The organism is Vibrio sp. 1751, from assembly GCF_033339895.1.
GTDB classification, from domain to species: Bacteria; Pseudomonadota; Gammaproteobacteria; order Enterobacterales; family Vibrionaceae; genus Vibrio; species Vibrio alginolyticus.
The window spans coordinates 1-57,671 of record NZ_JAWOVM010000014.1 but is presented as its reverse complement, the minus strand read 5'-3'; the positions used below and the strand labels follow the sequence as shown (position 1 = coordinate 57,671).

51 protein-coding genes, 4 tRNA genes and 1 pseudogene (1 of these 56 running past the window's edge) are annotated in these 57,671 nt (G+C 43.7%); 34 read left to right on the top strand and 22 right to left on the bottom strand.

Features of this window, described 5'->3' with window-relative positions; translation table 11 throughout:
* Together R7041_RS07665 and R7041_RS07660 are read right to left on the bottom strand one after the other, a co-directional pair.
* Positions 1 to 174, bottom strand: the start of a protein-coding gene (locus R7041_RS07665; protein ID WP_254901900.1) for a YeeE/YedE family protein. Its footprint begins 240 nt before the window's first position; the window shows 174 of its 414 coding nt (coding positions 1–174); it begins with the start codon at positions 172 to 174; the stop codon falls past the left edge of the window.
* Positions 175 to 179: 5 nt separating this feature from the next.
* Positions 180 to 470, bottom strand: a complete 291-nt coding sequence (locus R7041_RS07660) for an ArsR/SmtB family transcription factor (RefSeq protein WP_005376206.1) — start codon at positions 468 to 470, stop codon at positions 180 to 182.
* A gap of 151 nt (positions 471 to 621) precedes the next feature.
* Here R7041_RS07660 and R7041_RS07655 point away from each other — a divergent pair, with 151 nt between their 5' ends.
* Positions 622 to 2,325 (top strand): FAD-dependent oxidoreductase, encoded by a 1,704-nt coding sequence (locus R7041_RS07655; protein ID WP_206949011.1) that lies wholly within the window; start codon positions 622 to 624, stop codon positions 2,323 to 2,325.
* Between the two features lie 67 nt (positions 2,326 to 2,392).
* Here the strand turns inward: R7041_RS07655 and R7041_RS07650 are convergent, their stop codons facing one another.
* On the bottom strand, positions 2,393 to 3,091 hold the full coding sequence (locus R7041_RS07650) for an aspartate/glutamate racemase family protein (RefSeq protein ID WP_176311566.1): 699 nt from the start codon (positions 3,089 to 3,091) through the stop codon (positions 2,393 to 2,395).
* A gap of 139 nt (positions 3,092 to 3,230) precedes the next feature.
* Entirely contained in the window at positions 3,231 to 4,031 is an 801-nt protein-coding gene (locus R7041_RS07645; protein ID WP_206949012.1) for a PhzF family phenazine biosynthesis protein, read from the bottom strand.
* Positions 4,032 to 4,178: 147 nt separating this feature from the next.
* On the opposite strand from R7041_RS07645, the gene R7041_RS07640 reads away from it, so the two are divergent.
* Complete coding sequence (locus tag R7041_RS07640; protein ID WP_005376100.1) at positions 4,179 to 4,628, top strand: YkgB family protein; 450 nt, start codon at positions 4,179 to 4,181, stop codon at positions 4,626 to 4,628.
* A 198-nt stretch (positions 4,629 to 4,826) separates the two neighbouring features.
* Here the strand turns inward: R7041_RS07640 and R7041_RS07635 are convergent, their stop codons facing one another.
* Positions 4,827 to 5,303: a DM13 domain-containing protein gene (locus R7041_RS07635; protein ID WP_005376099.1), complete on the bottom strand. Its 477-nt coding sequence runs from the start codon at positions 5,301 to 5,303 to the stop codon at positions 4,827 to 4,829.
* Positions 5,304 to 5,498: 195 nt separating this feature from the next.
* Complete coding sequence (locus tag R7041_RS07630; RefSeq protein WP_206949013.1) at positions 5,499 to 7,823, bottom strand: FdhF/YdeP family oxidoreductase; 2,325 nt, start codon at positions 7,821 to 7,823, stop codon at positions 5,499 to 5,501.
* A gap of 666 nt (positions 7,824 to 8,489) precedes the next feature.
* On the opposite strand from R7041_RS07630, the gene R7041_RS07625 reads away from it, so the two are divergent.
* The 10 genes from R7041_RS07625 to R7041_RS07580 all read left to right on the top strand — a co-directional run bounded on the left by R7041_RS07625 (position 8,490) and on the right by R7041_RS07580 (position 21,922).
* Positions 8,490 to 9,374 carry a LysR family transcriptional regulator gene (locus tag R7041_RS07625; protein WP_005460961.1) on the top strand — a complete coding sequence of 295 codons (885 nt, stop codon included), beginning with the start codon at positions 8,490 to 8,492 and terminating at the stop codon, positions 9,372 to 9,374.
* Between the two features lie 53 nt (positions 9,375 to 9,427).
* Complete coding sequence (gene fdhD, locus R7041_RS07620; RefSeq protein WP_017447522.1) at positions 9,428 to 10,258, top strand: formate dehydrogenase accessory sulfurtransferase FdhD; 831 nt, start codon at positions 9,428 to 9,430, stop codon at positions 10,256 to 10,258.
* A 405-nt stretch (positions 10,259 to 10,663) separates the two neighbouring features.
* Positions 10,664 to 12,058 carry a hexose-6-phosphate:phosphate antiporter gene (uhpT, locus tag R7041_RS07615; RefSeq protein ID WP_021707729.1) on the top strand — a complete coding sequence of 465 codons (1,395 nt, stop codon included), beginning with the start codon at positions 10,664 to 10,666 and terminating at the stop codon, positions 12,056 to 12,058.
* 138 nt (positions 12,059 to 12,196) lie between these two features.
* Positions 12,197 to 12,805, top strand: coding sequence for a transcriptional regulator UhpA (uhpA, locus tag R7041_RS07610; RefSeq protein WP_065275325.1), 609 nt, complete (start codon positions 12,197 to 12,199; stop codon positions 12,803 to 12,805).
* A complete protein-coding gene (gene uhpB / locus R7041_RS07605) occupies positions 12,805 to 14,307 on the top strand; it encodes a signal transduction histidine-protein kinase/phosphatase UhpB (protein WP_206949014.1) in 1,503 nt (500 codons plus the stop codon). Before uhpA ends, uhpB begins: the two co-directional genes overlap by 1 nt.
* Positions 14,308 to 14,313: 6 nt before the next feature.
* The gene (locus tag R7041_RS07600; RefSeq protein ID WP_206949015.1) at positions 14,314 to 15,654 is read left to right on the top strand and encodes an MFS transporter; all 1,341 of its coding nucleotides are present in this window, start codon (positions 14,314 to 14,316) and stop codon (positions 15,652 to 15,654) included.
* Positions 15,655 to 15,778: 124 nt separating this feature from the next.
* Positions 15,779 to 16,996 carry a mannose-6-phosphate isomerase, class I gene (gene manA, locus R7041_RS07595; protein WP_176311570.1) on the top strand — a complete coding sequence of 406 codons (1,218 nt, stop codon included), beginning with the start codon at positions 15,779 to 15,781 and terminating at the stop codon, positions 16,994 to 16,996.
* Between the two features lie 352 nt (positions 16,997 to 17,348).
* Positions 17,349 to 18,611 (top strand): hydroxymethylglutaryl-CoA reductase, encoded by a 1,263-nt coding sequence (locus R7041_RS07590; protein ID WP_149192249.1) that lies wholly within the window; start codon positions 17,349 to 17,351, stop codon positions 18,609 to 18,611.
* Between the two features lie 407 nt (positions 18,612 to 19,018).
* Entirely contained in the window at positions 19,019 to 20,587 is a 1,569-nt protein-coding gene (locus tag R7041_RS07585; RefSeq protein ID WP_206949016.1) for a DUF1800 family protein, read from the top strand.
* A 9-nt stretch (positions 20,588 to 20,596) separates the two neighbouring features.
* Positions 20,597 to 21,922 carry a DUF1501 domain-containing protein gene (locus tag R7041_RS07580; RefSeq protein ID WP_206949017.1) on the top strand — a complete coding sequence of 442 codons (1,326 nt, stop codon included), beginning with the start codon at positions 20,597 to 20,599 and terminating at the stop codon, positions 21,920 to 21,922.
* An 85-nt stretch (positions 21,923 to 22,007) separates the two neighbouring features.
* On the opposite strand, the gene R7041_RS07575 is transcribed toward R7041_RS07580, so the two are convergent.
* Complete coding sequence (locus R7041_RS07575) at positions 22,008 to 23,102, bottom strand: ketoacyl-ACP synthase III (protein WP_005387993.1); 1,095 nt, start codon at positions 23,100 to 23,102, stop codon at positions 22,008 to 22,010.
* A gap of 162 nt (positions 23,103 to 23,264) precedes the next feature.
* Between R7041_RS07575 and trxC the strand changes: the two genes are divergently transcribed.
* Together trxC and R7041_RS07565 are read left to right on the top strand one after the other, a co-directional pair.
* Positions 23,265 to 23,699, top strand: a complete 435-nt coding sequence (trxC, locus tag R7041_RS07570) for a thioredoxin TrxC (RefSeq protein ID WP_005376074.1) — start codon at positions 23,265 to 23,267, stop codon at positions 23,697 to 23,699.
* A gap of 176 nt (positions 23,700 to 23,875) precedes the next feature.
* Positions 23,876 to 25,036, top strand: a complete 1,161-nt coding sequence (locus R7041_RS07565; RefSeq protein ID WP_206949018.1) for an MFS transporter — start codon at positions 23,876 to 23,878, stop codon at positions 25,034 to 25,036.
* 49 nt (positions 25,037 to 25,085) lie between these two features.
* On the opposite strand, the gene R7041_RS07560 is transcribed toward R7041_RS07565, so the two are convergent.
* Positions 25,086 to 25,475: a nitrous oxide-stimulated promoter family protein gene (locus tag R7041_RS07560; RefSeq protein WP_005387988.1), complete on the bottom strand. Its 390-nt coding sequence runs from the start codon at positions 25,473 to 25,475 to the stop codon at positions 25,086 to 25,088.
* A 14-nt stretch (positions 25,476 to 25,489) separates the two neighbouring features.
* On the bottom strand, positions 25,490 to 25,999 hold the full coding sequence (locus R7041_RS07555) for a GNAT family N-acetyltransferase (RefSeq protein WP_054579612.1): 510 nt from the start codon (positions 25,997 to 25,999) through the stop codon (positions 25,490 to 25,492).
* A gap of 136 nt (positions 26,000 to 26,135) precedes the next feature.
* On the opposite strand from R7041_RS07555, the gene R7041_RS07550 reads away from it, so the two are divergent.
* Positions 26,136 to 26,327 (top strand): DUF2986 domain-containing protein, encoded by a 192-nt coding sequence (locus R7041_RS07550; protein WP_005376066.1) that lies wholly within the window; start codon positions 26,136 to 26,138, stop codon positions 26,325 to 26,327.
* 49 nt (positions 26,328 to 26,376) lie between these two features.
* Here R7041_RS07550 and R7041_RS07545 read toward each other — a convergent pair whose 3' ends face one another.
* Entirely contained in the window at positions 26,377 to 28,548 is a 2,172-nt protein-coding gene (locus tag R7041_RS07545) for a TonB-dependent receptor (RefSeq protein ID WP_005376064.1), read from the bottom strand.
* Between the two features lie 89 nt (positions 28,549 to 28,637).
* Positions 28,638 to 29,375: a siderophore ferric iron reductase gene (locus tag R7041_RS07540; protein ID WP_042520969.1), complete on the bottom strand. Its 738-nt coding sequence runs from the start codon at positions 29,373 to 29,375 to the stop codon at positions 28,638 to 28,640.
* A gap of 419 nt (positions 29,376 to 29,794) precedes the next feature.
* Between R7041_RS07540 and R7041_RS07535 the strand changes: the two genes are divergently transcribed.
* Positions 29,795 to 31,126 carry an anaerobic C4-dicarboxylate transporter gene (locus tag R7041_RS07535; protein ID WP_104976072.1) on the top strand — a complete coding sequence of 444 codons (1,332 nt, stop codon included), beginning with the start codon at positions 29,795 to 29,797 and terminating at the stop codon, positions 31,124 to 31,126.
* 86 nt (positions 31,127 to 31,212) lie between these two features.
* Here R7041_RS07535 and R7041_RS07530 read toward each other — a convergent pair whose 3' ends face one another.
* Positions 31,213 to 31,701, bottom strand: coding sequence for an NYN domain-containing protein (locus R7041_RS07530; protein ID WP_005387978.1), 489 nt, complete (start codon positions 31,699 to 31,701; stop codon positions 31,213 to 31,215).
* A 119-nt stretch (positions 31,702 to 31,820) separates the two neighbouring features.
* Here R7041_RS07530 and R7041_RS07525 point away from each other — a divergent pair, with 119 nt between their 5' ends.
* Positions 31,821 to 32,261, top strand: coding sequence for a DUF4174 domain-containing protein (locus tag R7041_RS07525; protein ID WP_017820187.1), 441 nt, complete (start codon positions 31,821 to 31,823; stop codon positions 32,259 to 32,261).
* A 16-nt stretch (positions 32,262 to 32,277) separates the two neighbouring features.
* On the opposite strand, the gene cobA is transcribed toward R7041_RS07525, so the two are convergent.
* The 4 genes from cobA to nirB all read right to left on the bottom strand — a co-directional run bounded on the left by cobA (position 32,278) and on the right by nirB (position 37,170).
* A complete protein-coding gene (gene cobA / locus R7041_RS07520; protein ID WP_017820188.1) occupies positions 32,278 to 33,036 on the bottom strand; it encodes a uroporphyrinogen-III C-methyltransferase in 759 nt (252 codons plus the stop codon).
* Positions 33,037 to 33,242: 206 nt separating this feature from the next.
* Positions 33,243 to 34,091, bottom strand: coding sequence for a formate/nitrite transporter family protein (locus R7041_RS07515; RefSeq protein WP_005387971.1), 849 nt, complete (start codon positions 34,089 to 34,091; stop codon positions 33,243 to 33,245).
* 177 nt (positions 34,092 to 34,268) lie between these two features.
* Positions 34,269 to 34,592 carry a nitrite reductase small subunit NirD gene (gene nirD, locus R7041_RS07510; RefSeq protein ID WP_064369235.1) on the bottom strand — a complete coding sequence of 108 codons (324 nt, stop codon included), beginning with the start codon at positions 34,590 to 34,592 and terminating at the stop codon, positions 34,269 to 34,271.
* Between the two features lie 13 nt (positions 34,593 to 34,605).
* On the bottom strand, positions 34,606 to 37,170 hold the full coding sequence (nirB, locus tag R7041_RS07505) for a nitrite reductase large subunit NirB (RefSeq protein WP_206949019.1): 2,565 nt from the start codon (positions 37,168 to 37,170) through the stop codon (positions 34,606 to 34,608).
* Between the two features lie 526 nt (positions 37,171 to 37,696).
* Between nirB and rnk the strand changes: the two genes are divergently transcribed.
* The 5 genes from rnk to R7041_RS07480 all read left to right on the top strand — a co-directional run bounded on the left by rnk (position 37,697) and on the right by R7041_RS07480 (position 43,070).
* Positions 37,697 to 38,104 carry a nucleoside diphosphate kinase regulator gene (gene rnk / locus R7041_RS07500; protein ID WP_005390213.1) on the top strand — a complete coding sequence of 136 codons (408 nt, stop codon included), beginning with the start codon at positions 37,697 to 37,699 and terminating at the stop codon, positions 38,102 to 38,104.
* 238 nt (positions 38,105 to 38,342) lie between these two features.
* Positions 38,343 to 39,302, top strand: a complete 960-nt coding sequence (locus R7041_RS07495; RefSeq protein WP_206949091.1) for a GGDEF domain-containing protein — start codon at positions 38,343 to 38,345, stop codon at positions 39,300 to 39,302.
* A 227-nt stretch (positions 39,303 to 39,529) separates the two neighbouring features.
* The gene (locus R7041_RS07490; RefSeq protein WP_206949020.1) at positions 39,530 to 40,516 is read left to right on the top strand and encodes an ABC transporter substrate-binding protein; all 987 of its coding nucleotides are present in this window, start codon (positions 39,530 to 39,532) and stop codon (positions 40,514 to 40,516) included.
* Between the two features lie 298 nt (positions 40,517 to 40,814).
* Positions 40,815 to 41,855 (top strand): GGDEF domain-containing protein, encoded by a 1,041-nt coding sequence (locus tag R7041_RS07485; RefSeq protein ID WP_242531590.1) that lies wholly within the window; start codon positions 40,815 to 40,817, stop codon positions 41,853 to 41,855.
* 222 nt (positions 41,856 to 42,077) lie between these two features.
* Complete coding sequence (locus tag R7041_RS07480) at positions 42,078 to 43,070, top strand: LLM class flavin-dependent oxidoreductase (protein ID WP_005376038.1); 993 nt, start codon at positions 42,078 to 42,080, stop codon at positions 43,068 to 43,070.
* 5 nt (positions 43,071 to 43,075) lie between these two features.
* Here the strand turns inward: R7041_RS07480 and R7041_RS07475 are convergent.
* Positions 43,076 to 43,149 (bottom strand) — tRNA-Cys (locus R7041_RS07475).
* A 36-nt stretch (positions 43,150 to 43,185) separates the two neighbouring features.
* A tRNA-Leu gene (locus tag R7041_RS07470) sits at positions 43,186 to 43,272 on the bottom strand.
* A 221-nt stretch (positions 43,273 to 43,493) separates the two neighbouring features.
* Between R7041_RS07470 and R7041_RS22710 the strand changes: the two are divergent.
* Both R7041_RS22710 and R7041_RS07455 read left to right on the top strand, forming a co-directional pair.
* Positions 43,494 to 44,503 (top strand): annotated as a pseudogene (locus tag R7041_RS22710) (CHAD domain-containing protein).
* A gap of 69 nt (positions 44,504 to 44,572) precedes the next feature.
* Positions 44,573 to 45,361 carry a lipase family protein gene (locus R7041_RS07455; protein ID WP_005375991.1) on the top strand — a complete coding sequence of 263 codons (789 nt, stop codon included), beginning with the start codon at positions 44,573 to 44,575 and terminating at the stop codon, positions 45,359 to 45,361.
* A gap of 74 nt (positions 45,362 to 45,435) precedes the next feature.
* On the opposite strand, the gene R7041_RS07450 is transcribed toward R7041_RS07455, so the two are convergent.
* From R7041_RS07450 to R7041_RS07435, 4 genes are all read right to left on the bottom strand, one after another.
* Positions 45,436 to 45,690, bottom strand: a complete 255-nt coding sequence (locus R7041_RS07450; protein WP_054702892.1) for a hypothetical protein — start codon at positions 45,688 to 45,690, stop codon at positions 45,436 to 45,438.
* Between the two features lie 130 nt (positions 45,691 to 45,820).
* Positions 45,821 to 47,344 (bottom strand): alpha-amylase, encoded by a 1,524-nt coding sequence (gene amyS / locus R7041_RS07445; RefSeq protein WP_085570234.1) that lies wholly within the window; start codon positions 47,342 to 47,344, stop codon positions 45,821 to 45,823.
* Positions 47,345 to 47,639: 295 nt separating this feature from the next.
* Positions 47,640 to 47,713: transfer RNA gene (locus tag R7041_RS07440), tRNA-Cys, on the bottom strand.
* Between the two features lie 36 nt (positions 47,714 to 47,749).
* Positions 47,750 to 47,836, bottom strand: a tRNA-Leu gene (locus R7041_RS07435).
* A 481-nt stretch (positions 47,837 to 48,317) separates the two neighbouring features.
* Here R7041_RS07435 and R7041_RS07430 point away from each other — a divergent pair.
* The 10 genes from R7041_RS07430 to R7041_RS07385 all read left to right on the top strand — a co-directional run bounded on the left by R7041_RS07430 (position 48,318) and on the right by R7041_RS07385 (position 57,664).
* Positions 48,318 to 48,824, top strand: a complete 507-nt coding sequence (locus tag R7041_RS07430; RefSeq protein WP_225492135.1) for a hypothetical protein — start codon at positions 48,318 to 48,320, stop codon at positions 48,822 to 48,824.
* 77 nt (positions 48,825 to 48,901) lie between these two features.
* Positions 48,902 to 49,402: a hypothetical protein gene (locus tag R7041_RS07425; protein WP_169644000.1), complete on the top strand. Its 501-nt coding sequence runs from the start codon at positions 48,902 to 48,904 to the stop codon at positions 49,400 to 49,402.
* 75 nt (positions 49,403 to 49,477) lie between these two features.
* Complete coding sequence (locus R7041_RS07420) at positions 49,478 to 50,185, top strand: molecular chaperone (RefSeq protein WP_169643998.1); 708 nt, start codon at positions 49,478 to 49,480, stop codon at positions 50,183 to 50,185.
* A 2-nt stretch (positions 50,186 to 50,187) separates the two neighbouring features.
* On the top strand, positions 50,188 to 50,883 hold the full coding sequence (locus R7041_RS07415; protein WP_169643996.1) for a fimbria/pilus periplasmic chaperone: 696 nt from the start codon (positions 50,188 to 50,190) through the stop codon (positions 50,881 to 50,883).
* A 91-nt stretch (positions 50,884 to 50,974) separates the two neighbouring features.
* Positions 50,975 to 53,359, top strand: a complete 2,385-nt coding sequence (locus tag R7041_RS07410) for a fimbria/pilus outer membrane usher protein (RefSeq protein WP_169644015.1) — start codon at positions 50,975 to 50,977, stop codon at positions 53,357 to 53,359.
* Positions 53,349 to 54,230 (top strand): hypothetical protein, encoded by an 882-nt coding sequence (locus tag R7041_RS07405; protein ID WP_169643994.1) that lies wholly within the window; start codon positions 53,349 to 53,351, stop codon positions 54,228 to 54,230. The genes R7041_RS07410 and R7041_RS07405 overlap by 11 nt, the downstream gene beginning before the upstream one ends.
* A gap of 107 nt (positions 54,231 to 54,337) precedes the next feature.
* On the top strand, positions 54,338 to 55,039 hold the full coding sequence (locus tag R7041_RS07400; RefSeq protein ID WP_169643992.1) for a response regulator transcription factor: 702 nt from the start codon (positions 54,338 to 54,340) through the stop codon (positions 55,037 to 55,039).
* A 166-nt stretch (positions 55,040 to 55,205) separates the two neighbouring features.
* The gene (locus R7041_RS07395) at positions 55,206 to 56,126 is read left to right on the top strand and encodes an IS5 family transposase (protein ID WP_213895869.1); all 921 of its coding nucleotides are present in this window, start codon (positions 55,206 to 55,208) and stop codon (positions 56,124 to 56,126) included.
* A 489-nt stretch (positions 56,127 to 56,615) separates the two neighbouring features.
* The gene (locus R7041_RS07390) at positions 56,616 to 57,179 is read left to right on the top strand and encodes a hypothetical protein (protein WP_169643913.1); all 564 of its coding nucleotides are present in this window, start codon (positions 56,616 to 56,618) and stop codon (positions 57,177 to 57,179) included.
* A gap of 143 nt (positions 57,180 to 57,322) precedes the next feature.
* Positions 57,323 to 57,664 (top strand): hypothetical protein, encoded by a 342-nt coding sequence (locus R7041_RS07385; RefSeq protein ID WP_318114899.1) that lies wholly within the window; start codon positions 57,323 to 57,325, stop codon positions 57,662 to 57,664.
* Positions 57,665 to 57,671 lie beyond the last annotated feature (7 nt).

The window sequence follows — 57,671 nt, the reverse complement described above, 5'->3', positions numbered from 1 at the left end:
CGCAATTAAAAAAACAATTCGCCAAACGCGGTCTGCGCTCTCAACGGCACCGTTTAAGATCCCACTGATCCCAGCAGTCTTGCCAGTAAATAGCATCAGTGTTATCGCTGATACGCCAACTATTATGCCGCCCAAAAGCGACATCCAAGGAACTTCAAACATAGCATCCGCCAAACTAATTACTTACAGAAAACTTGCTTAAACGCTTCGACCAGCGGACCAACTCTTTCATCAGAAATTGAATAAAATACCTGCTGAGAAACCTTCCTAGCTTTAATGATGTCGTGCTTTCTCAATACGGTGAGATGTTGTGAAAAAGCAGATTGGCTTAATGATGAACCTTCAAACAGTTCACCAACCCCTTTCTCGCCTTCAATCAGCTTACACATCACGATTAGGCGCTCTGGATGAGCCATAATTTTAAGCAGCTCACTCGCTTCGGTCGCACTTTGTAGCATACTGTCGCCCATTCTTATGCCTCTTCATTACTACATTACATTTTATTAGATATTACTAATTAATATTATTAAGTCAATGCTAATGTAGATTAAATAACATTAGACTCAGCTAATTTATTTAAGTAAGGTGTAGGCGTTTTCGATCATTCAGCAGGAGAAATCCATGAGCAAAATCGTGATTATTGGTGGGGTTGCTGGCGGTGCATCTGCAGCAGCTCGCGCTCGTCGTCTTAGTGAAGACGCAGAAATCATTATGTTTGAACGCGGTCCATTTGTGTCATTTGCAAACTGTGGCTTACCCTATCACATTGGTGGCGATATCCAAGAGCGCAGCAAACTGCTTCTTCAAACGCCTGAGAGCTTTCTAGCGCGTTTCAATGTTGATGTCCGTGTGATGAACGAAGTGGTTTCTATTAACCGTCAAGACAAAACGGTTACGGTTAACAATTTGCTTGATGGCTCGGAATACCAAGAGAGCTACGACTTTCTTCTACTCAGCCCTGGCGCAGGTCCAGTTGTGCCGCCTATTCCGGGTATTGATAACCCGTTAACGCACTCGCTGCGCAATATTCCAGATATGGATCGCATCATTAAAACGATCGAAACCAACAAAGTTGAACACGCTACGGTCGTTGGTGGTGGTTTTATCGGTTTGGAAATGATGGAAGCCTTCCACCAGCTAGGCATAAAAACCACATTAGTTGAAATGGCGGATCAAGTGATGACGCCCGTTGACCGTGAAATGGCTGGCTTCGCACATGCTGAAATTCGTGAGAAAGGCATCGACCTTAAACTTGGCGTCGCACTTGAGTCGGTGAAATTCGTACCTAACGAGCACGTGGCAAGTTTCGACTCTGGTGAGAGCGAAAAACACCAACATCTAGAAGGTGAATTGGAATTAACACTAAACAACGGTGAAAGACTCACCACCGATATTTTGATTATGGCAATTGGTGTTCGCCCCGAGACCAAATTAGCGAAAGAAGCTGGCTTAGAAATCGGCGCTCTTGGTGGTATTTATACCAATGAATACATGCAAACCAGCGATCCTTCGATCTACGCTGTCGGCGACGCGGTAGAAGAGAAAGACTTTGTGACTGGCGAGCAAACTCTAGTGCCACTTGCGGGCCCGGCAAACCGTCAAGGCCGAATTGCAGCAGACAACATGCTTGGCCGCCAAGAAACTTACCAAGGTACGCAAGGCACGGCGATCTGTAAGATTTTTGATTTAGCCGTCGCTTCTACTGGTAAAAACGAGAAACAGCTGAAACGTGAAAACATCGCTTATGAAAAAGTGTATGTGCATACAGCAAGTCACGCGAGTTACTACCCAGGTGCAGAAACCGTGTCATTCAAAATGCTGTTTGATCCAGTAACAGGTAAAATATTAGGTGCGCAAGCAGTAGGTAAAGGCGGTGTTGATAAACGTATCGACGTAATGGCAGTTGCTCAGCGTGCTGGTATGACGGTAGAGCAACTGCAACACCTCGAGCTAACTTACGCGCCACCTTATGGCTCTGCTAAAGATGTAATTAACCAAGCGGCGTTTGTGGCAAATAACATCATCAAAGGCGATGCGACCGCGATTCATTATGATGAAATGGATTCACTGACAGAAGACCAACTGTTACTTGATGTTCGTAATCCTGGTGAATTGGAGTCCGTTGGTTATCTTGAAGGTGCAATTAATATTCCTGTCGATCAACTACGTCGTCGCATGCACGAACTTCCTAAAGACAAAGAGATCGTGATTTACTGTCAAGTTGGGTTACGCGGTAACGTAGCATACCGTCAGCTGGTCAACAATGGTTACAAAGCCCGCAACTTGATTGGTGGATACAGAACTCTCAAATTTGCTCGCTTATAACTTGATAATAAAAAAGAGAAAACCACGTGCTTGGTTTTCTCTTTTTTTGCAGGAAAGAAAGCGTAGATCATTCACCTTCAATTGCCAAACGGACTGCTGCTTGAGCATGGATAGAAGTGGTATCGAGTAGTGTAACATCGGTGTGACTTTGGTTTACAAGTAAGGCAATTTCAGTACACCCGAGAATCACAGCTTCAGCTCCCTGCTCTTTTAGTTTTTCAATAATTTGCAAGTATATCGTCCTTGACTCCTCTTTGATTTCACCTTGGCATAACTCTTTATAAATAATGTTATGTACTTTAGAGCGGTCGTCTTGATCGGGAATGATGACATCAAGCCCATAGAGGTCTGAAAGCCTTCCTTTATAAAAGTCTTGCTCCATTGTGAATTGAGTACCAAGGAGTCCGACCTTTTGAACCCCTTTCTCACGAAGTAACTCAGCAGTCGCGTCTGCGATATGTAGTATGGGGATATTAATACTGGCTTCAATTTGAGGCGCAACTTTGTGCATTGTGTTAGTACAAATAAGAATGAAGTCAGCGCCCCCTTTTTCTATTGAAGATGCAGCATCAGATAGAATGCTTGCCGTTTCTTCCCATTTACCTTGATGTTGAAGTTTCTCTATCTCCGAAAAATTCACGCTATACATACAAATTTTTGCGGAATTTAGGCCGCCTAACGCCTCTTTGACTCCTTCGTTGATCAATTTGTAATAACTAAGCGTCGACTCCCAGCTCATACCACCTAGAAGACCGATAGTTTTCATATAACTCTCCAATCGTTATACACCACCGTGCCAGGGGTGTTTTTACAAAAAAAATCAGCCACTTAAATAAGCAGCATTCAAGCGTCTTCACTATTGAGCATTGGGTAACACGAAAATAAAATCATTCCCACAAGGACCGCTACGCGATTCTCATATATCCTCGCAATATCGTTACTGCATTTCCAGAAAGCTTAACGTGCTCAGTGCTTAACAACTCTGTATGAACGACCCCACTTCTCTTAGAGGCTTGGAAGCCTTTCAGTTGCTTTTTGTTGAGCTTTTTAGCCCAGTAAACACATAAAGCACAATGTGCAGAGCCTGTAACTGGGTCCTCGTTAACACCCACCCAAGGCGCGAAGTATCGAGAGACAAAATCGGCGTCAGTGCTTGATTGAGCAGTGATGACGACGCCACGGCCTTTTTGTTTAAGCAGCGCACCAAAATCAGGGTCGAGTTGTTCAAGCACAAATTCATCATTAATGACGACCAACTGCTTATTATCAAACTGACCGTAGGCGACTACATTGGCGGCATCTAGCCCCAAACCATGAAGTAAGTCTTTGTTAATACTAGCTCGCATATCTAAAGTTGGAGCAGGAAACACCAAATGAATTTCTTCATGATCGAGTTGTGCAGTTAAAACCCCAGATAGCGTAACGAACTCAATCGTATCTCCAGTATTATATAACCCCTGCTCTTTCAGAACGTGCGCCGTTGCAAGTGTGCCGTGTCCACACAAAGCAACTTCCGTCCTCGGTGTAAACCAACGAAGTTGCATTGTACTGAGTGACAGAAATGCCGTTTCAGATAACGACATCTCGGCCGCGATGGCCAACATCGTTTCCTCATCAAGGCTTGACTCTGTGATACAAACACCCGCGGGATTACCTTTGAAAACCTCTGATGTAAACGAGTCAACCTGAAAAATTTTAACTTCCACGAAATATCCTTAAGTTCTATCAAACACGTAATTCTGTATCACGTGATTTTTAATATCTGTTGTTTGAGCGAAAAAAACCTATGAAATTTTCTACCAACCTTATAGGTCTTGTTGGAAGCGCTAACAAACAGGAGAATGTAGTTAATTATGCAAAACGTAAAAAGCCATCATCAATGTGACTCAATTGGATATCTTATCGGAGTTTTCGGCGTTTCTTTAGTTCTAATATGGATTGGTATTTATAAATTCACACCTACAGAGGCCAAGCTTATACAACCGCTCGTTGAAAATCATTTTCTGATGAGTTGGTTGTATGATGTGATGTCAGTTCAAGCCGTATCAAACATCATTGGCGCAACAGAAATCATTGTCGCTATTGGATTAATCGTTGGCCTTAAAAACACACGAGTCGCTTATTTTTCTGGCATAGCCGCCGCAATTATTTTTCTTGCGACACTCAGCTTTCTAATTACGACACCGAATACATGGAAAGTGTCTGATGGGGTTTTGGTGACAAACTTCTTTTTAGTAAAAGATATTCTATTTTTAGCTATTGCGATTAGCGTCATCGAACGAAACAAGCCAAACAGAGAATAACTCTAAATAGTTCGAAATCTTGTTTTTCCAGAACGTAGCCTGAAAGGTGCAAACGACTTACAAGTCGAATGGTTCTGTCAATAACTCTAAACAAAGGCTCTTAAATTTAGAGTGTTTAAGAGTCTTTGCCTCTTAATTATGCGAAACAACATCCTAGCGTAAAGTGAAAAGAAAAGCCTTTCACTCTACTGCTAAGGTTTATTGATACTTTGCCGAAGTAATGAACTCACCGAATGTCTCGCACCATACAACAACCGTATTGTATTCAGAAATTGAAGTGCTTTGAGGAACCTCAACAACGAAGTTATCGAACGTTTTGACATCACCAATTAAGCTCATCTCAGATTTAAGGTCATTAAACTCTTGTTCCGTTTCGACAAACTTAGGAGATAGATAGAGTTTATAGTCTGGTCCGGGAGCGAGTTTTCCTACCAACGTAATGACTTCAGAACTCAAATGAATTTCTCCCTCTCCCCAATGAAAAGCATCGCTACCTTTGAGTTCCCTCTTAAACACTGCGCTGTATTCTGCACCTTGCTTGCTCTTAGCAACTTGTTCATCGGTCGGCGCAGGTGGTGCAATAAGGATCGGTAAAGTATAGATACCTATCGCAATGCCAATAGAAACTGCCACTAAGTGACTGATTGTTAATTTAATTATATTTTTCAAGGTCATAAGCATCTTCTTATTAGTTTTACTACTTGAAATTAGATTCAAATCGGCCTTATCTGTCTATTATCGAGCAGCATAATGTCATTAACATTATACACAAGCTATGCGCACTAAATGCAGACTGAGCACAATTAAAAACGGCTGATAATTAATATCAGCCGTTTGCTTATCGGAAATGTCGTTGTGCCGGTTTGCTCACTATTCCGCTTCCACCAAAGCGATCTTATCGGATGTCGATTTTTCCAATTTTATCGCAATAAACTTAGAGGTTGGCGTAAACGTTCTATCCCCATAACTTTCCAAAGGAACTAATGGGTTTGTTTCTGGATAGTAAGCCGCCGCCTGACCTGCTGGTACATCATAGGCAACAAGCGTAAATCCGCTCACACGGCGCTCAACGCCATCTTCCCACAGTGACACCATGTCCACTTTGTCGCCCGGTTCAAAACCGAGTTTACGAATATCCGCTTCATTGATAAACAGCACTTCGCGCATACCAAATACTCCACGATAACGGTCATTCAAGCCGTAAAGTGTCGTATTGTATTGGTCGTGTGAGCGCATGGTTTGCAAGATCAAATCTGGCTTTTGGCCTTTTTCGAGTATCGCTTCGCTGATCAACTGTTTCGGCAACTCGCTAGAGCTGAACTGTGCTTTGCCGCTTGGTGTATTCCATCGACGCTCGGCAGCTGGGTTTACCAAGTGGAATCCACCCGGGTGTTTAAGCTTATGGTTAAAGTCGGTAAAGCCCGGAATCGTGTCGGCAATCAAATCGCGAATACGGTCGTAATCTTCAATCGCCCACAACCAATCAATTGGTTTTGCCCCGAGTGTCGCATTGGCAATACCGGCAATAATCGCTGGTTCTGAACGCAAATGCTCCGAACGCGGTTTTAGCTGACCAAATGAGATATGTACCATGCTGAAGGTATCTTCAACCGTCACGCCTTGTGGGCCAGTCGCTTGCTGATCAATCTCAGTACGGCCTAAGCATGGAAGAATAAGCGCATCTTTACCTGTGACAAGGTGAGAACGATTTAACTTCGTCGAAATGTGTACGGTTAAATTACAGTTTCGCATCGCGTTGTGCGTACGTTCTGTGTCTGGCGTTGCTTGTGCAAAGTTACCGCCCAAACCGATAAATACTTTCGCTTGCCCTTCTTCCATCGCTTTAATGGCTTGCACAGTGTTGTGGCCTTCACCACGCGGGACGTCAAAGTTAAATCGACTTTCAATGCGATCCAACAACAGACCTGAAGGTTTTTCATCAATGCCCATCGTACGGTCGCCCTGAACGTTACTATGACCACGCACTGGTGAAAGACCCGCGCCCGGCTTACCAACGTTACCTCGTAACAATTGCACGTTTGCGACTTCTTTAATGGTTGGTACAGAGTGACGATGCTGAGTCAACCCCATCGCCCAACACATGATCACACGTTCTGCACGTCGATACATGCTCGCTACCATCTCGATTTCACTTAAATCAAGACCCGATTGTTCCGCGATGTGTTCCCAAGAGGTTGCGTCCACTTCAGCCAAATACTCATCAATACCTATCGTGTGTTGCTTGATGAACTCACGGTCAAATACCGCTTTGCCACCGTTTTGCAATGCCTCGCGTTCCCATTGCAACAAGAATTTCGCGATGCCACGAAACACTGCCATGTCTCCACCTAAAGCAGGACGCAGGTACGCCGTGTTGGTAGGCTCTGAGCCGTTACTCAACATCTCAATCGGCATTTGTGGGTTTTGGAAACGCTCTAATCCGCGCTCTTTCAGCGGGTTTAGACAGATAACCTGTGCACCACGTTTTACCGCTTCGCGCAGAGGTTCAAGCATTCGTGGGTGATTCGTGCCCGGGTTTTGACCAATCACAAAAATCGCGTCGGCTTCTTCAAAATCATCAAAGATCACTGTGCCTTTACCAACGCCAATGGTGTCTTTCATCCCTATTGCACTGGCTTCGTGACACATGTTGGAACAATCTGGGAAGTTGTTGGTACCGAATGCGCGCACAAATAGCTGATACAAAAACGCCGCTTCGTTGCTTGCACGACCAGAGGTATAAAACTCAGCTTGGTGTGGCGAATCCAATTGATTGAGATGTTTCGCCACAAGAGAAAAAGCCTCATCCCAAGAGACTGGCACGTAGTGATCGGATTCAGCATCGTATCGCATTGGGTGCGTGATACGGCCTTGGTATTCCAACCAGTAATCGGTTTGAGTTGAGAGAGAAGAAGCGCTGTGATTGGCAAAAAACTCAGGATCAACCAGACGATTGGTCGCCTCCCAGTTTACCGCTTTCGCGCCATTCTCACAGAAATTGACTTTACCACTATCTGGCGACTCACCCCATGCACATCCCGGGCAGTCGAAACCGCCATTTTGGTTGGTTTTGAGCATAGTGCGAATGTTTTTAACTGCATTTTCACTGCCCCACCAACTTCTGGTTACGGCTTTCAGTGCACCCCAACCACCAGCTGGACCTTTGTATGCTTTTATTTGTTCTTTTTGGCTCACGACTTTACTCCTCGCAGATATACCAGCAAGCAGGGTGCCCGTGAAAACAAGCGCGTTATTTATTGAGATAATGCGGAAGTATTGAAGGGCTTAGTTTCTAATCCATGTATTTTTTAATCCAAATAAGTAACCACTCAACATGCTCTCGCTTGTCCGAGCGTTTACTTATCTAGATTCTTGATATCGGATACCCGCCTACTGTTTCTATGACTGGTAGATTCAATTCGCATTGTTGCGTCTTGATCTAAATCAAAGATTAAGTCGATATTCAATATGCGTCCAATTGATAATCCTGACCGAGTGATAAACAAAATCTATGACGAATTTTTCCACTGACGGTTATCACATTTTTAATCAATACAATTTATGAGGTTAATCGTTTTCCCATTCGATTCCACCTAGTTCGATTAACGAACTCAATAAAATCGGCACTCTTGATAATAGATAATATCTATCACACTATAGATACTTTAAATTTGACCCTAATTAATATCAGGAATAGCCTTGATTCAGATCAATTTTGAGTGTGGTTTTATTCTTGACTTGGTTTTGGTTTTCCATTCCCTAGTTAAAACGCTCCAGCGCTTAAAAAGTACGGTAGTGCTGTGCCCTTTTTAGGGAGTTCCCCCGTACATGTGACTCACAACGCAAGGTTAACAAGCCATTATGGATATCAAACAACTTAAATATCTCATCGCACTTGAACAGACCAAACACTTTGGTCAAGCCGCCGCATTGTGCCACATTACGCAGCCTACCTTGTCCATGAGGATCCGAAGCTTAGAGGAAGAACTCGATCTCGAATTAATCCAAAGAAGTCAACGATTTGAAGGATTTACAGAAGCCGGAGAACGCATTTTGGCTTGGGCAAAAACCGTCTTAGCAGCTCATGATGGATTGCAAGCCGAAGCCGCCAACTGCCGTGGTCAATTGGTCGGCTCTCTTCGGCTTGGAATGGTGCCACTCGCCAGCCAAAACCCTATGCAATTGCTCAAACCATTAGCTCAACAGTTCCCTGAGTTACGCTTTCAAATACTCTCCATGACGACCGAACAGATCATAGACCAACTCAATCGAAATCAACTTGATTTGGGGATGTGTTATGTCGATCAAGTTAACACCGCTTACTTCGATGTTATCGAGCTCGACTCGACCAAACTTGGCGTTTTATTCGATGAGCGTCATTTTGATTTTGCCGAATCTGAAGTGTTATGGGAGTCACTCAATAACATTCCGCTAGGGCTGCTTTCGAAGGGCATGCACTATCGCCACTCCATTGATCTTAGCTTTGTGAGTAAAGGGCTGGTTCCGCAAACCGTCATTGAAAGTAACTCCACCTTTCACTTGATCCAAGCAGTAACCAGTGGCCTTTGTTGCGCCATTATGCCGCTGAATTGTGGATTGGAAGAGTTGAACGATACGCTTCGCATTATCCCTATCGAAGAAGCCGCCGTTCACGCCCCGCTAGGTTTGTTAAAGCGAAAACAAGAACCGTTCTCCGCGCTAACCGATCAGTGCTTCGCAGAAGCAAAAAACATATTCAATCGATAACAAGAATCCACACGTCAATTTTTGGCATACATAACGGCTTATGAGGTGATTTCATGAGATGTACTACTCAATCTTATTTTGAACTGTCCGATTTCAATCAAGCACCACCTCAACCAAGTGCGTTCAATTACCGAGAATTGATTGATGGCCGCCCAGTGCAACAAATGTCGCTGGCGAGTGAATCCGCCTTAGCTATCAGCTATAACGGCATTAGCCAAGCGGTCATGATGGTGACGCCAGGCCATCTGGAAGACTTCGTGAAAGGATTTAGCCTAAGCACAGGCATCGTCCACGATTTCAAAGAGATTAAAGACATTGAAATTGGTGGCGATCACGAATCTCACTATGCGGAAGTGGAAATCAGCAACCGCGCTTTCTGGGCGTTAAAAACACAGCGCCGAAATCTTGCCGGCACAACCGGATGCGGCATTTGTGGTGTAGAGGCTCTGGAACAAGCTTTGCCTGATTTGGCACCGCTAACACCGTCTCTTCCTCCGCGCTCCGATGTATTTGAAGGGCTGCGAGACAAAGTCGCACTGCATCAAGAAGCCGCACGTGAATCTGGCGCGTTACACGCCGCTTTATTTGCAGATTTACAAGGCAACATCAAGTTGTGCCGAGAGGACATCGGCCGTCACAACGCGCTAGATAAGTTGATTGGCGCATTGGCCAACAATCACATCGAGCCTCAAAGTGGCTTCGCTATCATGACAAGCCGTTGCAGCTTAGAGTTGATCCACAAAGCCGTTCGCGCGCGTATCCCCACTCTGGTTTGCTTATCTGCACCTACAGCGTTAACTGTCGAATGGGCAAGAAGAAACCATTTGAACCTAATTCACTTACCAAAACACGGCTCGCCACGTCTATACAGCCCTGCGCCTTAACACGTCAACCTAGCCAAATTCCTAATATTTCTAACAGAGACCTCCGGGTTTCTGTTGTTTGCTTCTCGTTCCCAATTGATACTTAGCGACAAGCCACTATTCTCTCCAACCAAACGTGCTCACCCCTTGTCAGCACTAAGCTTGCGTATATTAACCTGCTTGCATTTGAACGCTTTCCAATCCGATAGAACCCTGTCAAAGACCCATAGATTAGTAAGGATTTTGTGTGACTCTTTTCACGCTTTTCCGCCTTACTAGGCATTTCTAGGAATTTTTCCTAGCCGATCTAGGCAACCATCTCATGTGCCTCACAAAACCACTCTCTAGAATTCCGCTCAGTCAAAGGTAACAAGAGCGCATAACGGTCTCCGTTGTGTTTCTAAAACAATTACAAGAGAGTTCATCATGTTAAAATTCCTCGAACAGGTGCGGAAGCCGACCCTCGATCTTCCCGTCGAAGTTAGAAGAAAGATGTGGTTTAAACCGTTCATCCAATCTTACTTGGTCGTATTCATCGGCTACCTAACCATGTACTTGATTCGTAAGAACTTCAATGTCGCGCAAAACGACATGATCTCAACTTACGGTTTGAGCATGACAGACCTAGGTCTTATTGGCCTTGGCTTCTCCATCACATACGGCATCGGTAAAACCGTTGTGTCTTACTACGCTGACGGTAAGAACACCAAGCAATTCCTCCCTTTTATGCTGATCCTTTCTGGTCTTGCAATGCTTGGTTTCAGCTTCAGCATGGGCGGCGGTAGTGCAAGCCTGTTCTTGATGGTGGCTTTCTACGCTCTAAGTGGTTTCTTCCAAAGTACTGGTGGCCCTTCTAGTTACTCAACCATTACAAAATGGACACCTCGTAACAAACGCGGCTCTTACCTCGGCTTGTGGAACATGTCACACAACGTTGGTGGTGCGGGCGCAGCGGGTGTTGCTCTTTTCGGTGCCAACTACCTATTCGACGGGCACGTAATCGGCATGTTCGTGTTCCCTTCTATCATCGCGATCATCGTCGGCTTTATCGGTATGCGCTTTGGTAGCGACTCTCCAGAAGCTTACGGTCTAGGTAAAGTAGAAGAACTTTTCGATGAAGCAGTGAGTGAAGAAGACACCGCCGCTGAAGAAAACCAGATGACCAAAAAAGAAATCTTTGTTGAATACGTTCTTAAAAACAAAGTTATCTGGCTACTTTGCTTTGCCAACATCTTCCTTTACATCGTGCGTATCGGTATCGACCAATGGTCAACGGTATACGCATACCAAGAGCTTGGTCTTTCAAAAGAAACGGCAATCTCTGGCTTTACTCTGTTCGAAGTCGGTGCGCTTGTGGGTACTTTGATGTGGGGTTACTTATCTGACCTAGCAAACGGTCGCCGCGCATTGGTAGCTTGTGTGTCTCTTGGCTTGATCATCGTATCGCTTGAGTTCTACCAACACGCCACTAGCGAGTTCATGTACTTAGCCTCTCTATTTGTATTGGGCTTCTTGGTGTTTGGTCCGCAACTTCTTATCGGTGTTGCCGCGGTTGGTTTTGTCCCTAAAAAAGCAATCAGTGTGGCTGACGGCGTAAAAGGTACATTCGCTTACCTAATCGGTGACAGCTTCGCGAAACTTGGTCTCGGTATGATTGCAGACGGTACACCTATCTTCGGCTTAACAGGTTGGAAAGGTACCTTCGCAGCCCTAGATACCTCCGCCATGATTTGTATTGTTTTGCTTGCTTTCGTCGCTATCGCGGAAGAGAAGAAGATTCGACACGCGAAGAAGCTTCAACTTGCACAAAACCAAGCCTAACTTCTCTGCGCGCTTTACTTCGGTAAAGCGCGCAAGATCATTAAAAAGCATGGCTCAATTCAGTATCATTAAAGATTTTTCTATTGGCTCCTGTTGGAGCTTATTGTTGTTAGTCGTCTGCTCTATTTGGTTGTAATAATGATTCATGTTGCTCTAGTTGATGATCACGTCATCGTGCGTTCAGGTTTCGCACAATTATTAAATTTAGAAAGTGATATTACCGTTGTTGGTGAATTCGGCTCTGTCGCCGAAGCGCGAAAAGGCTTGCCTGCGGTACACCCTCATGTCGTCATCCTAGATATCTCCATGCCAGATGAAAGCGGCTTAAACTTTCTCAGCGAAATACCAACTGGCATTGCCTGCGTGATGCTTAGCGTGCATGACTCCCCTGCGATGGTGGAAAAATCACTAAAGCTAGGTGCAAAAGGCTATCTTAGTAAACGCTGTAGCCCAGACGAACTTATTCAAGCCGTGAGAACCAGTGCTTCTGGCGGCTGTTACCTCACATCAGATATTGCACTTAAACTTGCAACGCCTAGAGACAACACCACCTCTCTATGCCAACTGACAAAACGTGAAAACGAGGTATGTCAGCTACTTGCCACTGGGTTGGATGTAAAGTCTGTCGCGGCAGAGCTTGGCTTGAGCCACAAGACTGTGCATGTTCATCGTGCGAATGCCATCGACAAACTCGGCGTGAAAAACAACGTTGAGCTCGCCAAACTATTTTCTCAAGAGTCCTTTTAATGCGAGCTTATGCTGTTACCACCATTTGCGGACTTTTTGTTATGGCTTGCGCCTGGTTTTGCTTGTGGGTGATTGCCTATTACTTTGTCAATGATCCCGAGTTGGCGATCTTATTGTTTCCTTTCGCTTTACGATTAGGTGTCGCCCTTCACACTCGTACCGCTTATTGGCCGACGATTTACCTTTCGGAGTGGGGACTTTCCATCGCACTTGCGATGTTACTGGGTCAACCGCAGTGGCTTACCGTGCTGATTGCGAGCATTGCCAGTATCCCGGTCACACTGATTGCGAAAAAATACTACTACGGTGACCAAAACCGCCACTTAGCCGTAATGGGCGTTGTGATCATCATTACCGCCTTCATCAACGTAATGGCGGTCGGCTTTCACGTGCCTTCTGTTTACATGGTGTGGTTAGCCAGTATTTCTGGTGGGCTGATGCTGGTTCCTATGTGCTACCTGTTGTGGAGCTATTTGTTCCAAAGTCGTTGGTCTCCGCTTAGCTCTCTCCTACTTAGTAATGCCGTTGTATTTCAGGTGCGTCATATCGTGCTTTATGCGCTGCTTTTGATCGGCAGTATTTTGGTGCAAACCAGTTTACCTGAAGAGCTAAAACGATTTGCGCCATTTTGTATGGCTATCCCAATTATCGTGTTGGCACTTCGTTACGGCTGGCAAGGAGCCCTGCTCGCCACCATGCTCAACAGCATTGCGCTGATTGCGGCTCGCAGCGGCGTATCAAATCTAGAAATCACCGATTTGTTATTATCTCTCTCGGCGCAAACCATCACCGGCATTATGCTCGGCTTAGGGGTTCAGAAACAAAAAGACCTCAATCACAAACTGCGCGGCGAACTTGCACGCAATCAGAATTTGTCTCGCCAGCTTATCAAAGCGGAAGAATCGGTAAGACGCGATATTGCGCGCGAGCTACATGACGAAATTGGACAGAACATCACGGCGATCCGCACACAAGCCAACATCATTAAGCGGGTAAATAACACAGAAACAAGCGTGGGTTGCGCCGACATGATCGAAGGGCTTTCCCTCAACGTGTACGACACCACTAAGCGACTGTTAAGCAAGCTAAGACCAAAAATGCTGGATGATTTGGACTTGAAAGAATCCGTCGAGCAACTGACGCGAGAGATGGAATTTGCCAATCACGGAACGACTGTTCAACTGAACTGGCAAGGCGATTACACCAACTTGAGTGACACGCTCAAAGTCACCCTATTCCGTTTATGCCAAGAGTCATTGAATAACGCCGCCAAATATGCAGAAGCGCAGTTGATCACTATTGAACTGACGATCGGAGAAGCGGCGGTGTCATTGATGATTCACGATGATGGTGTCGGCTTCAAAGTTCAGGACAGCATGAAAGGCATGGGCGTTCGCGGCATGCAAGAGCGTGTGCACGCGTTAGGTGGAAAAATGGTTATCTACTCCACCAGCGATCAAGTGATCGGCACACAAATCAGCATTACTTTACCTAAGGTGTAACTCAAGATGTTTGGATTTTTACGTTCACCTAAATTTACTCAACCGAGTCTGAGCAACGAGCAAATCGACCAGCGTTACCGCCATTGGCGTTTGCACATTATGTTGGGGATGTACATCGGCTACGCAGGTTTCTACTTTACTCGTAAGACCTTTAACTACGCCGCACCAGCGATGATTACCGATCTTGGCTTAGATAAGGGCGATTTGGGCCTTATCGGTACGCTTTTCTACATTACTTACGGCTGCTCGAAGTTTATTTCCGGTACGATTTCAGATCGCTCTAACCCTCGTTATTTCATGGGATTAGGATTGATTGCGACAGGTCTGGTCAATATCGCGTTCGGTTTTTCTAGCTCACTCGCGGCTTTCATTACTCTGTGGATCTTAAACGCGTGGTTCCAAGGCTGGGGCTGGCCTTCATGCTCCAAGCTGTTAACCACTTGGTATTCACGCTCCGAGCGTGGCTTCTTATGGGCGATTTGGAACACCGCACACAACGTTGGTGGCGCTCTGATCCCTATTTTGGTGGGCTATTTAACGTTGCACTACAGCTGGCGTGAAGGCTTTATTCTACCCGGCATCATCGGGGTATTACTCGGTCTATTCGTTTGTTGGCGATTGCGCGACAAACCCACAACAATGGGCTTACCAAGTGTCGGACAATGGCGCAACGACGCACTAGAACTTGCGCAAGAAAATTACGGACGTGGCCTCACCTACCGAGAAATTCTGAAATCGTACGTATTTAACAACAAATACATCTGGCTACTCGCGTTCAGTTACGTGTTGGTTTACATCGTCCGAACCGCAATCAATGACTGGGGAAACCTGTACTTGACCGAGCAGCATCACTATAGCCTGATTAATGCCAACGCTGCTCTGTCGATGTTTGAAATTGGCGGTTTTGTTGGTTCATTGGTTGCGGGTTGGGGCTCAGACAAACTCTTTGACGGTAACCGTGGACCAATGAACTTGCTGTTCGCGATTGGGATTTTCTTATCTGTCTCTGCGCTTTGGCTAATGCCTCTGACCAACTTTGCATTCCAAGCAGCGGGATTGTTCTCCATCGGCTTCTTTGTCTTTGGACCACAAATGCTGATCGGTATGGCGGCGGCGGAGTGCTCTCACAAAGACTCTGCCGGCGCGGCAACAGGATTCGTGGGCTTGTTCGCCTACATGGGCGCAGCATTGTCTGGTTATCCACTGGCGTTAATTCTTGAAGAATATCATTGGACGGGTTTCTTCATCACCATTTCAGTTTGTGCAGCCGTCATTGGCCTTTTGTTGCTGCCATTTTTGCAAGCGCAACCATCACGAAAACCACTCGAACCAAAACCTCGGTTGTAAATCGACTTATCGCCCTTCGGGCAAATTGGCGAGTGACCTAACCGCGCTCGCCCACCTTATTTAACGTATCTCTGCTCAATTTTTCTTCCGATTCAGTTCGGAGGGTTAACTATGGGAAAAATTCATGAATTTGAACACTATTTCATCGCATAGCTTCTTTCAAATGAACAACAAAATCCAAAACTACGCTTGGGGAAGCACCTCTTCTATTCACGATTTGTTTGGCTTTTCTAACGAAACGAATGAGCCTCAAGCAGAAGTATGGATGGGTACTCACCCAAACGGCTGCTCTGAAGTTCAGATTGAGCAGAACACGCTGCCTTTGTCTGAACTGATCAAACAAAACCAACCCGCTTACTTATCAGCAGAAACCGCAGCGAAATTTGGCGACCTGCCCTTTCTGTTTAAGATCTTAGCGGCCGAACATGCACTGTCGATTCAAGTTCACCCAAGCAAACAAGATGCCGAAATAGGCTTCGAAAAAGAACAAAGTGCCGGGATCCCACTAAACGCAAGCCATCGTAACTACAAGGATCCAAACCACAAACCAGAGTTGGTGTACGCGCTGACAAGTTACCAAGCCATGAACGGTTTTCGCTCGTATGCCGAGATTATTGAGGCATTTAGCCTTTGCGATATCGATGAGCTACGCGCGCCTCTTGACACATTCAAACGCGAAATCAACTCACAAGGTTTACGCGATTTCTTTGTGCACATTCTTACCATGGAAGGAGAAACAAAAGAGCGAGCACTGAAACAGCTTCTTGCCCACGCTTCACGTCAATCGGAACAAGGCACTGACAGCGACGTTTACCAGCTCATCTTGGATCTATCCACTCAATACCCTGGCGATGTCGGCTTGTTTTCGCCATTACTGTTGAATGTCATCACGCTGCAACCTGGCGAAGCGATGTTCCTGAGCGCAAGAACGCCACACGCTTACATTAAAGGTACGGGATTAGAGATCATGGCGAACTCAGATAACGTTTTGCGTGCAGGACTCACGCCGAAACATATGGATGTTGAAGAACTGGTTAAATGCACAGATTTTGTGCCTAAGCCGTTTAACAGCCTTGTTCTTAAACCCAATGCCAATGGTTGCCAAAGCCTTTATCCGGTCCCAGTGGCAGACTTTAGTTTCAGCATTCTTAACCAACCGAACAATGAAGTGGTTGATGCCAATAGCGCAGAGATTTTGATGGCGATTGATGCCGACCTGACACTCATCAGTGATAACGGTGAGACGTTAACCGCCGCGAAGGGACAATCTGTATTTGTTCCTGCTTACGTTGGCCATTACCGTATTCAAAGTGCGGGACGTGTGGCTCGCGCCTTCAACTAGTTTTTGAACAACCGATTCAAACTAACGTCTGACCCAAGGGACTGGGTTAGACAATTTATTCCTTTCATAGATTGAACCATTCCGCTTTTAAGGCGCTCATGCTTACACCTTGCCGAATCCAAACACCTACAGGCCAGTTTCTCTAAAAGCCATAACCTCCCGGATCTGCCATTTACTGCAACATTCATTGTCAAAACCCATTTATGTCCGGTAAATTCGTCGCTCCAATATCAAATCACTTGGATAATAAAGGCGCTTGCATAGTGGTATTTGTTGCAAAACGTATAATCAACGTTGTAATCAAAGCCTCAATCACTACAATCTCTGGTTCGATTTTTCAGTTAACGTTTGTATGCCGAAGTTAAACCAAGATAACCCTGTTCAAAGCTCCGCCCTTTCCGATATCGAAACCAGCAGTAAGATTCAATCGGCATTAGAACCGAAGTTTCACAAGCCAGAGAAACGTCTCTGCTTAAGCCCTGGCCTATCGGATAAGCATTTGGCGCGCCGTTGGCAAGTATTGGAACACGTGACCAATAAAGATCATCTCCTTGATCCTTTCACGCAGTCACATTGCGATGCTTACTCCAACAACATCGAGCACTTCATTGGTACTGTTAATGTGCCGGTCGGCATTGCAGGCCCTTTGCGCGTCAACGGCTTGTATGCGAACGATGACTTTTTGGTTCCGCTCGCAACGACAGAAGCCGCGTTAGTCGCTTCCTACAACCGTGGCGCAAATCTTATCACCGCCGCTGGTGGCGCGAGCGCATTGTTGCTGAGTGAAGGGGTGAGCCGAACGCCAGTGTTCGCCTTTAATAACCTTGCCGACGCTGGCCAGTTCGTCAGTTGGGTTGTGACCCAGTTTGACGCATTTCGTCAAATAGCGGAATCCACCACCTCACATGGCAAACTCAAAGACATCAATGTAAATATCGAAGGAAACCATGTTTATTTGGTCTTTGAATACGTGACTGGTGACGCTTCCGGACAAAACATGGTGACCATCGCAACAAACGAAGTGTTCCATCATATTTTGGCGACCAGCCCAATCAAACCAACTCAAGCATTCTTGGATGGCAACTTATCAGGCGACAAAAAACCAAACGCACACACACTGCGCTCGGTACGCGGTAAGAAAGTATCCGCCGAAGTGACCATTCCTGCTGAGTTGGTGGAAAAATATCTGCATACGACGCCGGAGTCTATGGTTCAATTTGGCAAAATGACCACAGTGGGCGGTTTACTCAGCGGGACAATTGGCGTCAACGCGCATTACGCAAACGCGCTTGCCGCGCTGTACATTGCTTGTGGTCAAGATGCCGCTTGCGTTGCAGAGTCTGCCATTGGAATCACTCGTATGGATGTGGACGCTCAAGGCAACTTGTACGCGTGCGTGACCTTGCCAAACATCATGGTGGGGACGGTTGGTGGTGGTACTGGCCTTCCAACACAAAAAGCATGTTTGGATATTTTGGGTTTGCACGGCAACGGCAAAGCGAAAGCGTTAGCCGAAGTCGCAGCTGCGCTTTGTCTGGCTGGCGAACTCTCGATTGTTGGCGCATTTTGTGCCGATCACTTTTCTCGTGCTCACCATAAGCTTGCCCGAAAATAACCTTTGTTGCTTTGTACAAGAGAACATCCGTGTGGTTTTCTCTTGTGCAAACCAATGGACTTTATTTATTGGCTCAATAATTTCTTGAAACTAACTTAAGCCTTAACAAACATACCAATCTCTTGTTAACAGTACTTTAGCTGTCCCCCTTCTATATCCATTACGATATCTCTTCTTATTACTCTTCACTGGCCATATTTAATATCAGTATCTTAGAAAAAATAGCATCAAAAACTTCTAGCACTATAGTACCAAATTCACCGTTTGAGTTTTTTGTTCACCACTTATAGCTACTATACTCGCCTATGCAGCTGCTTGATTTTCATAAATTTACTAAACAGCTCAAAAGAGCTTAATAACTCCCGTTAAATGGACTTAAATCGTTACTTCGGGTAAGCGAGTTAACTATGAGACGTCAGAAGCTAAATAAAATCTCTGCTTGGGTACTAGGATTGGCTATCTTATTGCTGAGCCATGTGCCTAATGTATCAGCACAAATACAGCAATCCCCATCCGATCAAACCGTTGCGCGTTTTCTCTATCAAACCTCTTTTGGACCAACTCCTGCGTTAATTAATGAGGTTAGGGAAAACGGGTTAGAGGACTGGATACAGGAACAAATCAACCTGCCAGCAACCTACCATCAACCACTTTATCAAACGCCTTTTTCTAAAGGCCTACAGTCAAACCGCGAAAATGCTTGGTATCAAATTGTTGTTACTGCTGAAGATCAGCTCAGACAGCGAATGGCTTATGCATTGAGTCAGATCGTAGTCGTTTCTCGTTATGGCGGCGTTCTTTCCAGCAAACCTACAGGGTTAGTGAATTACTACGATCTGTTGGTTGAACATGCGTTTGGCAACTACCGAGACCTGTTGTATGACGTTTCCATCCATCCAGTCATGGGGAGCTATTTATCTATGCTCGGTAGTGCAAAAGAAAATAGTGCGACAGGAACGCTTCCCGATGAGAACTTTGCTCGAGAGTTAATGCAGCTATTCACTATCGGTTTGTATGAACTCAATTTAGATGGCAGTAAAAAACTAAACCACGCAACAGGCAAACCTATCCCCACGTACAATCAAACTGATATTCAAGAGCTCGCGCGAGCATTAACTGGATGGAAAAATTCCGACATCGCATTCGTGAAACCGATGCGAGTTATCAGTCAGCGACACGACACCGGCGAGAAGCGATTTCTAGGGAACGTGATCCCATCGGGTCTAACCGCACAAGAAGAGCTTTCAAAAGTGATTGATATGTTGATGTCTCACCCAAATGTTGCTCCATTTGTTTCAAAATTACTTATCCAACGTTTGGTCAGTTCAAATCCAAGCCCAGAGTACGTCGCGCGTGTTGCTACGATATTTAACAACAATGGGGAAGGAGAAAAAGGCGATCTAACCGCCGTTGTTCGAGCCATATTGCTCGATCCTGAAGCATTAGGGATGACGGATACACCGCCTATAAAAGTGAAAGAACCGATACTGGTCCTGACTAATTTTCATCGAGCATCAGGTTTTACGGTTAAAGGATCACGTTACGAAGACGCAACAACGATGATGAACATCGCTAATCAAGGGCCGCTTCGTTCTCCTTCCGTGTTTAATTTTTACTCTCCAGACTATCAGCCGTCTAACGAGTTTACGGAGTCTGGTATTAACTCTCCAGAGTATGAACTTCTCAATTGGTCTGTTTATACCGATTTGGTCAACTATATGTTAACCAGCACTCGTAGAGGAGGTGGTGATTCCTACCACTTCGATCTTAACGAGTTTTATCTTCTTCTGGACGATCACCGTGCCTTAGTCGAATTGGTTAACGAGCGTTTCTTTGCTGGAACGGCTTCTGCTGAATTGAAAGAGCTCATGCTCACCGCCCTGAATGATTATCGTGGGGACTATGTGCCAACAACAAAACTCGCTCTAGTGATATTTACCGCCATTTCTGGCGACGAATTCTATATTCAGGATTAGGAGTGAATTATGGATATTTCACGACGACATTTTATACAAAGCACGCTATCGATGGGCGCACTAGCCTCTCTTAGTCTGCCAGGTTACTCTCTCGCAGCGCCATCCAATGACTTTCGAGCATTAATATGTGTGTATTTAGCAGGCGGAAACGATGCATTCAACACCATACTGCCATTATCGGAGGCGCACTATCGTCAATATTCCAAAGTCAGAGGGCCACTCTCTGTCGCCAAAGAAGACATACTCCCTATCAATTTGAGTGCTGTCGATAGCTCAAATCACCCAGTGAAGCTCGGCTTACACCCAAAGTTAAATGCGTTAACTTCCGTTTTCGAACAAGGCGATGCCAGCATCGTGCTCAATAGTGGCATTCTCAACCATCCCGTCACCAAACAAGCTATTGAGCAAGGTGAAGCATCACTTCCCGAGCAACTGTTTTCTCATAATTCTCAAACAGACGCTTGGTTACTTGGTGGAATGAGCGAGTCTAAAAATCTTGGTTGGGCTGGCAGAATGTTGGATGTATTAAACTCTGAATCAGAAATAACACCGCTATACAGTGTGCATGGCAACTCGCTTTGGTTACGGGCAATGAAACACCGCCAAACCGTCCTGAAAAAAGATCGCGCAGTTCAGCTTACCGCGATTGATAACCCGCTATACAAGGGGATCTATGATCGCCTTCTCTCTCATCAAACTGACAATCCATTTAATGGTCATTTTAATTTGATGGTTGATGAGTCGATGGTAATGAGTAGTGTACTGAGCGAGCAACTCAACCACATTGCTGACGAGCCGTTGTTTACGTCATCGACGCTCGGCAAGCAGATGCAAACCGTGTACAAATTGATAGCAAGCCAAGATGTCCTGAAGCAGCAACGACAAGTCTTTTTCGTTAAACACTCTGGGTATGACCTGCACGATTCGCAATTGGCACGTCATCCAGTGTTACTTGAGGATCTCGCGACAAACCTTTTAGCAATGTATCGTGCGGTCGAACGGTTAGGGCTAAACAAGCAAGTCACCTCTTTCACTATGTCTGACTTCGGTCGACGGATGATGAGCAACGGAAATGGTACCGATCATGGCTGGGGTGGCCATCAACTATTAATTGGAGGCGCGGTAAATGGGAAACAACCTATCGGTACATGGCCGGAACTAATACTGGGCGGAAACGATGATTACTCTCAAGGCCGACTCATACCCAAAATTGCCGCTGATCAAGTTGGTTCAACACTAGCACAGTGGATGGGCGTGAGTGATAACGCTGCACTGGAATACGTCTTCCCGAACATCCGTAATTTTACTCATTCAAACCTGGGTTTTATGTCGTAAGATATTTTACAGGTAGCTGTAGAACACATCATCAAATAAGGGAGCCTCGCGCTCCCTTACTCATCTTATGTTTGCAAAGTGTCCGTTACACCTCGTCGCGACGGCGTTCGTTACACAGCTTAATGGCACGCTCAAGTAATTCTAGCGCGGATTGCTCACATTCAGGCAGAACCGCATCACTTTCACCAATTGGCGTTACGCGGTCACCCCATTTCAATACTGCCGCACCCCATGTCAAACCTGCACCAAATGCAGCAAGAAGCATATTATCACCTGGGTTAACTCGACCTTGCTCTACCGCTTCACACAATGCAATTGGCACCGTCGCAGCTGAAGTATTGCCATAGTTTTGAATGTTAACAAACGCTTTGTCGTGTGGAATTCCAGACAGGTCACACAAGGTTTGAATAATACGAATATTCGCTTGATGCGGAATCACAACATCGATTTGTTCCGTCGTTAACTGTGATGCTTTCAGTACGGTTTTCGCAGCTAGCCCCATGCCTTTTACTGCACGTTTGAAAATTTCTTGTCCTACAAAGTTGAAATCCCAGTAACCGTTGTCTTCCGCAAAGCGATCCATACAAGTACCAAACTTTGGTACGGACAGAATATCGCGGCCTTTTGCGTCACAACCGATTTGAGACTGTAGTAAACCCGTTTCTTTTTCCGTTCTTGATAACACAACGGCGCCCGCACCATCACCAAATAGAACAGCGGTATCTCGCATTGCCCAATCGATGTAGAAAGACAATCTTTCCGCACCAATAATGATCGCGTTACGATAGTTACCTGATTGAATCAAACGTGTGCCCGTTTCTAGGCCATAGACAAATCCCGTACATGCGGCATTTAAGTCAAAGGCAGCGGCTGCACGAATACCTAGGTTCTGCTGTACCTTAGACGCGATATTTGGAATCAATGAATCTGGTGAACAAGTCGCCACAATGATTAAATCCACGTCTGTTGCATCGACGCCTGCTCGAGCTAATGCATGTTTAGCAGCAACGGTCGCCATGTCTGACGTGTTTACATGACTAATACGGCGGTTTTCGATACCAGTGCGGGTACGAATCCACTCATCGGAAGTATCGAGGAAAGTGCTAAGATCATCGTTAGAGAGCACGGCTGGCGGAACACATTTCCCCCAACCTGTAATTTCAGCGTAGTAATTTGTCATCGCAGACCTATTTATTGTTGTATTTTAATAAAATTTCTTAGAACCTTAGGCTCAAATACAAACCTGCGCTGCGTTATTTCGGCAGGTTAAAAAATAAGTATACAAATAATGAGGCTGACTGGTAAGTCATGTTTTCATCAATACGTAATAAAGGAAGAAGTCATGTCATCGTTTAAAACTCGCTGCCCTTCGTGCGGCGGTCTAAATCGTGTCCCTAATGAGCGCGTTGCCGAATCTGCAACTTGCGGTAAATGTAAAAGTGCACTTTTAGACGGCTCGCCTATCGAAGGTACACAAGATAACTTTTCTGCTCTATTACAAAGTGATATGCCTGTTGTAGTAGATTTTTGGGCCCCATGGTGCAACCCGTGCGTTGGTTTTGCTCCTGTTTTCTCTGATGTTGCTCATGAGCAAGCCGGAACGGCTCGTTTTGTTAAGATTGATACCGAAGCTCAACAACAACTTGCGGCGCAATTTGGTATTCGCAGCATTCCTACCATTATGGTTTTCAAAAATGGTCAACGTGTTGATATGATCAATGGTGCGTTACCTAAAACTCAATTTGATCAATGGTTAAATCAAGCACTTACTAAATAATCTTCCACGCCAACCTTGTTTGTAGGTTGGCGTTTTTATGCAACTTATCAACCTATCTAGTTAATAAATATTATTTGTCGAAACGACTTAAATTTATCATTTTACTTGCCTAACTATTAGCCTCATATTCGCGCCGAATAACCCTTAGATTTCATTTAACTTATAGGCGCAAAACAGTGGAAAACACAGTCGTTCCTGCAGCATCACCACGAGTTACAGTTCCAGTCGTCGCACTGTCTCTTTATGCGGTGGCTTCGGGCTATTTAATGAGCTTGATCCCTCTCATGCTCGGTGAATACAACATCTCAGCAGATTACGCGAGTTGGTTGGCGAGTGTGTTTTATGGCGGCTTATTAACCGGTGCTATTTTTATTGAACGTATCGTACGTCAAGTTGGTCACCGTAACGCGTTTATTGGTTGCTTGGCCGTATTTTCGCTAACTATCGTCACACTACCCGTGTTTGCTAACGGATTGATGTGGCTTGCTGCTCGCTTTATTGCGGGTATCGCGGTTGCTGGTGTTTTTGTCATTGTTGAGTCTTGGCTAATGTCTGGAGACGAAGCATCGCGTGCGAAACGTTTGAGCTTGTACATGCTATCGCTTTATGGTGGTTCAGCATTAGGCCAGTTTGGTATTGGCGTGCTTGGCGTAAGTGGCGGCGTTCCGTTTATTGCGATCACGACGTTGATCCTAATGGCTATGCTGGTGTTAATGTTCATTGATTGTGAGCAGCCAAACAGCCATGAATCAACCGCTTTATCATTTAAGCAAATTGCCAAACTAAACCATGCAGCAATTATTGGTTGTGTTGTTTCAGGTTTGACCTTAGGCGCGATCTACGGATTAATGCCAGTTGAGTTAACTAACCGTAAAATTAGCCATCAAGACATTGGTACATTGATGGCGCTAGTGATTCTAGGTGGCATGCTAGTTCAACCAATGGTGACCGCGTTAAACAAATACATGAGCCGCACAGTGCTAATGGCGTTTTTCTGTATTTTGGGTATTTTTTCGATCGGTATGACCTTTATTTCCTCGTCAGCCGTGGTATTGGCTGCTGCATTATTCTTTTTAGGTGCAGCTACTTTTGCCTTGTACCCGATTGCAATCAACTTAGGTTGCGAAGGACTTGATGAACGCTTTATTGTCTCTGCGACACAAGTCATGCTGTTTAGCTACAGCATCGGCTCTGTTGCTGGCCCAGTTGTCGCTGATAAATTCATGGGCCAAGAACACGGCTTACTAGGCTACTTGTTTGCCGCTTTGGTTGCGACTGGCATATACATGCTACTTGCTGCGAGCAAAACCAAGCAGCGTATGGCCGCTGGCCTCTAATCACGCCGCTTCTACTCAACGAAAACGAGGGCATGTCGCCCTCGTTTTTTTATTCTTCGCATTTTTGTTTAGATAAACGCTTGTGACGGTTTGACGCGTTCGCTGCAGGCTTTTCCGGTACCATGCGCTTTTCATGAAGCAAATGACGAACCGCCAAGATTGGATGTTTCAGTAACATTCTGGGGCCAGAGTAACGCATGACCAAACGCATTTGTTCTTTCGGCTCTGGTTTGTAGCAGTGAATCGGACATTTATTACACGTCGGTTTATTCTCTCCATAAGGACAGCGGTCGAGGCGCACTTCTGCGTATTCAAGCAGCTCACGACATTCTGAGCATAAGTCACGTTTTGTTCCATGATGGTCATGACAGTAAACCTCTACCATGGCTTTTACTGTCTTAAATTCAGTGGCGAGTTTGCCAAGTAAAATATCGCTCATGCGCTATCCAAAAATCACAACATCATTGTGTAAAGTTCTAACGTGCGGCCATTATCATATTGCTGCTCAACTCGTTCAAACTCAAAGCCCAGTTTTTTGAGCAAACTTATACTACGAATATTGTCATTATTGGTGATGGCAACCAAATTATCGAGTTTCATTTCCTCTCTAGCGTATTCCAGCACTGCGGTTGCAGACTCCGTTCCGTAGCCGAAGCCATAAGCGGAAGGTAAAAATCCATATCCGAGATCATAGTATTGTAATGTGTCACGTTTAACCAACCCACAAATCCCGATGGGTTGCCCATCTTCTTTCTTCTCTACAACGAGTAAACTCACGCCTTTAATTTGTTGCATGCGTAGCATGTTTTCTTTTATGTAACGCGCCGCTTCATATTCGGTACGAATTTGTTTGTCTCCGACAAAACGGTAGAAGTCTGGGTGGTTATAAAGTTCTAGTATAAATGGTGCATCATCTACACTCACAAGACGCAGTATCAAACGTTCGGTGTACAGTGTTTTCATTTGGGCTCCATTAAAACGCGATAGATGATTGGACATAGGAACGTACTTGAATTTTGCGACCGATACCGGCGCTTATTTAGTTGTAACTTGATAAAAAAGTAACTATCCTGCCTCGCTAAATTAAAGGACCACCACCATGAACCGCAAGAAGAAAATCAATCAGATCTTGAAAGCGAAGCAGAAGAAGCATAACGCTAAGCTACATAAGAGCAATAAGCCGCGTTATATCTCCAAAGCTGAACGCGCGAAAATGGAAGCTGAAGAACAAAACCAAGCTTCAGAACACACGGAAAACGTTGTAGACACAGCGCAGACAGATCAAGCCTAAAAGAAAAGCCGCTTTCAGCGGCTTTTTTGATATTCGGAGAGAGTTAGCTTTAGTATTCGACACTGTAGTTCAGTGTGAATGTGCGACCTCTTCCTTTGTAGTCGTACGCTGCTGCATCGTAGTGTGCTGCATAAAGAATCTGCGCACGTTGTCCCCAAGCGGTTGTGTAGTCTTCGTCAAATAGGTTTTGAATACCAAAACCTAACTGCCCGATAGGTAGTGTTACGTTACCAAGAAGATCAAACGTAGTGTATCCATCTAGTTTATTGTTTGCGTCATCTTCGTAATCAAACATCGTCTGGCTTTGTAAACGTACTGAATAGCCATCCTGATAGTAAGCCGCCCACGCGTTCGCTTTTGATGTACTTGCTTTACCCGCGCTTAGATCTTCCCACTTACCGTTGGTTTTCAGCTCAGAAACCACATAGTGACCTGATGCACCTAACAAAATATCACGGTTTACCCAGTAGTTAATGTTTGCTTCGGCACCGTATACACGTTGCTCGTCATCAACATTGGTGATTAGGAGCGTCTTCTTGTCATACTTGATTGAGTTATCCGACACCGAGTAGTAACCCGCCGCTTGCAGTGCGACAGTATCGGTATCTAATCGGTAACCGATTTCATAGCTGTCCGTTTTGATGCCCGACATTTTTGAGTCAGATACGTTAATGCTATTGTTCAACGCGTAGTGACCATTTGCATCCGCGGCATCGTAGCTACCTTGGCCGTAGTACTTTGCAGGATCAGCGAGTTCGAAACCTTGAGAGAAGTTCGCCCAAAGCTGAGATTCATCGTTAAGCTGATAAATGGTGCCCAAATTAAATAAGCTCACAGAGTAGTCAGTGCTGCCACCTGGTACCGCATCCGCTGATACACCATTACCCGATGCGATCTTCTTTTGTATACTATAGGCAACAAAATCATCAATCTTATTGTCCATGTATTGGTAGCGGTAGCCTGCTTGTACTGACCAATCTTGATTGATTTGGTAATCCCCTTGGACAAACATTGCGTAAGACGCCACATCAACATCTGGGTAACGCCCCACTTCGGCATAGGTTCGATTAATTAAGTTCCCAGAGCTGTTCGCAATGGTTGGATCGAACAGAGCCTGGTTACTTTCAAAACGGTCTAAGTACGCATCGACACCATAAACAAGTTTGAATGACTCCCAGCTTTTAGCTAACGCTAAGCGCCCAGCAAAAACTTCTGTTTTTTGTTGAGAGGCACTTTGGTAATAAGGAGTAAAGGTTTGGTCTTCACTACGGTAAGATAACTCGCCTATCAGTTGATGACCGAATACGCTGTCGTGAGCGTAGTTCGCACTTAAGAGAACTCGCTCTGTACCATGTTCACGGTCGGAATCGAACCCCTCTCGTACATCAACAAATTTATTGTTAACAATGTACAAACCGTATGGCGAATCTTGCTGGCTGTCATAGTATTGTGCGACAAGGTTTAACTTGCTGGCATCGGAGATTTGAATCTCGGTCGATCCCATAACATCGAGCGTTGAATTATACTGCAAGGAGCCCTGTGAAATGTCTGGGGTGACAATGTCGCCATTTGCGTCAAATGCACCTTGTGTCTCGGTGTACACAACCGAACCTCTAGCGGTAATTCGCTCATTACCACCCGAGATAGACTGAGCGAGTTTGTAATCAAAGTCATCGCTGCTATTAAAGCCTGTAGTGCCACTCACGTAGGATTCAAACGACAAGTCATCCGAGTACGCTTTCTTGGTGATAATGTTAATAACACCACCAGTAGCGCCTGCACCATAAATGGAGGTTGCACCAGATAGTACTTCAATTCGCTCGATGTTGAATGGGTCTATTGCGTCTAACTGACGACTAATCGGGCGAGAAGACTGTAACGAGACACCATCAATCATTACCAACATTGCTCTACCGCGAAGGTTCTGACCATAATTAGTTCGACCACCGGTGCCGACGTCTAAAGAAGGGATGGTTGCAGAAAGAATATCACCCAGTGTCTTGCCCGCACGATATTGCTGAGCAATCTCTTCTTGGCCAACAAACCAAACCGTTCCTGGAATATCGGAGATCGATTTCGGCATCACACTGCCTACGACAACCAATTGCTCATCGCTCGGAGTCGATGTTTGTTGAAGATCTTCTGCTGCTATTGAGCTAACTGCGTATCCACTGCTCATCGCAAGTACGATGAGATTGAAAGAAAACGTCCTTTTCATCATTGTATTTATCTTTTTGTTGTCAACAAGAGCATGCAATGATACTTATTCTCACTCTCAAATCGAGCACTGTTACACAAGTTAAATAAATGTTAATTAAGAACCTTCTTGCTCATAAGCTGTCGATTTTCCTCTAAACGAGGACAATCTGCACAAAGCTTTCTGCCTTCACACTTATAGACTAAACAACAACTTTTTCTTACTAACTTTAGCGGCTGATCAGATTCCGTCTCATGAAGTGAGCGGCTATTATCAACATCCAAACCCATTGCGCTTAGCCACAAGACCGCATGCTCCTGAAGTGTCGAGTTAGTCATTTGCGGAAAGCGCTGTTGGAGACGAATTAAACAAGCCATGATTCCGTCCGACATCAATTGATGGGTGAAGCCAGGACGAATGCGTGTCCATTGACTCATCTCTTGTTGATAGAAGTCGAACAGTTCTCGGATTTGACGCCCCGCCTCTTTTATCAACGCTTCTGGCTCGCCATGTATATGCGCTTCGTCTGCGAATCGGTACCCAGAAACAAAACAAGGTTTGAGGTGCTGCGCTATCTCGCGAATGTTTGGCAACGTGTGGTAACCGTAAATAGAGATGAATGCGACATAAACTGGCTGCCAACAAAGTAAATCCCACGTTCTTGTCAACCAATATGCTTTTCCCGCTTCCGGATGAGCCTCCGAGATTTGCTGGTAAAGGCCTTGGATGATCGGGTTGATATCATTCTCGATATGGATAGCTTCTTGCCCTATCTCGCCGATATCACCGTGTAGGTAAGGTGTAATCTCACTCGAAGTTTGAAACAGTTGCGGGAAAAATTGCTCAGACATGATGGCTTATTGTTGGTGTAGTCATTCTGACACCTTTATACCCAAGCACCAATCGCAATGCAAACTATTATCCTTTGCGTTTTCATAACAAAGAAGCACTCTTAGGGTTAGTTATGAATGTATTTCCGAGTTCTGTGAAGCTGTAAGGTCTGGTTACGTATGCGATGAATAACAACAAACTCTTAAACCTCTTCGCATTTAACGCTCAGATGATCGCAAAAATACACAGCATAAAAACACCCTGATAAAACTGTGTTAACAGTTTCCCTGTGTAGCGTGAGTTATTGCCAATAATTGAATATTGCTGTTTCTTATCCAGCGGATTGTGAACAACATGAAGTATTTTCTTTCTGAATATCGAGACAATACAAAGAGGTAATTTGGCTATGTAGCCCTCTGTTTTGAATAAGGAAATCCACATGTTGTATCTTGAGTTTCTATTTTTGCTCGTGATGCTGTATATCGGCTCACGTTATGGTGGTATAGGCCTTGGGGTCGTATCCGGAATTGGCTTGGTGATTGAAGTCTTCATCTTTAAGATGCCGCCAACCTCTCCTCCTGTCACCGTTATGTTGATCATTTTAGCGGTGGTAACATGTGCTTCCATTCTTGAAGCCGCTGGCGGTTTGAAATACATGCTGCAAGTTGCCGAGCGTGTGCTTCGTAAGAACCCAAAACGCGTCACCCTTATTGCTCCGTTCGTGACTTACTTTATGACCTTCCTACTTGGTACAGGTCACGCGGTTTACTCTATCATGCCAATCATTGGCGACGTTGCACTTAAAAATGGCATTCGTCCAGAGCGTCCTATGGCTGCCGCTTCTGTCGCGTCTCAAATCGCAATCACAGCCTCGCCAATTTCAGCAGCAGTGGTTTACTACTTGGCGCAACTCTCCGACATTCAACACGAGATCACTCTGCTCTCAATTCTGCTCGTTACTGTACCTGCAACGCTATTCGGTACGTTGTTGATGTCACTTTACAGCCTAAAGCGTGGTAAAGAGCTAGACGACGATGAAGAATACCAAGAGCGTTTGAAAGATCCAGTGTGGAGAGAAAAAATCCTCAACACAACTGCAACGTCACTTGATGAAGTACTACCAACAAGTGCTCGTAACTCTGTATTGCTGTTCATTGCATCGATCTTGGTTATCGTCATTATCGCGATGTGGCCAGACATTCGTACCATCGTAGATGGCTCGAAGCCAATCAGCATGGCAGTTGTGATTCAAATGATGATGCTCTGCTTCGGCGGTATCATTTTGCTTGCGACCAAAACTGACCCGCGTGACGTACCAAATGGGGTGGTATTTAAATCTGGTATGGTGGCGGCGATTGCTATCTTCGGTATTGCATGGATGTCAGATACCTACTTTCAGTACGCTATGCCTCAATTTAAATCTGGCATCGTAGAGATGGTAACCAACTATCCTTGGACATTCGCGCTTGCGTTATTCATTGTGTCGGTTGTGGTGAACTCTCAAGCTGCAACGGCTCGCATGATGCTGCCTGTTGGTCTCGGCTTAGGTTTGGAACCTGCGCTGCTTATCGGCTTGATGCCAGCGGTATACGGCTACTTCTTTATTCCAAACTACCCTTCAGATATCGCGACTGTGAACTTCGATACCTCGGGCACAACTAAGATTGGTAAGTGGTACTTCAACCACTCATTCATGTCTGTGGGCTTAATCGGCGTGATTGGTGCGTGTTGCTTGGGTTACTTGCTAGGGCAAATGATCATTCCTTCGTAACTAGCCAAATCAAGGATAAATTAGAGGCGAGTCATTGTACGTTTCGTACAGCCTGAGTGACTCGCCTTTCTTTATTGCACTATTCACTACAGCAAGAAATCGTCATCAATCGCGACAAAATTGTCGGCACAATCAATCAGAGTTTGAGATGTAAGTTTAGGTACACCATAAACGGTCACCGTTTTATTGAAGCGCTGCTGAATTCTCTCTACTAGCAGACTAAAGTCTCCATCTCCCGAAACTAGAATCACTTCCTCAACTTCGGGAGCAATTTCAATTGCATCGAGAGTAATACCCACATCCCAATCGCCTTTCGAGCTGCCATCACGACGCTGGATGTAGGGTTTAAGCATCACCTCAAATCCAACACCACGAAGAATATGGTGGAACTGACGTTGCTTGGGATCATTGCTCGCGATGGCATAAGCACGAGCACTTACCACCTCTTTCCCTTGTGTGGCAACATACCAAAACTGGTTGTAATCAAAATTGCTTCGATACGCTTCGCGACAGGTGTAATACACATTCTGTACATCAACCAAAATGGCGATTTTTTGTTTGCTTTCCGAACTCATCTATTTCTACGCTCAATTTATTTGCTGCCTACCCTATGCCAGTTTTGGAAAAAGCACAATGAGCCAATTCCACTAAACTTAACGTATAAAAAGTTATTTGGGTTTCTAGGGGAACTGTCATGGGCGGAAAGTTACTAGTGATACTGCTTTCTTGTATCTTGTCATCGACAGCATTTGGTTATCCAGCGCACTCCAAATACTGGCCACATAGAAGTGTGCTCTACTTTGCGCCGGAAAATGATGAATACGTCAAACAATTCTTGCTAGAAACACTTATGAATGAGTGTGAGTTGGAAGACAGAGATGTCGTCACACTGGTCATTACAGAACAAGGTTATACTTTTCCTGCTTGGCTTAAAGAAGAGTTCGACCTAAAAATGCTAGCTCGTCTTTATGCGGTCGAAAAAGGTTCTCATACTGCTATTTTGCTTGGTAAAGATGGTCTAGAAAAGCACCGTTGGGGCGCAGAAACAGACTGGCCGTTTATCAACAACCTCATTGATCAAATGCCTATGCGTAAGCAAGAAATGCAGAGGCAACAAAGCCCCTGTAAAATATAGTCACTTCTGGGCAGTATTACTTTGCGAACCAATCCAATTTGTTGTGCAGCTGAGTAACGCTACCAACCACAATCAATGCTGGGCTCACAGCTTGCTCTGCCATGCTCGATAACTCGTTCAACTTTCCTTGGAACACGCGCTGCTCCGGGCGCGTACCGTTTTCAATAATGGCGCATGACATCTCAGGATCTAAGCCATGTGTGATCAGCTTATCCATAATGTGGCCGCTTTGCTTCAAACCCATGTAGAACACAAGCGTGTTGTTGGATTGCGCCAGTGAATGCCACTCAATCTCACGACCATCTTTTTGTACGTGACCAGTGATGAATTGAACGCTTTGCGCATGGTCGCGGTGTGTTAATGGAATACCAGCATAAGCCGTTGCACCCGCTGCTGCTGTGATACCCGGAACCACTTCGTATTTGATACCAAATTCCGCTAGTTCTTCTAACTCTTCACCGCCACGGCCAAAGATAAATGAGTCACCGCCCTTCAGACGCACAACACGCTTACCTTCTTGTGCTTTCTGCACCAAGATTTGGTTGATTTGATCTTGAGGCACACAGTGAAAGTCTAATTTTTTACCTACGTAGATCATCTCTGCTGATGCATGAGCCAATTCTAGAATGTCTTTCGACACCAAACGGTCGTATACAACAACTTCAGCCGCTTGAATGGCTTTTAAGCCTTTTACTGTGAGCAAATCAGGATCACCTGGACCTGCACCAACAAGAGAAACAAAGCCGCTGTTTAAAGATGAGTGAGCAGTAGTCATATCAACGCCTATCGAAAAATTTAGATATAAAGAGTAACACTCGCGTTATGCACTTAGGGCTAAAACCACTCTAAGGAGTTATTACTTTTTATAGCTAAATCAATAAAATATGTCGCGAAAGTGAAAGTTAAAAATTGAAATCTAGTTAGAGAATAGTCCCGCCCATCCAGAAGCGGGACCATATTAAGCGAATTACCCGTTAATGGTTATTTAGCCATTGCAGGTTGCGCTTTTACTTCTTCTTCAGCATTGATAGAAGGCGCAGTTTTAGCGTGAGTTAGGTACAGTGGAATACAAGTCATTACTAGACCACCAACAATGTTACCTAGGATGGTTGGGATAAGGTTGAAGTTCAACCAAGTCGCGATACCAAAATCCGCACCTAGAATCATACCTAGTGGGAATAGGAACATGTTTACTACTGTGTGCTCGAATACTAGCGCAAAGAAGATGAAGATTGGGAACCACATCATTGCTACGCGACCAGATACTGAACGTGCTGTCATGTTGCCGATAACGCCTAGACATACCATTAGGTTACAGAAGATGCCGCGTACGAAACACGTGATCCATCCGTCCATACCCATGTTTTCAAAACCAAGGCTACGCGCGGTAGAAACAGCCACAAATTTCTTCGCTACTGCGTTCAGTTCTAGAGAGAAGTTACCTGTTAGAGAGATAGCCACTAGGTAAGCAACGATCAGAGAACCGATAAGGTTACCCAAGCCTACAAGACCCCAACAACGGAAGATACGACCCCAAGTGATGCCCGGACGGTTCGCAAACTTAGCCAGAGGCGCTAGACCAAAAACACCGGTTACTAGGTCATACCCCATCACACTTAGAATTACGAAACCAACGGGGAAAACAAGTGCTCCTACAAGACCGATACCCGTTTGTACAATCGCGGTAATAGCAACCACCACCGCAAGCGAAAGAATAACGCCAGCCATCGTACCGCGAAGCAGAAGGTCTCGCGTGCTTGTATTGGTTTTCGCTTCACCAACATTGATCATGGTTTGCACGAATTCTGCAGGCTTAAAATCAGTAGACATGAATGTGTCCTTATCCAAAAGTGAAAGTTAAAAATTAAAGATTGAATAGAGAAAGGCTTGCCGCTGAGTAACACCTAGCTTCCCTGTCCCCGCAGATGAACCACGGAAAGCCTTTACCTATTAAATCTAGATTTCGGTTCATTCCCTCCCCCTTAGAGGAGGGAATGGAAACCTAGCTTATGCAGAAACTTCTACTTCGCCGTTGGTTACGCGCGTTTTGTACGCTTTCACGCTAAAACGCTCGTCTTCCATGCACGCACCTGTTGTCAGGTTAAAGCGCTGCTTCTTAAGTGGGCTTGCCACCCAAAGCTCGCCTTGGTGCTCACAAATCAAACCGCGAGAAAGCACGTTTGATTGGAAGAACGGGTCAGTGTTGCTGATCGCCAGCACTTCTTCTGCTTGTGTTGGGCGGAATACCGCAACTTGCTGACCATCAACCAGTGCACAAACACCCGTGCCCGGTACGATGTCGCTGATTTGGCAAATCTTTTCAAATGACATAATCAACCTTCCCTTATGCTTCAGTGATCGCTACGTGTAGGATGTCGCCTTTCGCTTCAGGGTGTTTTTCCGTGAAGGTTGCTGGGCGGTGCTGTTCGCGCTCTTGTACAAACACAACGTTGTCATCGCGCTTGTCAGAGTTGATGAAGTGCGCGAAACGAGTCAGTTGTGATTCGTCGTTGATGGTCGCAGTCCACTCACACTCGTACTCGTCTACAAGCTTCGCTACGTCTGCTTCTAGTTGAGCGTTGATGCCAAGCTTGTCGTTAACAATCACTTCGCGTAGGTAGTCAACGCCACCTTCCATGTTTTCCATCCAAACTGATGTGCGTTGTAGTGGCGCAGCAGTACGAATGTAGAACATCATGAAGCGGTCGATGTACTTGATTAGCGTTTCTTTATCTAGATCGCTTGCTAGTAGGTCTGCGTGACGAGGTTTCATACCGCCGTTACCACATACGTACATGTTCCAACCTGCGTCAGTCGCGATAATGCCAAGGTCTTTACCTTGTGCTTCCGCACACTCACGAGTACAGCCAGAAACACCGAACTTCATCTTATGAGGTGTACGAATGCCTTTGTAACGGTTCTCGATGTAAGAACCTAGACCAACAGAGTCTTGAACACCGTAACGACACCAAGTAGAGCCCACACATGTCTTCGCCATACGAAGTGCTTTTGCGTACGCTTGACCTGTTTCGAAGCCAGCATCGATAAGCTTGCGCCAGATCTCTGGAAGATCGTCTTTTTGAGCACCGAACAGACCAATACGTTGAGCACCGGTTACTTTGGTGTATAGGTTGTATTCTGCAGCAACGTTCGCTAGCGCACCCAATGCTTGAGGTGTTACTTCACCACCCGCCATACGTGGGATAACAGAGTAAGTACCGTCTTTTTGGATGTTACCTAGGAAGTTATCGTTCGTGTCGTGCAACTTAACCAGTTGTGGCTTAAGGATGTGCTCACCCCAGCAAGAAGCCAAGATAGAACCTGCCAGTGGCTTACAAACTTCACAGCCGTAACCTTTACCGTATTTCTCTAGAAGCTCATCAAACGTTTTGATCTCTTCGATACGGATTAGGTGGAACAACTCTTGGCGCGAGTATGCAAAGTGCTCACACACGTCGTTCTTCACTTCGATACCAGATTTAGCAAGCTCTGCGTTTAGGACAGAAGTGACCAGAGGAATACAACCACCACAGCCAGTACCTGCGCCAGTCACTGCTTTGATGTCGCCCAATGTGTGGTGACCATCAGCAACCGCTTGTGCGATCTTGCCTTTTGTCACGTCGAAACATGAACAAATCACTGCGCTTTCTGGTAGAGCGTCTGCACCTAGTGCTGGTTTCTCAGCGCCTGCGTGTGCAGGAAGGATCAACGCATCTGGGTGTTCTGGTAGGTCGATTTCGTTCAACATAAGTTGAAGCAGGTCGCCGTAGTCAGACGTATCGCCAACCATAACCGCGCCAAGCAGTTTCTTGTTGTCTTCAGAAACGATAAGACGTTTGTAAACTTCTTGCTCTTCGTTTTGGTAAACGTAACTCTTACAGCCTTCAGTACGACCGTTCGCGTCACCAATTGAACCTACTTTCACGCCCAACAGTTTCAGCTTCGCAGACATGTCAGCGCCTTCGAATTTGCTTTCTGTGTTACCTAATAGGTGATCAACAGCAACTGTCGCCATCTTGTAGCCAGGAGCAACAAGGCCGTAGAACATTCCGTTCCAAGACGCACACTCACCAATCGCGTAGATGTTCTCATCAGAAGTTTGACAATGGTCGTTGATAGCAACACCGCCACGAGGTGCCACTTCTAGCTCCATTTGGCGTGCTAGTTTGTCTTGTGGACGAATACCTGCAGAGAATACGATGAAGTCTGTTTCTAACTCTGAACCGTCAGCAAAACGCATAACGTTGCGTGCGTTTGTGCCTTCTGCCGCAATCTCAAGCGTGTTTTTGCTGGTGTGAACGTTCACACCCATACGCTCGATCTTTTGACGAAGTTGGTTACCACCAGCAAGGTCAAGTTGCTCAGCCATTAGCTTTGGTGCGAACTCAACAACATGCGTTTCTACACCCAGAGCTTTCAATGCGCCCGCAGCTTCAAGACCTAGCAGACCACCACCGACAACAACGCCTGATTTGCTCTTCTTCGCACACGCTTCGATCGCTTTAAGATCTTCGATAGTACGGTAAACAAAACAGTCTTTGCTTTCGTGACCTTTGATAGGTGGAACAAATGGGAATGAGCCAGTAGCAAGAATCAGCTTGTCGTATTGAACTTCGCGACCAGTGCTTGAGTAAACAATGCGGTTTTCACGGTTGATGTTAATCGCGCGTTCGCCGATCAGCATGTTAATACCGTGTTTCTCGTAGAAGCCTTCTTTTACTAAAGAAAGTTCATCTGCAGTATGGTGAGAAAAGTAAGAGGAAAGGTGCACACGGTCGTATGCGACACGAGGTTCTTCACAGAAAACCGTAATGTCTATATTAGACATATCAGCTTTCTCGACTAAGTCTTCAATATAACGGTGCCCTACCATACCGTTACCGATGACTACTAGCTTCAACTTGCTCATTATAATTCCTAAGGGTTAGGTTCTTATCACTGAGCTCATTGTTAATTGTGAAAGAAAATTAATACATGATGTAAATCAATTACAATTTCAAACTACCCTAAAGGGGTAGATGAACGTATTTATCTGACTATTGCGAAATAAAAAGTAATTTATTAACGGATATTGGTAGTTTTAACAAACTGAGATAACCGAAGCCATGCTAGCAACGGACTATACCGTTTTGCTTTATGAAGTAAGACTGACCATCGAAACCGAGCACACCTACGATAAATCCTGTTTTGCTTCTAAACGACGCACTCACTTGACTTCACCGTTTCAAGGTGATCAGAGAACAATATCTGAAGTGATTGAAAGATTTAGAAAAATCAAGCTTCACAACAAAAATTTTTTACTAGCTAAGTCGCACTATAAAGACTAAAATCGGGTTTAGTTCATATGGAATAGCGTCCATATGATTGATACCGTAATTGACATATAGAGTGCCGTCCCATTTTTGTGAGGCGGCCTTTTATTTGGGAGTCATAAAATGTCAGAAAACAATTCTATCTACATCTCAAGCTTAGATATGAACCGAATCACGGCTTTGTTGGATAAAATGCCAAACATCGCAGCGGAGCTTGTGGAATTAGAAGCAGAGCTCGACCGAGCAACAGTTCTTGAGCCAGAACAAATGCCAGATAACGTGGTCACGATGAACTCGACTGTAGAGTTTAAATTTTCAGGTGAAGATAGAACCATGACAAAGACACTGGTTTACCCTTCTGAACTGAAAAGCAGTGATGATATCTCTATTTTTGCACCCGTAGGCAGCGCACTGATCGGTTTGTCTGTCGGCCAAAAACTTGACTGGCCAATGCCAAATAATCAAGTGAAGACAATTGAAATTGTCGATATCACATACCAACCTGAGCGTTGTGGTGCACTAAACCGCTAACCCTCAGTAGTCCCGGTGCAAAGGCCTCCATTTAAGACTTTGCACCAGGAGAGCCCCTCGCTTACCCCCTATTTCCTTCTTTGTTTTCCAAGCATTTACTTTACTGCTCTTAAGTAACATCACCGATTCTTTATTATTTACCGCATATTCAATATTTATATCTCCAAGCTCAATCATAGAAATTGCAAAGTATTTTTCGTATATTGTCGCTCCGAAAACGACGTAAATTATGCGCAAAATGGAAGAATATCTAACTCGAATTGCCTGCTTAGAAAAAGAAAATGAAGAGCTGAAGCGGAAGAATGCGCGACTACAAGAAAAGTTGAATGCTGCACTCGACAGTAATGGACTGTGTTTGTGGGAGCAGCATATTCCTTCAGGTACTTTGACGATATTCAATATGCAGTGGGGAAAAATGCTAGGTTATCAGCCCCATGAGTTAACCGCGACGGTTGAAACGTGGAAAAACAATCTCCACCCTGAAGATTATGATCTTGCGGTGGGTGCATTTGAAGATCACCTAGCAGGCAAGACCGACCTTTATGAGGTAGTGCATCGCATGATTCATAAAGACGGCAGTGATAACTGGGTCTACGATCGAGGGCGCATCGTCGAGTATGGTTCTGATGGCGAACCACTACGGATGATGGGTACTCATATCGATATTACAAAAGAAAAGCGTTATGAGCAGCAACTGGCCAAGTTGGCTTCGAGTGATCCATTGACTGGATTGTTAAATAGAAAAGCAATTGAGGAAAACTTTAATCATCAACCTCAAACCGAACCGTCTCAGCAGTCTGCTTTAGTGTTTGTTGATATAGATAATTTTAAAGCAGTTAACGACCTGCTAGGCCATCATACTGGCGACACCCTCCTCATCAATATCGCCAATAGCTTAACAGAGCTTGCGTCAAGCAAGTCTCAAGTTGGACGCATAGGAGGCGATGAATTTGTTATCTTAAACTGGCATTCAAGTCGAGAGGAAATATCCCAACTTTGCAATCAACTCTTAGATTCAATCATTCCAGCGATAAATCAAGACTTACATAAAGTAACGATAGGAATGAGTATCGGTGTTTGTCTCTTTAACAAAGGAAAGCAACCGTTTAATGAAGTGTATCAAAAAGCCGATCACGCAATGTATGAGATAAAGAAAAATGGCAAAAATGGAGTACAATTTTTCAACTTAAAAAGTTGATATCTCTCGATAAATCATCATGTTATGAAATCAGTCATTTGCTACAACTTGAACTAACTAAAGATAAATTCTTTATATCTAAGCCAGTTACCGAAATTACCCCTAGGTACTCATAAATTTGGCACGATACAAATAAATCCCCTCCTCTCCTAGCATCAACCCAATAAGCAACTACACTCATTTAACTGATAGATTAATTACTACTATTATGAAGGGAGTTGTTTTTGATGGATACAAAACAGATTTCTACAGCTATCATAATTTTAGTTCTTTCTGCATTAGTAGTTGCTTATTTAAAGTTAACAACGGTATCAAATGCTATCCACAAACCTACAACAATCGGTATATCTAAGACGCCTCTGTCAGCCCCTTTTATCATTGCAGAGCACATAGGTGCGTTTGAAGAAAACGATTTAAACGTCGAACTTATCATGTGCTTTGGAGGGGTCGAATGTTCAAACCTACTTCTAGAAAACCATGTTAATTACGCCACTTTTTCTGAAAGCGTACTGATGTTTAAAAGCTTTGAATACAAAGATTTAGCATTAATCACTTCTTTTGCATCTTCTACGAATGATATTAAGCTGCTAACTAAAAAGCGGTCTGGCATAGAAAGTATAGATAAATTACCAGGAAAAAAGGTTGGTGTAATAAAAAAGAGCGCTAGCGAATATTACTTAGACTTGTTGCTACAGGTAAATGACATTGATTTAGAAAAAGTAGAAAAAATATCATCAACAACGCAGGTTATTATAAATCATTTAATGCAAGGAAACGTCGATGCAATATCTACTTGGGAGCCATACGGATTTATGGCCAAGAATAGAATAAATGAAGAAGTAAAGAACATAGGAATTATTGGCGTGTATAAACTTTACTTTTTGCTTGTATCAAAAGAAATACACATTGAAAAATCAGATCAAGAAGTAATGAAAATAATAAAGTCACTTCATCACTCAATTAACTGGATGGATAAAAACCCTCATTTAACAATGAAAATACTATCACAAAAACTTAACACAACAGTTGAAGAAATATCTTGGAGTTGGGATGATTATAACTTTCGATTAAATTTAACGAATTCTTTATTATTTACATTACAATCAGAAGCTAATTGGGCATTAAAACAAAGCTATGTAGAAGGACAGATTCCAAATTACAGAAAAATATTTAAAGAAAGCTATATCAATTCATATTTTGATGGTCTAGATTAAAATGCATCGTTCGTTAAACCACTATTTAGCATCACTATTCAGTCTAAGCGTAATACTATGTATCAGCGTTATAGTATACATAAGCTTCATAAAAATAGAAGATTATAAAGCCAAGAAACAATTAAACCAAATAATGGACATACAAATATCATTAGAGTCATTAAGTAGTTATCTTTGGGCTTACACTCAAAATAGGGGAAAAAACAATTTCACACAATTCATGATTTCTCATAACAAATTAAACGAATTATTATCTCAAAATGAAGATGTTTTATACCTTACTAAAGACCTAAAAAAAATGAATCTCGAACTGTATTTTTTAGTTCAATATGAAAATAATCATTTACTAGAAAAAGATCGCCATAATGATTCAGTTGTAAATGATAATAAATCAAATCCTGCCATACAATCCAGAATAAATATTGTATCCCAGGATATGAATAATGAAATAATATATATTTATAAAAAAACACTTAATAATAAGTCTACAAAACTACAAAATTTAAATTATTACACTCAAGCAGGTATTATTTTTATCTCTCTGGTTGTTATGCTATTGTGTTTTTATATAAAAATAAAGTTCAAGAGAAGCTTTCAAAGGTTTATAAATGGAATAAAACAATTAAGCAGGTCAAATTTTGACTATAAAATCCCTTCAGAAAATCAATTCACGGAATTTGAAAATCTGTCTTGTTACTTCAATAAAATGGCGGCATTGTTAAACCACACAACAATATCAAAATCAAAACTTAAAGAAGAAGTAGAGAATCAAACTTCAGTTCTAAATCGTCAAAAAGAAAGTTTGGTATTTTTGTCTGAGCACGACTCCTTAACTAATATCTACAATCGTCGAGCAATAGAAAAACATTTGATCCAGCTTACGCGTAATTTCAGAGGCAGTGAGAATAGTTTTAGTTTGTTTTTTATAGATTTAAATTTATTTAAGGATATTAACGATAGCCATGGCCATGAGGCAGGTGATGCAGTGTTAAAATCTGTAGCTAGTAGATTATCAAGTATTATCGACGAATCAGACATGGTAGGCCGCTTTGGTGGAGATGAATTTATTATTATTCATCGTTCACACACAACAGGTACGTCTCTGTCTGCATGTGCACTACGTTATATCCAAGAAATAGAAAAAGTAATTCATTTTAAAGGTAAAGAGTTATGCGTCGGAGCTAGCATTGGTATTGCACTCTATCCTGAGCATGGGTCGAATGTACATGAATTATTAACAGCGGCAGACAAGTCTATGTATCAGTCAAAACGTTCTAAAGCTAGCTCGTTCACTATTGTCGACAACAGCAGTTCGCTGTTAAAGAGGCCTATGTTTTAATCTAAAGTAGCTGTGGAAACGTTCTACATGCGAATATTCAACGACATCGACCACTGTGGCCACTTACAGTAATAAAGCCGCTTTTATCACATAGCAAAAGCTAAACGCTCTCCAGGCATTGAAGAAAAATAATCCATTGTGAATGGTTAATCCTCCCCTTTTAAACGTCAACTTTCACCACCATATGATAGTTAAGATTCATTAACAGGCTATAACTATCCTATGTCTTTTCCTCGTTTATCTGTTCTGGATTTGGCACCCGTGTCCGACGGAACAAACTTCACCGAAACGTTCGAACGCTCCGTTGAATTAGCTCAATCAATCGAGTCCTGGGGCTATCATCGGTTTTGGATGGCTGAACACCATAACATGCCCGATATCGCCAGTGCCGCAACCAGTGTATTACTCAGTCATATTGGAGCGCACACGAACTCGATCCGTTTAGGTTCAGGTGGAATCATGTTACCTAACCATGCACCACTAGTAATTGCAGAGCAATTCGGAACGTTAGAGGCATTATACCCTGGTCGCATTGACCTCGGGTTAGGACGCGCACCAGGCACCGACTACCAAACAATGCATGCATTAAGGCGGGAACCAGAGCATATGGATCCTGACTTTGAAGAGCTGTTGGAGGAACTTAATTTCTTTCTTGGTCCCGTATCTCGAAATCAACCAGTCGCGGCTTATCCAGGTAACAACACATCTCTGCCGATTTGGCTTCTGGGGTCGAGTACATACAGTGCACGTTTAGCAGCTAAGAGAGGCTTACCTTTCGCATTCGCTGCACACTTTGCTCCAGATGCAATGTCTCGTGCTCTAAACTTTTATCGAGATGAGTTTGTCCCATCCGAGCATTTAGCTCAACCCTATGTGATGATTTGTGCCAACGTTATCGTAGCGGATACTCAGTCACATGCAGATTTTCTCGCGACAACAGAGAAGCAAAAATTCTTAAAAATGATTCGCGGCAATCGCGAAAAACTTCGCGCACCAGTGAAAAGTATGGCACCACTATGGTCAGCACAGGAAAAGCTTCACGTTGAAACTCAATTACGTGAATCTATCCATGGTGATCAAACATATGTAAGACAGAAAATTGAGAAACTTTTGGAACGCACTGGGGCGGATGAAATTATGGTAAACACGATGGTGTTTGAACAATCTGAGAAGTTGAGATCCTACAGGTTACTATCGGAACTCATGGACAAGTAAAAGAATGGAGGCGCCTCCCGGAGTCGAACCGAGGTCCACGGATTTGCAATCCGCTGCATAGCCACTCTGCCAAGGCGCCTTTCTGATTTTGTATCTCTGTCACCAAAGATTTTGATGGTGCCCCGGGCCGGACTTGAACCGGCACAGCGCGAACGCCGAGGGATTTTAAATCCCTTGTGTCTACCAATTCCACCACCAGGGCAACGCAATCATGCGATGGGTTAGACACCATCTGTCTCAGCGGCCTTTGCCGTGAGAACGAGGCGTACTTTAACGGATTAATTTATCTGGTCAACAAAAAATTAGTCTTTTTTATTCAAATGGTTAAAAAGCCAACTCAAACGAACAAAGGGCGATCATTTTGCTTATTTGATCATCAATACGCTTTGCTTTCGTGCCTTTTAACCTTCTCATTTTATATCAATGAAGAGCCAACAAATCGCGCAAGTTAACAGTATGGGTATAAACTTAACGTGTATTTCAGAGAACAAAATAGCGCTCATCATGTTTCGAAAACCATCATTTCACTTACCCTTACATGCCGACTCCGAACTCGACTTCGTAGTGCCCCACTTCTTCCTTACTGAATTTGATTATGCACGCTCTCTGGAGCAGGGAGTCATCGACGACTTGGATCCTGAATATACACACCAATATCGCGTCACACTGAGGCGCATACGCTCACTATGCTCACTACTTCGCGAACTGATCCCTCCTTTTGAACAGCGTATTTTGAAACCTCATTTAAGAATAATGATGAAGAAAACAAATAAGCTGCGTGATTTGGACGTATTTATCTTGGACAAAAACCAATACATTGAAATGCTCCCAAATCACAAATCGTCTCTTGAGCAACTTTTTTGCTTTATAGAATCTGAACGTGCTTACGAACAAGCAAAAGTTACGCGTTGGCTAGCTACACAAGAATACACAACGCACTGCACTTTGATCAGGAATAGTATGTTGCGAAGTACGCAACACGAACCAGTGGATAGCAACGTACCTGCGTTACTTTTCGCAAGCCAAAAAATCTCCGTTCAATTTAAAAAGTTGATAAAGCACGACGCAAAATCTCGGACAAAAGTCGTGACAGCGTGATTCATTCGATGCGGATAAAGTGCAAAGCGCTTCGTTATTTGTTAGAAGGATTTTCCACGCTCTATCCTTCCCAACAGCACAAAAACAACGTGAAACAACTCAAACTATTGCAAGACAAGCTCGGTGACTTTAACGACACTTCAAGTCAAATTGAATTTTTCGCACAACTCAAAGAAACAGCAAATCTCAATAAACAAGATCGTAAGGCTTTGAAAAAGCTAATTAACGTGCTTAGCGAACATCATGAACTCTCTCGCCAAACCATCTTGACGCATTTAAGCCAGTTTGAGTCTTTCATTCGCGATTCCAATACACAAAATCTCTACCGACCCTAAATCAAGGTTCACGTATTCTTAATATTCATTAATTACAGTCAATCGTTGGGCTCCACTAAGAAAGATAACGTGAAACCATTAAAACGATACCAATACGAGCGCTATGCGGTGCTTTGTAATCTCGCCTACCCTCGCGTCTTCAGACAAACTCAATATGGATTCGATCCTAATGGGCAACGAGTCATTAGAAATGAACACGGTAAGATTATGATTCGCGTGCTCTGGAGTAAAAAACAGAGTGAAGTGGTCGTAGTGATTAAAGGCTCACACAGTATCAGTGATTGGTTGTTGAACTTCGCGATGTGGACGAGAAGTTGTCGAAGGTTGGGACTAAACTATCGCATTCACGCGGGTTTCTATCATCTGTTGTTCCAAGAAAGTTTACCGAGCCGGAATGAAGATCGGTTAGGGTTGACCGTGATCGAACGCCTCGAAGGTATCGTTGTACCACTTATTCTCAGGGGAAAAAGAATCACTATTACTGGCCACTCTTCAGGTGGCGCGATTGGCAGTGTTTTTGCTGACTATATTGAGAAAAAATACCCCAAAAGCATTAAACGCGTGGTCACTTTCGGACAGCCCGCTGTCGGAGATTGGACGTTTAAGAAACGCTACCGTTTGGGGCACAAAACATACAGGATTTGTTGCGACATCGACATCGTGACCTTTATGCCGCCCGTACCTTTTTTGTATTGGCATGTAGGCAAAATGCTATGGTTATATAACGGGAGAATATACGAGAACACCCCAACGCTCATACGGCTTGGGCGCTCCTTATTTAGTTGGTTAATGCGACCGTTCTCTTATCACTTTATGAGTAAATACATTCGCGACAAAGACTTTTTTGATGAACGCTGAGTTAAACATCCGAAAGGTATGACGTACAGACACCAAAAAGCCGGACTTCGCCGGCTTTACGATTAAGTGGTGATCTACAGAGAGGCGATTTCTTTTTCAAGTTGATATTTGTTATCTGTGACAATTCGCTCTAACACTTCAACACGTCGCTTCAAGTCACCAATTTGCTTGTTAAGGTTATCTTGTTCTTCTCGGCTCATCATATTACGTTCAGATATCTCCAACGCTCTTACTTCTTTACGATGGTTCAAGATTAACTTTATTATCCCTCCCCCAAATATGGCACCGAACACAATAGCCACAACCAATACATCAGCAATAGATTCCATTCTTCATCTTCCTCTAGATTATGCTCAAATATAAGTTACTCATTTGTAGAGTGAATATCAAATAACACATTGATTCATTGAAGAGTTTTATCAAGAATTGCCTACTCTGTATCAAAATCACAGGAATGGATTATTCAACGCCAACCCAAACCGAGACAGATCCGCCGTTTACTGGGAACTCAGCCCAACCATTCGCATCAGTCCAAACTTCTTCAGTTCGGATACCCAACTTGTCTACGTAGCGAGCACTTGGTTTACCCGTATACATCCACTTCGAGCCGCCAGGTCCATCACTCATGATCACGGCCATTGAATGTGGATGCTCTGCATCACCTTCTCGAGTCCAACCAATTACGTCCCAGTGGTCGAGATAAGAATGTTGTTTGCCATACGCATAATCTTTACGCAGTGTTACTAGCTCTTCAATGTAAGGCACTTTGACCATATTGATGTCATGCCCTTTATCACTGTACTGGGCGCCGTAGTAATCTGCATAAAACACGGATGGATAACCTTCTTCACGCAATAAGATAAACGCGTAAGCGAGCGGCTTGAACCACCAATCAACGGTTGATTCCAACGCCTGCAAAGGCTGAGTGTCATGGTTTTCTACTAAGGTAACCGCTTTGACTGGATTGTCCTTCATCAGCGTACCATCCATGATTTGACGCATATCGTAGCTACCACCCGATTTAGACGCATTATAAAAGTTCATATGTAACGGTGCATCAAACAAAGACATGCTGCCAGAGGTTTTGGTGATAAAGTTATGCAGCTGATTCACATCGTAGTTCCAGTACTCTCCGACCGTGAATAGTTCTTTCCCTGTTTTCCAACGTAGGTGATCAATCCATTCTTGCAGGTATTGATATTTGATGTGCTTCACCGCGTCCATTCTAAACCCATCAACACCAGTCATGTTGATATACCACTCACCCCAGTCTTTAAGTTCTTTCTTAACTTCAGGGTGATCCATGTCTAGATCAGCGTACATAAGGTAATCGTAGTTGCCTTTTTCCGAGCTCACTTCCCAATCCCATGCCTTACCCTCACCTTTGAATTTGAAGATAGCTTTTTCTTCGCCAGCATCGTCCCAGTCCACGCCATCAAAGTGGTACCACGTCCAATGAAAGTTTGAGTACTTATCGTTGCGCCCAGGGAAATCAAACTCTACCCACGCTTCAATCCATTTATCACCAAGTTCAATATTTCGGTTGTTCCAATCGACTCGCTTGGTGTCGACCCAGGATTTACCATCCGCACCGCCGCGATGGTTGAACACCACATCGCCATAAATCTGGATATTGTTTTTATGGGCAGTATTGATGGCGCTTAGGTACTGATCTTTGGTGCCATACTTGGTGCGCACCGAACCTTTTTGATCAAACTCTCCCAAATCATACATATCATAAACGCCATAACCGACGTCGTTGCTACCACCAGCACCTTTATAGGCGGGCGGTAACCATAACGCAGTAAAGCCGTTGTCAGATAGTGCCGAAGCGTTGTTTTCAACTTGTGTCCAGAGTGCACCGTCATTTGGCACATACCAATGGAAATACTGCATCATGGTGCCATTTTGTGCCGCCATTACAGGCGAACTGAGCAGCAAAGTTAAGGGTAAAAGTGTAGGTTTAAGGTTGAATGTTTTCATTATTTTTCTCTCACGTTAAGGACTAGAATCCTCCTTTCTGCATATACGCACCAAGCGATACTAACTATGACGCTAGCTAGGTTGCTGCCTGTAATACAAAAAGTTCGGATTACAATCGAAGAGAAACTATCACCAATCACACTATACAATTATTGAGTTGTCTAACATTTATAAAATCAATGATTAGCACGTTAAAAATATTGAATGGTGATCAAAACATGGGAGACTTTAGGAAAGCGCAAAGGCAGACTAAAAACGAAAAAAGCCAGTTATTTAAGACTGGCTTTCGAAATAGTGGAGGCGCCTCCCGGAGTCGAACCGAGGTCCACGGATTTGCAATCCGCTGCATAGCCACTCTGCCAAGGCGCCTTTCTGATTTTGTATCTCTGTCACCAAAGATTTTGATGGTGCCCCGGGCCGGACTTGAACCGGCACAGCGCGAACGCCGAGGGATTTTAAATCCCTTGTGTCTACCAATTCCACCACCAGGGCAACGCAATCATGCGATGGGTTAGACACCATCTGTCTCAGCGGCCTTTGCCGTGAGAACGAGGCGTACTTTAACGGATTAATTTATCTGGTCAACAAAAAATATTCTATTTATCAACTGACTGGAGATAAATCCACCTATTTGTATAAATTAATACCAGAAATGTCGATTCCTATCCCCTTTTTGTACTAGCAATTCGTTGCCTGAAAACATATCGTAAACGCATACTTCTGCTAGTTTATAAATCAGACATTTACAATAAGTAAAATATTCTTTATTCGCTAACTTTTAACCTCAATAAATACAACTCATTTTATATCAACCTATTGCAAACAAATGGGCTCATTTCTTTTAACTAAACTCATACTATTTCTCCTACTCTCCATTAATAATCAACTTTTTTTACTACTATGCCAAAGTCTGTGCTTTCTATAGTTTGAATTGTTAAACAACGAATGCAATTGAACAGATAGGGGCGAGTAAATGACTAAAATATTTTTTACTCTTCGTAGATTCGTGATAACGCTAACGGTTATGAGCCTATCGATCCCTTTCTATGTCCGTGCGAACACCTTGACCATGGGGTTAGCAGGTCAAATTAAAGATCGTTGTGAGATTACTTTTTTATCAGGCAATGTGATGACCTTTTCTGAGCAGAAGACGCAATCATTGCCCTTCTCACTATATTGCAATCGCCCTTTGGGGATCACCATCAATTCTCAATATGGTGGCCTTAAATATGAACATCAGGGCGTTGAATTAATTGAAAATTACGAATTATCGTTGCAAGTCGATGAGCTTCGATTAAATGAAAGTCGACTTAGTAGACAATTGCTTTCGCCCGCAATGATAGACAGCTCTGGTGTTATTCCTTTTACTCAACGAGGAGTACTTAGGGTAACGCTCGAAAATAACTTGCTTTATGCGGGTTATTATCATGACGTTATTGAAATTGAAGTATACCCTTCAATTCATAGCGTAACAAAGTAGGAACTCTGCAAATAACTGCAGAGCAATATACGCTCAGCCGTAATTGAGCCAACAATCAAAAGTGAAAGGAATTTCTTATGAAAAAGCTAACACTCTGTGCAGCTGCTGTAACCGCTATTTTTGGTGCTAACGCTTACGCCGCTCCAGGTGACGTTCAGTTAGTTGGTTATGTATCACCTGTTTGTGAAGTGACTGGCCTTGCCACACAGTTAATTGACTTTGGTAACGTCTCAACAATTCAAAGCGTTAGTGTAGGTGGTCTGGAATTGAAATGTAATGATGCAGATGGTGCGACCGTTACCATGACCAGTGCGGAAGGTGGTTTGGAGTCGGATGATAATGAAGACTTTGCTCTAAAATATGACGCAACATTTAACCCTGCTGGCGGTTTAGCATCCTTTACATTGAACGCACCGGGTGGCCCTGGTCTAAACGATGTTTCAGCTTCTCAATCTTATGGTGGTTCAGGCAATTTGGCTACTGGTGTAGGTGCATCAATTGACATTGTTACTACCGAGACATCTCCTTGGGCTGGTGGCTACTCTGACACATTAACTGTGAATATCACCTCAAACTAAACGTACAGAATGAGGGGGCGTATTTCGCCTCCTCCTTTATTGTCATGTAAGATTTTTTTGATGGAGCTCACTGCTATGATTCGTTGGTTCACATTTTTCTTTTTGTCGTTTACGTGTATGTTCGCACATGCTTTTAAAGTAGAACCGATGTCTGCCGAGATGGCACCATTAGGGAAACGTGCTCAAATGACGATGCGGGTGGAGAATACCTCTACTGTGCCATTGACGGTAGAACTACAACCCTATTTCATGACCATGGATGAATATGGTAACGAGACCATTGTGCCTGCGGATGAAGAATTATTGGTCATACCCGTCACTGCCATTATAGAACCAGGCCGGGCACAATCAGTTATGATTCGTTACTTAGGCGATCCATCCATCACTGAATCTAAAGCGTATCGGGTTGCGGTTAAACAAGTTAAAGTGGAACGAGCCAGCAGCAATCAAGGCCAAGTGAGTTTACTTCTTCGATTCAACACGCTCATCAATGTTCGTCCGCAAAACACCTCGCCCCAGTTTTCCGTCACAAGTATAAAACAAAACGACAAAGACAATTGGGTTCTAGATGTGCTGAATAGCGGCAACAGTTACGGACGATTAACCAACACGACGTGGAAAGTATCCGATGGCACTCAATCTACTTATTTAAAAGGAAATGAAATTTCACAACGTATCTCAGGGACGTTAGTATTGCCCCACTCCAAACGTTCTTTTGAAATGTTGCCACTCGAGAACTTCAACATTCGTACACTATCAATTGATATTGAACAGGAGGAGTAACGATGCAATGGCGTTTATTAGCCGGAGTGATAGTGTGCTTTATATATACTCAAGCGTTTGGAATTACACTCTCCCCCACGGTCATTGAGCTAAATACGGATCATCAACTAACTTCGCAGTTGGTAGTTTCCAACAACTCAACCAAAACGCTCGCACTTGAAGCCAACGTTCGACGTTTGACATTTGCGCCTAATGGTACGTTTGAAACGTCTACGTCTAGCTCACCAAATGAAGACATTTTGGTGTTTCCGCCCGCAGCAATGCTCGCGCCCGGAAAGCGTCAAACATTTAGAATACAATGGCTAAGTAAAGTGCCTCTCGAAATGTCGCAAAGTTACTTTATCCGCTTTAGCACCGCCGATATAAATCGAAGCAGTACTCAAGTTGAAAAGGTGAATGGTTTGTCTACTGGGATTAATCTACAGATCCACTACAATGCACTGTTACACGTTCACTCGTCTTCTCTTCAACCGGACATAAAGTTACATATTGGTGAACATGGTAGTTTAACGCTCACTAACACCGGGAATCGATTTACCTTCACTTCATTACTCAGGTTCGACAACCTTCCTGATGATATTAATCAGACCGTGCATAAGGCGCTGGGTGAGCAGTTTGTTCCGCCTCATTCTACTATTACTGTACATTCTTCTTCGATTCAATTACCCGTTGGCATATATCATGGTTATGAAAACTGACATTTTTAAGATCATGCGCACGTTGGTTACGCCCACTTTCATGTGCTGCTTGGTTCTATTCATAATAAATTCTGCTGCCCACAGCCAAGAAATGGTGCTTAATCCAACTGGCCGAGATATTAAACTCACCTCTTTACTAAGGGTCAGTGATACTATATTAGGTGAAGCAGACATCACCATTACGGCAGACAACCAAATTTTATTACCCAAAGAGGACACCCTGTCTCTCCTAACGTCAGTTGTGACACAAGAGGTAATAAATGCGCTTAAAGAATCCAGTGGTGATGACATATTGTCTCAACAGCACTTCGCACAAACAGGGGTAAGTTTAACCTTTGATTTTGCTTCATTAGAATGTGTCTTGACAATCCCACCACAGTCCAGCCTGACACAGAATTTATCTATGAGCGAAGCGGGAAATTTATATAATTATGCGAAGCCAAGCCTTTTGAGTGGCTATGTGAATGTGTCGCTTTCCGCCAATGAAAGTCAATTTGTCGACGAAGACTCTGCTCGAGAAAGCCTATATCGCAGTCGATTCGACTCAGCATTCAATCTAAGCATGCTTAATTTTGAATATGAATCCTTTATAGAAAATGGTTCTCTAACCGGTTCAAGCTACATTAGAGAAGGCACACGCCTTAATATCGATTACCCCCAACAAGGTACTCGAGTAGTAATAGGCGATATGTACAACAGTGGTCAAGCTTTTCAAGATGGAACAGACATTTTGGGAGTTGGCGTGACGCGTGACTTCACTCTTATACCCACCAAAAATGTACGCCCTCGTGCAAGTCAATCATTCACACTCCAGCGCACGTCTAATGTCGATGTGTATATCGATGGCATCCCTGTACAAAGATTAACCCTTGGTGCGGGCAGTTATAATCTCAGTGATATTCCACTAGCACAAGGAAACAATGATATTGAGCTCGTTATTACTGATCGTTCAGGAAATGAAGAACGCATTGAATTTTCGATTGCGACCGGTAATGATTTATTAAACAGTGGCGAATTCGAATACAGTATCATGTATGGCGTTCCATCAGAAATCCAAAATAAACAATTAGAATACCTCACGGATGAACGTATTTTTCACGGTTATCTCGATGTTGGTGTCTCACCTTGGTTAACCTTAGGAGTTAATTCTCAAGTGCGTGAAAACCTATACCAATATGGTGCTAGCGCACTTTTCGCTTCTAAACTAGGCATTACTGAATTAAACGCTTCACACAGTGATCATCCGATTTATGGTCGCGGTGACGCTTATAAAGTAGCATTCGATGCCGAATTTTCTAAATCAAACTCACTAGAGCCACAGTTAAGCCTCAGTTATGAATATTTAAGCAATAGCTTCAGTGGAATATCGGCATATGAAGCATCAAGCAGTGATATTAATTTAACGACTCATTATGCTAGTGCTTTTGGATCCATCTATCTTTCACGTTCATTACGCGCGGCTGTTACTCTAAATTATCGAGCTGGCGTTGATAAAAAAAACGACTATTGGATTGTAAGCCCCAGCCTATCTGCAAGATTATTCGATACACCCGCCACGTGGAGCGCTCGTGTTAATTATAAGAATAACGAGAGGGGGAGCGATGACATTAGCACGACTCTCACCTTAAGTTGGCCACTCAGCAAACAAACACGTGTCGTTGGTCGTTATTCAACAGAACTCAATGAAAGTGCCTTAGATTATAGTTATCAAAATAATATTGGAAGCACTGGCGGCGTTTCTGCATTTGCCAGTGCCATTAATAACAAAGAGACTGACGCGGATGTTAATCTTGGGGTTAACTATACGGCAAACCGCTATGAATTAAGCGCGAGTCACACCTCTCGCCTTGAGAGCATCAGTGATAATACGAGAAATCATAGCACCGATCTTAAGCTTAGTAGTGCGGTGGCATTTGCAGGGTCATCAGTGACAATAGGAAGACCCGTTAGAGAAGCGTTTGCCATCATTAATAAACATGAAAGCCTTGCAGAGAACGACATTGCCATCGACCCTACCCGAGACGGTAAGCAAGCACGCGTCTATCTCTATGAAGACTCTTCTGCGTTGGTTCCTGACCTTGTGGCCTATAGCAGCCAAGTGATCGGATACGACGTGGAAAACTTACCACCCGGTTACGATCTCGGAGAAGGCGCTTTTTGGGTTAAACCTGGCTATAAAAAAGGATTCCAACTGCAAATTGGTTCTGATGCGGTATTAACCGTCATTGGTAAACTGTTCGATCGTCAAAGTAACAGCCCTATTTCACTTGTTGCGGGCTTTGCGCAGTACCTTGGTAAAACACAGCAACAACCAATTGAATTCTTTACAAACCGTAGTGGTGTTTTTGCGATTTCTGGATTAAAACCGGGGCAATACAAACTCGTTCTTGACACTAAAGAACAAGAGTCAGTAGTTATTAATCTTAGTGAACGAAGTGACACCTTGATCAGATTAGGAGAGTTATATGTCGATTAAACAACTAAAGCGGAGCGCGTTGTTCTTGCTACCATTGGCTAATATACCTTCTGTTTGGGCTTGTGAAGCTAACTCTCTGTCTATCCAACCAGTATCAACACAAGCAAAATACGATGTCTTCAATAACAGCAGTTTTGCAACAACCAATACCTATCGTGTGAGTGCAAATATTATTGGTGAGGGCTGCAAACTGAACTTAGTTTTACAGCTTGACGATACAAGTAAATCATTGAAAAGTAGCCGTCAAGATTCGCTCTTTTTCGAGTGGAGTGGGCAATCAGGTAACACAATAGCTAATCAATGGCGCTTTACTTTGACCGAGAACCAACCTGCTGCAACCGTACAAATGCGCTTTCCCGCTAAACAATGGTTAACGTCAGGGATCTATCGAGGCGTATTAGAAGTTGCTACGTCATATGCACAAATAGACGGCAAAATAGAAATAAGTCCTACTTTGCTTCCTGTCACTGTGGATGTACCACCAGCAGCGAAAATTCATTTTTACGGATTATCACAACCACATTATGACCTTGACTTAGGAACGTTACACTCAAACAAAGTAATCAATTCATCGCCTAACCTATGGGTTCAAAGTAACTCTGCCTATGCGGTTGTTTTGGAGTCATCAAATCATGGTGCATTACGCCACGAATCACATGAACCCAAGTGGGATATTCCCTATCAAATTATCTTCGACAACGACTACGTCAATCTTACACAATTTAGTGTACGTATCCCACGTCACGCTGCTACGACTGGTCAACCTATTCCTCTGATCTTTGTTATTGGTAACGCAGAAGAAAAACCTGGAGGTCAATACGAAGACACATTGCAGATATCAATCGAACCTAATTTATCCCAACAGCCATAAAGCGATACATATATCAAAATATGAATACCACATTGGCAAACTTCCGCGTTGTTACCTAGAATTGACTAATCTATAAGTGAGCACAATAAAAAACGGAAATTATAACTATGAGTTATGTAGAACAAGAACATAATTGTAATCGGGCTATAAAGCATATACTTTTGATAGGCGATGACGGGATTAGCAACCAATTTATAATACAAGAAATAAACAAAAGTGGCTATTTTTCTTTTGAAAGAAAATGCTTACAAGAAATTAATAAATCTACTAAGACCATCAGCTCTGATCTCGTTCTTATTAGTTATCTAACCTTAGAAAAGGTTATCGATATCCAAGTAACGTTATCACAGGTATTATCCAATAAATGGATAATTTATGATTTTCCTAAAGAAATTGGAGAAATGATAGTAGCAGAAACACAATTAATGTATCTCATAGATTTGAAAGGGATTATCTACCAGGATGCACCTATAGAGCACTTTACGCGTTGTTTAAAAAGCGTAATTGATGGTGATCTGTGGCTGCCAAGAAAAGTAATGACAGAGATGATAACCGACATTCGTCCTTATGCACTACAGCTGCAAGCGAAACAGACTCATTTAACCAAGAGAGAGATTCAAATATTTAAACTTGTCATCAAAGGCGCATCCAATCGTGAGATATCTGAAGATTTATTTATCGCTGAATGTACCGTTAAAACACATGTTTACAACATATATAAAAAATTAAAAGTAAATAACCGTAAGGAAGCCATTCAAAAGGCAAGCTTTATTTATGATAAAATTTTATTTACCCAGTATCATCACTAACCTTTTCATTGCTTGCAAACTAAATTCACGGTGAAAACATCTAATTCATCTATCAGTTCTTTGATAGTAACTATTCACCCGCGAGCTGGCTTTGTTGCTTAAATCGATGGAACTAAATCAAGAAGCTACGATCTGATCGGCTACACCCATTAATCATCGTAGCCTCATGCCTAAACCTCGTTACAAAACAACTAACTGGACGCAGTACAACAAAGCCTTAATAAACCGTGGTTCTCTGACCTTTTGGATTGATGAGGAAGCGATAGCCGAGTGGAAGCAAAACAAACAAGGCAAGCGCGGCAGACCTCGCCAATTCAGCGACTTAGCCATTACTACTGCACTGATGGTGAAACGCATATTCTCTATGCCGTTGAGAGCACTGCAAGGATTTCTAGACTCGGTATTTAAGCTGGCTAACATCCCGCTAGTTTGTCCCCACTACACCTGTATAAGCCGTCGAGCTAAGGAAGTTGAGGTTTCATTTAAAACTAAAACCAGAGGTGCGATACAACACCTAGCCATTGATGCCACTGGCCTCAAGGTTTATGGCGAAGGCGAATGGAAGGTCAAGAAGCATGGTACTGACGGGAAGCGTAGGGTTTGGCGTAAGCTGCATATCGCAGTAGATACTAGCACCCACGAAATAGTCGCAGCAGAGCTGAGCTTATCTAACGTAACCGATGCCGAAGTACTTCCCAACTTGCTTAAGCAGACACGTCGTAAAATCATTGAGATATCAGGCGATGGTGCTTATGACACAAGGAATTGCCATGATGCCATACGGCTCAAGCGAGCTGTTCCGCTCATTCCGCCACGAGAAGGGGCAGCCTTCTGGGAACGAGGACCTCCTCGCAACTTAGCAGTGGGTTGCCAGAAGCTCTACGGCTCTAACAAGAAATGGAAAAAGCGGTATGGTTATCATAAGCGCTCGCTCTCAGAGACAGCAATGTATCGGGTAAAACAGTTGTTAGGTGGGAAATTAAGCCTGAGGGACTACAACGCTCAAGTTGGTGAGACTTACGCTATGATCAAAGCGCTGAACAAGCTTACAGGGCTAGGTATGCCTGAAACTCAGTATGTTGTTTAAGAACTGAACAACATGGGGCTACCATGTCTTCTCATCGAATTAAGCAACAAAGCCTCGTGTTACTTTTCTGCTACTGACAAGCGCAAGTATCACCACGATGACAGCACCAGCGATAGCCACGTGAATTATTGAGATTTGTTCCATTTACCCAGCCTATTGATTGCTTGTTATTTTGATATAAATACAACATAGCGCATATTCAACAACAGATTTCTAGGCCAGATCACAGACCTCGAACTCACCAAGTGGCCACCAACCCTTTAACATATTATTTTTAAAGGCTTCGTGGCCACTTTACTGTATTTACGTCCCCGCCACCTGACATAAACGCTACGTAAATAACATTACAAATCAACCAGATAGCCCCAAGACCCACTCTATGGGAATCCGTGAGATTCTATTTCCTGTCCTATTTTGGGCTCTGACTACATAATCCTTCCTGACTGAGCAGTTCGCTCACATATTGAAACATTTGATAAGGACTAAACCATGGAAAACAGAATCCCAGCTTCCATCCAAAAAGATATTAAGATTCTGACTAACCTACTGGTTGGTAACGAAAACTCTCTGGTTAACGAGCAAGATGAAACTGTAGAACTGGTCGCATACGGAGACTCTGAATTTGGCGGCCTGATCATGGCCTTTAACAACTCTGAGTCGCTGATCTGTACTAACGGAGAGTATGACCACGAACGTTTCTTAAGACTGACCGATCACTTCAGAACAGAATCTGAACATCTAGTAGGTAATACCCACATACTGACAACTAAAGTAACCTTCGAGGGTGTAGAACCTGCGGAATTTGAAGCCGTGTACGACTTTGACAATAACAAAGGACTGCCTCTGCAGATGTACCAAGCTTATGAGTACCTTCGCTCCAACCTTTCGCTTCCGTTGGACATTATGCTGGAAATATTTGGTGCGATTACCAGTGCAATCACATTCCACCAAGAGGAGTTATTTCATACCGGACTAGCCGGAACGATGGGCGACCACTTTGATGTCGAAAGAGCTATTGCCCACGATGTAAGACTTCAACACCAAAGCGACTAACACTTAAGTCTGTTTATTCAGACCGCACGAAAAATAAACACATATTAATTAAGCAACTAGCCGTGAAATATCGGTGACGGCCTCTTGCACCCTGAAATCACCGCTTAAGTTATTAAGCGGCCAATACAACACGGAGATTTATTATGAACAATTCAGTACAAGCTATTATTCCGAAGCCACTGACAGCCTATGTTGAGGCATATTTAGGTCTTATCACCGACCCGTTCTACTCGAATGAAGACCTGGGCATTAACCCAAATAAAAACCGAATATCTATCGGGGCAGAAAATATTGGTCCAGGTGCCTTTAGTATTTGTCACAATTCAGATGTTTTCACGAATGATCAGGAAGAAAACGCTCGTCGCATAAATCATTTCATCGACAGTGAGTTTCTCATCTATTTCGAAGTTCCAGAGGCTTTGTTGCGTAATTCAGACGAGAAACCAAACCTCCTAAAGTTGACCGACTTTTATACAATATACTGAGTTTCAG

What these genes read in the sequence shown, in the direction of transcription:
- R7041_RS07660 (WP_005376206.1), bottom strand. Translation starts at nt 470, where the DNA reads ATGGGCGACAGTATGCTACAAAGTGCGACCGAAGCGAGTGAGCTGCTT.
- R7041_RS07655 (WP_206949011.1), top strand. Translation starts at nt 622, where the DNA reads ATGAGCAAAATCGTGATTATTGGTGGGGTTGCTGGCGGTGCATCTGCA.
- R7041_RS07650 (WP_176311566.1), bottom strand. Translation starts at nt 3,091, where the DNA reads ATGAAAACTATCGGTCTTCTAGGTGGTATGAGCTGGGAGTCGACGCTT.
- R7041_RS07640 (WP_005376100.1), top strand. Translation starts at nt 4,179, where the DNA reads ATGCAAAACGTAAAAAGCCATCATCAATGTGACTCAATTGGATATCTT.
- R7041_RS07635 (WP_005376099.1), bottom strand. Translation starts at nt 5,303, where the DNA reads ATGACCTTGAAAAATATAATTAAATTAACAATCAGTCACTTAGTGGCA.
- R7041_RS07625 (WP_005460961.1), top strand. Translation starts at nt 8,490, where the DNA reads ATGGATATCAAACAACTTAAATATCTCATCGCACTTGAACAGACCAAA.
- fdhD (WP_017447522.1), top strand. Translation starts at nt 9,428, where the DNA reads ATGAGATGTACTACTCAATCTTATTTTGAACTGTCCGATTTCAATCAA.
- uhpT (WP_021707729.1), top strand. Translation starts at nt 10,664, where the DNA reads ATGTTAAAATTCCTCGAACAGGTGCGGAAGCCGACCCTCGATCTTCCC.
- uhpA (WP_065275325.1), top strand. Translation starts at nt 12,197, where the DNA reads ATGATTCATGTTGCTCTAGTTGATGATCACGTCATCGTGCGTTCAGGT.
- uhpB (WP_206949014.1), top strand. Translation starts at nt 12,805, where the DNA reads ATGCGAGCTTATGCTGTTACCACCATTTGCGGACTTTTTGTTATGGCT.
- R7041_RS07600 (WP_206949015.1), top strand. Translation starts at nt 14,314, where the DNA reads ATGTTTGGATTTTTACGTTCACCTAAATTTACTCAACCGAGTCTGAGC.
- manA (WP_176311570.1), top strand. Translation starts at nt 15,779, where the DNA reads ATGAATTTGAACACTATTTCATCGCATAGCTTCTTTCAAATGAACAAC.
- R7041_RS07590 (WP_149192249.1), top strand. Translation starts at nt 17,349, where the DNA reads ATGCCGAAGTTAAACCAAGATAACCCTGTTCAAAGCTCCGCCCTTTCC.
- R7041_RS07585 (WP_206949016.1), top strand. Translation starts at nt 19,019, where the DNA reads ATGAGACGTCAGAAGCTAAATAAAATCTCTGCTTGGGTACTAGGATTG.
- R7041_RS07580 (WP_206949017.1), top strand. Translation starts at nt 20,597, where the DNA reads ATGGATATTTCACGACGACATTTTATACAAAGCACGCTATCGATGGGC.
- R7041_RS07575 (WP_005387993.1), bottom strand. Translation starts at nt 23,102, where the DNA reads ATGACAAATTACTACGCTGAAATTACAGGTTGGGGGAAATGTGTTCCG.
- trxC (WP_005376074.1), top strand. Translation starts at nt 23,265, where the DNA reads ATGTCATCGTTTAAAACTCGCTGCCCTTCGTGCGGCGGTCTAAATCGT.
- R7041_RS07560 (WP_005387988.1), bottom strand. Translation starts at nt 25,475, where the DNA reads ATGAGCGATATTTTACTTGGCAAACTCGCCACTGAATTTAAGACAGTA.
- R7041_RS07555 (WP_054579612.1), bottom strand. Translation starts at nt 25,999, where the DNA reads ATGAAAACACTGTACACCGAACGTTTGATACTGCGTCTTGTGAGTGTA.
- R7041_RS07550 (WP_005376066.1), top strand. Translation starts at nt 26,136, where the DNA reads ATGAACCGCAAGAAGAAAATCAATCAGATCTTGAAAGCGAAGCAGAAG.
- R7041_RS07545 (WP_005376064.1), bottom strand. Translation starts at nt 28,548, where the DNA reads ATGATGAAAAGGACGTTTTCTTTCAATCTCATCGTACTTGCGATGAGC.
- R7041_RS07540 (WP_042520969.1), bottom strand. Translation starts at nt 29,375, where the DNA reads ATGTCTGAGCAATTTTTCCCGCAACTGTTTCAAACTTCGAGTGAGATT.
- R7041_RS07535 (WP_104976072.1), top strand. Translation starts at nt 29,795, where the DNA reads ATGTTGTATCTTGAGTTTCTATTTTTGCTCGTGATGCTGTATATCGGC.
- R7041_RS07530 (WP_005387978.1), bottom strand. Translation starts at nt 31,701, where the DNA reads ATGAGTTCGGAAAGCAAACAAAAAATCGCCATTTTGGTTGATGTACAG.
- R7041_RS07525 (WP_017820187.1), top strand. Translation starts at nt 31,821, where the DNA reads ATGGGCGGAAAGTTACTAGTGATACTGCTTTCTTGTATCTTGTCATCG.
- cobA (WP_017820188.1), bottom strand. Translation starts at nt 33,036, where the DNA reads ATGACTACTGCTCACTCATCTTTAAACAGCGGCTTTGTTTCTCTTGTT.
- R7041_RS07515 (WP_005387971.1), bottom strand. Translation starts at nt 34,091, where the DNA reads ATGTCTACTGATTTTAAGCCTGCAGAATTCGTGCAAACCATGATCAAT.
- nirD (WP_064369235.1), bottom strand. Translation starts at nt 34,592, where the DNA reads ATGTCATTTGAAAAGATTTGCCAAATCAGCGACATCGTACCGGGCACG.
- nirB (WP_206949019.1), bottom strand. Translation starts at nt 37,170, where the DNA reads ATGAGCAAGTTGAAGCTAGTAGTCATCGGTAACGGTATGGTAGGGCAC.
- rnk (WP_005390213.1), top strand. Translation starts at nt 37,697, where the DNA reads ATGTCAGAAAACAATTCTATCTACATCTCAAGCTTAGATATGAACCGA.
- R7041_RS07495 (WP_206949091.1), top strand. Translation starts at nt 38,343, where the DNA reads ATGGAAGAATATCTAACTCGAATTGCCTGCTTAGAAAAAGAAAATGAA.
- R7041_RS07490 (WP_206949020.1), top strand. Translation starts at nt 39,530, where the DNA reads ATGGATACAAAACAGATTTCTACAGCTATCATAATTTTAGTTCTTTCT.
- R7041_RS07485 (WP_242531590.1), top strand. Translation starts at nt 40,815, where the DNA reads ATGAATCTCGAACTGTATTTTTTAGTTCAATATGAAAATAATCATTTA.
- R7041_RS07480 (WP_005376038.1), top strand. Translation starts at nt 42,078, where the DNA reads ATGTCTTTTCCTCGTTTATCTGTTCTGGATTTGGCACCCGTGTCCGAC.
- R7041_RS07450 (WP_054702892.1), bottom strand. Translation starts at nt 45,690, where the DNA reads ATGGAATCTATTGCTGATGTATTGGTTGTGGCTATTGTGTTCGGTGCC.
- amyS (WP_085570234.1), bottom strand. Translation starts at nt 47,344, where the DNA reads ATGAAAACATTCAACCTTAAACCTACACTTTTACCCTTAACTTTGCTG.
- R7041_RS07430 (WP_225492135.1), top strand. Translation starts at nt 48,318, where the DNA reads ATGACTAAAATATTTTTTACTCTTCGTAGATTCGTGATAACGCTAACG.
- R7041_RS07425 (WP_169644000.1), top strand. Translation starts at nt 48,902, where the DNA reads ATGAAAAAGCTAACACTCTGTGCAGCTGCTGTAACCGCTATTTTTGGT.
- R7041_RS07420 (WP_169643998.1), top strand. Translation starts at nt 49,478, where the DNA reads ATGATTCGTTGGTTCACATTTTTCTTTTTGTCGTTTACGTGTATGTTC.
- R7041_RS07415 (WP_169643996.1), top strand. Translation starts at nt 50,188, where the DNA reads ATGCAATGGCGTTTATTAGCCGGAGTGATAGTGTGCTTTATATATACT.
- R7041_RS07410 (WP_169644015.1), top strand. Translation starts at nt 50,975, where the DNA reads ATGGTGCTTAATCCAACTGGCCGAGATATTAAACTCACCTCTTTACTA.
- R7041_RS07405 (WP_169643994.1), top strand. Translation starts at nt 53,349, where the DNA reads ATGTCGATTAAACAACTAAAGCGGAGCGCGTTGTTCTTGCTACCATTG.
- R7041_RS07400 (WP_169643992.1), top strand. Translation starts at nt 54,338, where the DNA reads ATGAGTTATGTAGAACAAGAACATAATTGTAATCGGGCTATAAAGCAT.
- R7041_RS07395 (WP_213895869.1), top strand. Translation starts at nt 55,206, where the DNA reads ATGCCTAAACCTCGTTACAAAACAACTAACTGGACGCAGTACAACAAA.
- R7041_RS07390 (WP_169643913.1), top strand. Translation starts at nt 56,616, where the DNA reads ATGGAAAACAGAATCCCAGCTTCCATCCAAAAAGATATTAAGATTCTG.
- R7041_RS07385 (WP_318114899.1), top strand. Translation starts at nt 57,323, where the DNA reads ATGAACAATTCAGTACAAGCTATTATTCCGAAGCCACTGACAGCCTAT.